Origin of the sequence: Micromonospora tarensis (genome assembly GCF_016803395.1) — a bacterium.
Lineage (GTDB): Bacteria > Actinomycetota > Actinomycetes > Mycobacteriales > Micromonosporaceae > Micromonospora > Micromonospora tarensis.
This window is the reverse complement of record NZ_JAEVHL010000018.1, coordinates 1-55,650: the sequence shown is the minus strand read 5'-3', so window position 1 is coordinate 55,650 and position 55,650 is coordinate 1. Positions and strand designations below refer to the sequence as shown.

The following is a 55,650-nucleotide window of genomic DNA, read 5'->3' as shown; positions in this document are numbered from 1 at the left end:
TCGCTGGCCACCTGCGCGAGGCTGTCGAGCGCACGCTCGCGTCAAGCGCCGGACAGTGGTTGATCGTCGATTTGCGCGACACCACACTGATCGACTCCGGTGCGGTCAAGGAGTTGGTGGATGTTCACCGGCTCGCCGCCCAGCAGGGGCGAGTCCTGGTCCTGCGTAACGCACAGGGAATCGTCGCCGAGGTGCTCCGGATCACCGGGGTGGCTGCCGCGCTTGAGCGTCCCGCGACGCGGCCGACCGGCACCATCTACGGCTCGTCGAACGGCAGCTAGAACTTCATGGCTCGGTTGACATGGACAGTCCTGCGCGATTTCGACGGTGGTAGTACGCGGATCGCCATCGCGGGCAACCTCACCCCCGAAGCAGAACCGCACCTTGCCTCTCTGCTGCTCGAAGGCTCCCTCGACGCTCCGCTGACCCTCGTGGTCGACCTCAACGCCCTCGCGACGTCGGACGTTGCTCCCATCGCCACGTTCCTCGCCCGGTGGGCCCCGGTCCGGTCCGACGGACCGGAACTGACGTTGTCGACCAATCCTCTGACTCCCACGGGGAGACTGCTTCGCGCCACCCTCGGTCAGCACGCGATCCTCGGTACGGCTCTCCTCGGACAGCCTGCCGCCGGACGTGAGCCACCCTCTTCTCGCCGTGCGCACCTGCACCTGCCCGCCCGAGCGCAGTCCCCCGCCGCCGCCCGCCAGCTCGTCGCCCGGCAGTGCCGCGCATGGGGCATGGACGCCGTGGCCGACCGGGCCATGGTCATCGCCTCGGAGCTGATCAGCAACGCCGTCCAACACGCCGGGACGGACATGGATATCACGGTCGCCCACGTGGCGGGGTCGCTCAGGATCAGCGTCCGAGACCGGGGAGGCGAAACTCCCAGTTCCACCGCCCCGGCACTCCCCCGTCAGATGTCCGAAGGTGGTCGTGGCCTACCGATCATCGCCGCACTCACCACCGACTGGGGCTTCTTCTCCTTCGGTGACGGCAAGACGGTCTGGGCCGCCATCGGCGGTCCCAACGGATCAACCGTCGGCGGACGACCTGTCCCGATCTCGCCGCCGGGGCCGCAGCGGTCGCCGGGCCCGATGTAGCACGCCGAACCAGGCAGGCGTCTCCCGGGACTCGTCAAAGGCTTGCGCTATCACGACATCGGTCGACGAGTGCAACAGGATGGAGATCACGATTGTCAGAGCGACGAGGTGGAACACCTCGTCGCCGGCCGCGATGCCGGACTCCAGGACCAGCAGCCCGTAGACGACGGAAGCGAAGCCCTTCGGCCCGAACCACATCGCCGCGGCCTGCTCCCTGGCGCCGAGCCCGGAGCGGAGAAACGAGATCCACAACGCGACCGGACGAGCCACGAAGATCGCCAGCACCGCGAAGGCCCAGCCGGTCCAGGAGATCTCGCCCAGGAACCGAACCGAGATCAGCGCGCCGAAGACCAACAGCGCGGCGAGTTTCAACAGCTCGGCGACGTTCTCCCCGAAATGCTCGAACGCCGCCCGCTCCCGCGGCCCGAACGTGGCAACGGTGATCCCCGCCGCGAACGCGGCCAGGAACAGGTTACCGTGGGTGACCTTGCCCAACGCCAACACCAGAAGCCCGATCGCCACCCCGTTCAGCGGCGCGTACGCGGCGGACGCCGCAAGCCAGCGGGTGCGCTCCAACGCGATCGCCAGCAGCGGCACCAGCACACCGATGAGCAGTCCCATCGCGAGTTCGCCGGCGATCTCTCCCAGGTGCAGGTCGTCCGAGCCGGCGGCGACAGCCAGAAGCAGCACCACGAAGGGGAGGGCCAGCCCGTCATTGACGCCCGACTCCACGTTGAGCAGATGCCGTAGGCGGGCTGGCACCTTGTCATTGCCCACCAGCGCCGCCGCGAACACCGGGTCGGTGGGGGCCAGGATCGCGCCGATCAGCAGCGCCTCCGGCCAGCCCAGGCCGGCCACATAATGGGCCAGCAGCGCCGTGATCAGCAGGGTGAGGGGTAGGCCCCAACCCAGCGCCCGGCCGGGCAGCCGCCATGCCGAGCGCAGGTCTGCCCAGCCGACCCGCATCCCGTCGGTGAACAGCACCGCGAACAGGGCAAGCTCCGCGAGTTGCGCCACGATGGGGGAATCGGAGTGCAGGTGCAGCAGCCCGGTGGTGTCCTCGCCGAGGATGAACCCGGCAACCAGGAACAGCGCCGCGGTAGACAGGATGGTGCGATGAGCCAGTGCCGAGAGCAGCACGGCCACCAGCAGGACAACGGCGAACGACAACAACAGCATCGATCACGCTCCACAGACGTGCGTCATCACGATGCCGACCAGACCTCGCGGCGCCCCACCGATTCCGAACGATCATACCTGCGACGGCGGTTGCCTCGGTGCCCACCAGGAGCGGCGCAGACACCTGTGCCGCTCAGCTAGCCCGCGTGGTCGACGACGTCATCGAGGCTGCTGCCGTCACCAAGCTTACTGCTGGGGATGACGCTGAGACTGCGTCGGACTCCAGCACCACCGCGGCCAACTCGCTCAGGTCTCCGATGCCGTTACCACGGGCCGCCTGCCGGATCTCACTCTCCGCGATCCGAGCGCGTCGCAGGGCGGCGTGCCGCACCCGACCGTCGCGCAACAGCATCGTGGGGCGCGCGCCTTGAGCAGGCGCTGCGACGGCGGCCAGCGTACGGCGAGCAGTGCCACCACGTACTGCAACGTCACCAGCAGGGCCAGCGCAAGGATCCCCTCCAGCAGTGACACGTCCCGCGAGAGCAGGATCGTCGCCAGCGTGGACCCCAGGGCCACCGTGACCACGAAGTCGAACGCGTTGAGCTTGGACAACGTGCGTTTGCCGGAGAGCCGCAGGATCAGCACCAGCGCCGGATAGACGATCGCGGCGATGACGAGCAGCCTGAGCAGGTCCCCAGGGTTCTTCAGCACCATCCGGTTGACGTACCCACCGCTTGTACGCGGGACACGCCGGCTGGTGCCACGATCCAGAGCCGCTACTCCAAGGCACTGATCGACGGCGGGAATCGTCACCCAACCGTCACAGGCTTTGGCGGTCGTACCGCGACATCCCGGGGAAATCCTTGACCAAGCGCCACGACGGCGAGGAGGACCCACGAATGGGCAACTGGAATGGCCGGGTGCGTTCAATGGCAGCGCTACCAGCGGTGGTCCTGCTCGCCGCAGGCTGCACCAGCAGCCCCGTGACTCCGCAGCCCAGCCCCGAACCGACGCTCACCACCACACCAGGAACGGTCGCGCGGGCCGAGGTGGGCGACCTGCTCACCGTGACCGCGAGCGTCGAGCGGGTCATCACCGACACGGCGTTCGTCGTACGCGACGTGGATCTGACCGATGGAACCCTGCTCGTGCTGTCGACGGGCCAGCCGGTGCCTACTCCGCCGCAGCTGGTGACCGTGCAGGGCACGGTGATCCGGTTCTCTCACCGCGACCTCACCGACCGTTACCAGCTCGGGCCGTCGGGACCGTACCGGGCCTTTGAAGGCGGTCGGGCGCTCGCCGCTCGTGAGCTGACAGTCCGGTGATCACGAGTTGCCGCGGGGACGGGGCATCGCGGTTCGACCTGTGCTGACCGACCACTCACCCGCTGCGGATGAGCGGGATGACGTACGCGTGGCGCTGGCCCGCCACGGGACGGGCGTTTGCGAGATTCCACCGTCAGCTGCTGCATATGGTGGAAACGACGCGACGGACCCCCATCGGCCGATCGCCGGGGACGATGGGCGAGCAGCATGGAGCGGTTCCTGGAGGCATTCTGGGACACGAGCAGCGTGAGCGGTCGCCTCGTGACCAGCGTCGTCCTAGTGGTGTTGGCCGTCGTCATCGCCCCTGTCGCTGGCCGTCTGGCGACCCTGCGGGTGAGCGACACCACCAATCGCTACTACCTGCGCAAGGCGGTGCATTACCTGACCGTCGTGGCGTTGCTGCTTGCGCTGGCACTGCTGTGGCGGCCGTTCGCCGGCCGGATCGGCCTGGTCGTCGGACTACTCGGCGTCGGTCTCGCGCTGGCCCTGCAGGAGGTCATCGGCGCGTTCGCCGGGTGGATCGCCATCCTCACCGGCCGGCAGTTCCGCGTCGGTGACCGGATTCAGATGTGCGAGGTGCGCGGCGACGTCCTGGACATCACCCCGCTGCGGACCCGCATCCTGGAAAGCGGATCCTCCACCGACCCGGAATCCTGGATACGCGGCCGCCAGTACACCGGACGGGTGGTGTCCCTGTCGAACCGCTTCGTGTTCTGCACACCGGTCTACAACAGCAGCACGGTGTTGGACCACCTGTGGGACGAACTGACCTTCCCCATCCCCTACCAGGCGGACTGGCACCTCGCGGAGCGCATCCTGTGCGAGGAGGCGCAGAACATTTCCTCGACGGCCGAGGCGCGGCACGCCATCGCGCAGATGCGTCACCGCTACCCGGTCGCCGAGGCAGAGGTCGATGCCCGCGTGTTCGTCCGCGCCACCCCGAACTGGGTCGAACTGTCAGCACGGTTCGTCGTGCCGGTCCGAGCCGCCCGTCAGGTCAAGGACCAGGTCACCCGGCGAGTGCTGGACCGGTTTGCCGAAAACGGCATCCGGGTGGCGTCGGCGACCCAGGACATCACCGTCCACACACCCGAGGCGCCGGAAGCTGTCATCAACCGGGCGGACCGCCGGTAGCGGTCGCCGGCTCCGCACGGTGCGCGTACCAGCGACGACCGGGCATAGCGGTAACCCCGTGCACCACCGTGCTCGCCACCACCACCAGACTGCCGGCGGCCCACAGCCGAGGATCCCCGGCTCCTTCCTCCTGGCTGTAGGTGAGATAGAACAGCGCCGACACACCGATCGGTCCGAACCAACCCAGGAACACCGCACTGCGCCAGGACAGCCCCAGGGCCGGCTTCAGCGCGAGCACCACCGGCAGCCGGCGCAGCACCAACACCGCGATGACGAACGCCACCAGCGTCCAGCCCGACTCGCGCCACTCACGCCACGGCACCTCAACCCCGAGCAGGAAGAACAACGGCAACACCAGATAGCGGGTGAGCGCGTCGTCGAGCCTTTGCTCCGACGCGCGAGATCGGTCCCCGATCACCGCGTTGTAGGCGAGGCCAGCGACGAAGACCGCCAGGATGCCGTCGGTACGCGCCAGCCTGGCGACTCCCAGCGCCGCGACGCCGAGTACGACCGTGAAGACCAACAGCGAGCCCTGATCAACGTCCTCCCGGGCCCCAGCCGCCACGACGGCCCGGCCGGCGGCGTAACCGACCACCACGCCGACCACCACGGCCCCCGCCACCCCCCACACCGCCTCCAGAAGGTAACCACCGACTGATCCAGAGGTCACGGCGCACAACGCGAGCACGACGAAGACGAAGGCGAGCCCGTCGTTCGCGCCCGACTCACCGCTGATCACCTGACGCAGACGAGCCGGCAGCTGCCGCTCCGCCGGCCCTCCGGAGACGACGCTGGAAGCCAGGACCGGGTCCGTCGGCGTCACACAGGCGCCCAGCAACGCCGCCAAAGCGACGGGAAGGCCGAGGACAAGCCCTGCCAGGCCGGCGCTGACCACCGCCATGCCAACCATCGCGACGGCGAGGAGCACGCCGACCGGGCGCACCACCGACCGGTAGTCCGACAGCGGAAAACGCAACGCGACCGCCATCAGCGAGATGGCCAACAGGACCCGGCTCGCCTCCAACGTCAACACGGACGCCTCGTGATGCGGCAGGTCGATCAGCCCGAGAATCGGACCGACCAGCACCCCCACCAATAACGCGAGCAGCGGCTCACTGACCGGAGTCCGACGAATGGCGCTGGACCAGAAGGCCAACAACACCCCCAGAATCCCCACCAGGGCGTAACTGAGGTGCAGCGCATCCATCCCTCGCCGCTACCCCGTTGTCCCAGGTTCACACCCGGGGCCGCGTACCGGAGGCGTCGCAGAGATCGGCAGACGATGCGCGCCGCATCCGGGCGTGCGACACGATGGAACATGTGTTGACGAAGAACTGCGCATTGTGAGCCGGCCCCGCACCGCGTCAGCGCGCCTGGCCGAGGTACGGGAAAGCTTCTGGCTGGTGCCGGCGATCTTCTCGGTTGGTGCGGTGTTGGCGGCGGTCGGGCTGTCGGCGCTGGAGCTGCAGTTGGATCTGCCCTTCGGGGGGATCGTGCCCAGCGGCCCCGCCGGTGCACGCTCGCTGCTGTCCTCGATCATCACGGCGATGATCTCCTTCACCGCGCTGGTCTTCTCCATCACGGTCGTGGCCCTGCAACTGACCAGCAGCCAGTACTCCCCCCGGGTCCTGCGGACCTTTCTGCAGGACCGGATCATCCAGGCAACGCTCGGTACGTTCGTCGCCACCTTCCTGTTCGCGATGGTGGTGCTGGCCGCTCTGCCAGATCAGGAGGGCCAAGGGCTACCGGAGCTGTCCCTCGCCGTGTCGATAGCCCTCGTCCTGGCCAGCAGCGCCACGTTCATCTACTACCTGCACCACATCACCACGGTGATGAGGGTTTCCCACATCATCGGCTCCATCGGCGCGCAGACCCGACGGTCGATCGCCCGTCTCCCCCCACCCGACGAGCCACCGGCGCGTGTTCCCGGAGAGGTGACACAGACGGTGCCGGCCTCGGAACCCGGCATGGTCAACAACGTCGACCTCGACCTGCTCGGGCGGTTGGCACGGGAGCACGAGTGTGCGATCTCCGTCGTCCCTGTCCCGGGTGACTTCGTCGCCTCGGGAGCGCCCCTGCTGCGGGTGCACCGGACCGCCGGTGGTGTGGCCCGCCCGGTGCCGGCCGACCGCGCCGGGCTGGGCGTGACCATCGGTGTGGAACGCAGCCCGGGCCAAGACCTCGGATTCGGCTTCCGGCAACTCGCCGACATCGCCGAACGCGCGCTGTCCCCAGGAGTCAACGACGTCACCACCGCCGTCCGGGCCGTCCAGGAGGCACACGACCTCCTCCGCCGGCTCGCGACCCGCCCCGATCCCACCTACGCCGTCCGCGACGACGACGGCACCGTCCGCGCCCGGATGAGCAACATCTCGTACGACACGGTCCTGGCCATGATCGTCGACGACATCCGACTCGTCTCCAGCGACCAGCCACGTGTCTTGCGATTGCTGGACTCCATCGTCCGTGACGTGGCCTCCATTGCGCTTCCCGTCCACCGAGCGGCGATCGATCGTCGGCTACCAACGGCAGCCGACGACAGTAGCTGACGACCCCGGGGTGCCCTCCGCGAGCGACGATCTGCGCGGGTGGGCGGGCGAAACGGTCAGGCAGTGTCGGTACGGCTTCCGGCGGGCTGCTGGTAGACGTCGGGGATGTTGTCGCGGTCGGCATCGACGGTCTCCGCGTCGTGGATGCGCCGGTAGGTGCGGTTGCGCAGGCGCAGGATGACCGTGGCCAACAGCGCGGCGGCCAGCGAGCCGGCCAGCACCGCGACCTTGACGTGGTCGTCGCGGTCGCTGCCGAGACCGAAGGCCAGTTCCCCGATCAGCAGCGACACCGTGAACCCGATCCCGGCGAGCACCGCAAGACCGACCACGTCGATCCAGGCGAAGCCGCTGTCCATCTTCGCCCGGGTGAACCGGGTGACCAGCCACGTCGCGGCGGTGATCCCGATCGGTTTGCCCAGCACCAGGCCGACGATGATGCCGATCGCGACCGGGTCGGTGAAGGCGGAGCCGAGCCCGCTGAGCCCGCCGACCGCGACGCCGGCGGACATGAACGCGAAGACCGGCACGGCAACGCCGGCGGAGATCGGCCGGAAGCGGTGCTCGAAGTGCTCGGCCAGCCCGGGAGCAGCGTCCGGGCCGCCCGCCTTGCGGCTGCGCAGCACCGGAACCGCGAAGCCCAGCAGAACCCCGGCGACGGTGGCGTGAACGCCGGAGGCGTGCATCAACGTCCAGGTGGCGAACGCCAGCGGCAGCAGCAGCCACCACGACCGGACCCGGCGTTGCACCAGGACGGTGAACGCCGCCAGCGGGACCAGCGTGGCGAGCAGCGGCAGAATCGACAGGCTCGCGGTGTAGAAGACGGCGATGATGACGATCGCGAGCAGATCGTCGACCACGGCGAGGGTGAGCAGGAACGTACGCATGGCACGCGGCAGGAATCGGCCGATGACCGCCAGAACCGCCAGCGCGAAGGCGATGTCCGTGGCGGTCGGGATCGCCCAGCCCTTGGCCTGCCCATCAGCCGAGCTGAGGTTGATCACCAGGTACAGCACAGCGGGGATCAGCACGCCGCCGACCGCCGCGGCGATCGGCACCGCGGCACGCCGCGGATCACGCAGGTCCCCTGCTACGAACTCACGTTTCAGCTCGAGGCCAGCGACGAAGAAGAAGATCGCCAGCAGCCCGTCGGCTGCCCACGTCGCGACCGACAGATCAAGGTGCAGCGACTTCGGGCCGATCGTGAACCCGCGCAGTGTCTCGTAGCCGTTCCCCCAGGGAGAGTTCGCCCAGATCAGGGCGAGGACCGCACCGGCGAGCAGCAGGACGCCACCGATGGTCTCTTTCCGCAGGATGTCGCCGATGCGCCGGTCTTCGAGCCACGACCCTCGGCCGAACAAGCGCGGGCTTTGCGGCGGTGCTGCTGTCATGAATGCTCACTCTCGGGGGTCGGGTCGGACGTTGCCGACCAGACTTCCCGGCGCACCGTTTGCAACGGTACCGGCATCGGCCGTGTGGACTGTACGGACGTAGCTGCGGCAGACATCACCATCATGTCGGGTTTGACTGCGGTGGACCGGCGACGTGCTGGACGCCCGACGCTGCTGGCGTCGTTCGGTAGGTGCGCTGGCTCGCCGATGCGGCTGTCACGCCGCCCTGCCGGTCGAGTAAGCGCCGTGGAGGAAGAGGTCGACGAGCTGGCGGGTGTCGATTCCGGTGTGCTGGTGCAGGTTTCGGCTCCTGCCGAAGAACATGCCGAGGAACAGGTCGGTCAGAGTGTGGGCCGGAAGCCGTAGGTGTGGCTGCTCGGGTTCGATCAATTCGAGGATCGCCTGCCGGGTGGCTGCCTGCGAGGCGTCACGCCCCGCGGATCGCTGCCGTGGCTGGGCGGGTTCCGCGGTGCCACGCCCTGATCTGCGGTTGGGGTTGGAGTTGCCGGAGGCGTGCAGGGCACCGATCACCGCGCCCATGCGGTTGAGGTAAGCGTCGAGCGCGTCGACCGCGTCGACGAGTCGGTCCACCAACGGTTGCGCAAGCGAGATCGATCGCAACTGTTGAAGGACATGGGTGGGATCCATGGCTGCGGCGACGCACGCCTCGAGCACGGCGTCCTTGTCGTCGAAGACGCGGAAGACCGTGGCTTCACCGATGCCCGCGGCCCGGGCGATCTGCGCGGTCGTCACGGCGGCCCCGCGCTCGGCCACCAGGGGTAGAGCAGCGCGGATGATGGTCTCGCGTCGCTGTTCGGCAGTCATGCCAGTCGCTCTGCGTCGGTTCGGGGTGGAAGTCATACAGCCGACGCTACGGAGTGAGTGCTCACTCCGTCAACCGGATTGCGCTGCCGCAACCGGGAAAGCGTCACATCATCGGCTCCATCGGCGCAGCTGTCCCCAAGCGTCAACGACGTCATCACCGCCGTCCGGGACGCCCAGGAAGCACAAAGCACACGACCTCCTCCGCCGGCTCGCGACCCGCCCCGATCCCGCTACGCCGCCGCGCAACCGTTGTGATCCTCGCCAACGGAAGAGCGGGCGTCCGGAGTTTCGATCGGCCCGGGCCGACACTATTGGCGGTCACCGTTATCCTGGCGGTTCGCCTGCTCAGCGCTACGCGCGGCCTGCCGGACCCGCCGATTCGCCTCGTCCACTGGGCAGCCGGTCGCACGGAGCAGGTCGCTGGCTGCCAAGCGAGCCTGCGTGGCCACAGTGACCCCAAAGTTCTGCAATCCCGCACCGGTGGCCCAGCCGGCTTCCTCGGCCGCCCGCAGTGCGAGGCGGCGAGTCTGTTCGTGGGGTTTGTCGGTTCGCGTCTCCCGCTGCAGCTGCTGCACGGCTTGCGCCAGTGCCTCGATGGCGTCGGGAAGATGCTGGGGTAGTCGCTCTTGATACTTGATCATTGTCGCTGCCTGTCGGGCGAGGATCCGACTGCTATGGATGAAGCGGACTAGATGTTCGACGCCCCGGTCGTACCGTTCGAGATGCTGCCGCCACTGCCACCGGGCCGGCGCGACCGTCACCACCTCCTCGGCCCCGCTGAGCGCTTCGCGTAGCCGCTCCACGTCCGGCCCCATCGCGCGTAGCCCTTCCATCGCGTGTACCGACTGGTCGGAATCCCTGGCGCGCATCGCCGACTCGATCTCGCGAAGGTAGGTGGTGAGCGCGTCGAAGATCGGTCCGGACGCCCGATGAAGGACACGCATAGGATGTAGTGGCAGCAGTAACGCCACCACGGTCAGGCCGGCCAGGCTGCCGACAATCGCATCGACGACGCGGGGTACCTCCAGATTCTGTTGGCTGGAGGAGAGGGTGGCGATCAGCACCGCCGTGCCGCCCACCTGGCTGACCACGGTGCCGCCCCGGCCCACGAGGCCGAGGGCGATGCCGATGGCCAGGGCGACGATCACGCCCGTCTGCCACGCCCCGGTGCCGATGAGAAGGACCAAACCATCGCCGATGGCGACGCCAAGCCCCACCCCGACCAGCAGTTCCACCGTGCGGCGCGTGCGCTGGCCAATCGCCGCAGCAATCGTGCCCACCGCCGCAGTAGGCGCGAAGACGGGGTTCGGGTTGCCCAGCAGGTCGTGCGCCAGCCACCAGGCGAGCGCTGCCGCGAGCCCCGCCTGGAGCGCGATCAGCCCGATGATCTCCATCTGGCGCCGCCGCAGCCGAGCTGCCTGGCTCCCTCGCTGTCGGGTACCGGCAGCCAGGTCCCGAATGCGGCCAGCCAAGGCGACGAGCGGCGCCTAGTTGCCGGATCGGGATCGGGAGGTGACCACGGCGAGAGGTACCCGCAACGCCACTTTCCAAGCGTGTCGCTCAGCGCCGCCACCGAATGGCCATTGATTTTGCTGGCAATAGGATCCCCGTCCGTGGTTCTGCTGGTCAGGCGCTGACGAGCAGGGGGTCCAAGGTCAGGCCCGGGATGCTGTCGCCGATGGCGCGCAGCCGCCAGCCGTTGGTGAACAGAGCCAGCAGTGCGCCGTCGCGGACTCGGGTGAACACCTCCGCGCCGGCGACCCCGCGCAGTCGCTCTTCGCTGGCCCGGTCGGTGCGGCGCGCCAGCTCGTAGGGGAGGTGTTCCAGCCCGGCGGTGACACCGAACTCGGCGTCCAGGCGGGCCATGGCGACCTCGAACTGCATCGGGCCTACGGCGGCGAGGACGGGGGCCTGTTCGCCTCGGCGGTCGTTGCGCAGCACCTGGACCACACCTTCGGCGTCGAGCTGCTCGACGCCTCGCTTGAACCGCTTGTAGGTGGAGGTGTCGGCAGCGCGGAGCACGGCGAAGTGTTCCGGGACGAACGAGGGCAGCGGTGGGAATGCCACGGCCGGGCCGTCGTAGAGGGTGTCGCCGATGCCGAGGGCGGTGGCGTTGACCAGGCCGACGACGTCTCCGGGGTACGCCTCGTCGATGGTCTCCCGGTCGGCGCCGAACATCTGCTGTGCGTACTTGGTGGCGAAGGGCCGACCGGTGCCGGCGTGGATGGCGGTCATCCCTCGGGTGAACCGGCCGGAGCAGACCCGGACGAAGGCAACCTGATCGCGGTGCGCCTTGTTCATGTTCGCCTGGATCTTGAACACGAAGCCGGCGAACGGCGCGTCGACCGAACGAGGTTGACCGTCCGCGTCCGGGCGCGCCTGCGGTGCGGGGGCGTGGCTGGCGAGCACGTCGAGCAGTTGTCGTACTCCGAAGTTGGCCACTGCCGCGCCGAACAGCACGGGTGTGGTGACGGCGGCGGTGAAGGCCGCCTGGTCGTGGTCGCGCCGGTGAGGGCGAGCAGCTCAAGCTCCTCGACCGCCCGGCGCCAGTCCTCGCCGTAGCGCTGCGCCGCCTGACGCGGGTCGAACTGCTCCTCGACCGCCGCGGTAGCGCCGCCGGGGGTGCGGTGGAAGGCGGTCATCTCGCCGGTGCGCCGGTCGATCACACCGTGGAACTCACCGGCGATGCCGACCGGCCAGGTTATCGGGGTGGGACGAAGCTTGATCCGCTGTTCGATCTCGTCCAGTAGTGCCAGCGGCTCCTGGCCGGGGCGGTCCCACTTGTTGATGAAGGTGATCACCGGGATTTGCCGGGCCCGGCAGACCTCGAACAGCTTGAGGGTCTGCGGTTCCAGGCCTTTGGCGGCGTCGAGGAGCATGACGGCGCAGTCCACGGCGGTGAGGACGCGGTAGGTGTCCTCGGAGAAGTCGGCGTGGCCAGGGGTGTCGAGCAGGTTGATGATCAGGTCGCGGTAGGCGAACTGCAGGACCGCGGAGGTGATCGAGATGCCGCGTTGCTGCTCCATGGCCATCCAGTCGGAGACCACTCCCCTGCGGCCGGCTTTGCCATGCACGGCACCGGCTTCGCCGATCACCTGGGCATGCAGGGCGAGCGCCTCGGTGATGGTGGATTTCCCGGCGTCGGGATGGGAGATCACCGCAAAGGTGCGCCGCCGGGCCGCTTCGGCGGCCACTGCTGTCGTCGTTGTCGCCGTCGGCACCTGCGCCCACCCCCTCTGTCGCTGACTCCAGCACAACAATACCTTCACGTGAGGGTTGCCCGACTGGGCGGGGGTGACGGGGTTCGGAGGTCAGCCGCTGGCCGTGGCGCGAGAGGCGGTCGGTGACTGAAGACCGTCCATGTGGCCGGTAAGGGTGGCGGCGAACTCCTCGGCGGTGGCGAGCTGCGCCCGTAGCGCCGCGCACCGCTCGTGGACGGCCTCGCGGTAGCCGGCGAGGGTGTCGAGCAGCCGTTGACGTTCCGCCTTGGCCAGTCGGGCGCCGCCGGAGAGCTGATCGACGATGGCCAGCAGGTCACGCATCTGCTCCAGGCTGAATTCCAACGGCTTCATTCGCTTGACCACCTGCAGCCGGTCCACATCGGCGTCGGTGTAGAGGCGGAAGCCGCCCTGACTGCGGGCGGAGGGGACAATGAGGCCCACCTCTTCGTAGTAGCGGATCGTGCGCAGGCTCAGCCCGGTCCGCTCGGCCACTTCGCCGATCTGCATCAGTGCGCCGTCACCCATGGCTTCCGTCCCGCCTCCCGATCGTGCTCGCAACCCGGTGAGCGCCCACCGGTCGACTGCCGTCCAGGCTAGCCGGCACCACTGTCACCGCCGGCACGACTGCGACGCGCCGGGCACCGGCCGGTCGCCAAACTGAACCACAACCCTACCCGCACGGAAGAGTTTGCGCGGGGTAGTGGTTCCAGCGGTCACGGAGGACGCCGCCGGAGCGAGCACGTCAGCAGCCACCTCCCGCAGTGGGTGTTCGCCTTCGACGAGTCCGACCCCTGGCGATCCGCACGCAAGCCGGATCCGAGATGGGCACCCCTGCGGGACTCGGTGCCGGCCGGCATCTGTACTCGCACGTTAGGGTAGAGGTGGAGATGGCGTCCGACCGTCCCATACGTGCAGGAATCGAACCGGAGACAGCTGTGACAGATGTGCAGACTCGAGACGAACAGCTGGAGCGTCAGCATCTGGCCGAGACGGTGCGTCTGCTGACGGCGGCGCTGGAGCGTCTGACCACCACCATCGACAGCTCCGCCAGCGCCATCCAGGCGCACAAGGAGCACATGTGGACGCACTGGCGCGACATGGACGGCATCGAGAAGGCGAACGTCCGCGTCGAGGTGAACACCTCGGTCACCTTGGCCGAGCACGCGGTCACGGTGCGGAAACGCATCCAGCGGCTGTTGACGTCCCCCTACTTCGGGCGCGTTGACTTTCACGCGAGCGGCGACACGGGGGCCAGGGCCCACTACATCGGTGTGCACAATTTCTCCGACCCGCAGACCCAGGAGATCATGGTGCACGACTGGCGTGCCCCCGTCTCCAGCCTCTACTACGACTTCGAGTCGGGCGAGGCGTTCTTCCAGGCCCCCCAGGGGATCGCCCACGGCGAGATCACCGGCAAGCGCCAGTACAAGATCCAGGACGGGCGCCTGGAATACATGTTCGAGAGCGCGCTGAACATCGGTGACGACGTCCTGCAGCGGGAGCTGAGCCAGTCGGCCGACGACAAGATGAAGAACATCGTGGCGACGATCCAGCGGGAACAGAACGCGGTGATTCGCAACGAGACAGCGCAGGTGCTGATCCTGCAAGGTGTGGCGGGCTCGGGGAAAACGTCGATCGCCCTGCACCGGGTGGCCTTCCTGCTCTACCGCTTCAAGGACACCCTCTCCTCCGACAACATCATGATCCTCTCCCCGAACAAGGTCTTCGGCGACTACATCGCCAACGTGCTGCCCGAGTTAGGTGAAGAGCAGATCGCCGAGATCGACTTCACCACCATCGCCGGCAGGTTCCTCGCCAAGATCACCGACTACGAGACGTTCAGCGAACAGGTGGTCAACCTGCTCGACCGAGTCGACGACGCGGCAGCCGAGCGCATGCGCTACAAGGCGACGCCGGAGTTCGTCACCCTGCTCGACGCATGGATCAGCGCGCGGGCGGACGAGGAATTCACCCCCGCCGAGATCGTCCAAAAGAACAATCGGCTCTCCGCCGGGTGGGTCGCGGCGACCTTCGGGCAGTCACCGACACTTCCGATCTTCACCCGGCTGGACCTGCTGGCCGACACCGCCGTCCACCTGCTCAAGCAGCAGGCTTCGGACAGAGGCCGCACGTGGACGGCCGCCGACACCACCGCCGTGCGCCGGCAGGTCCGCGCCATGTTCCCCCACAAGGACGCGCTTGCCGTGTACAAGGCCTTCTACTCGCACCCGGCCCGCCGCGGCCTGTTCAAGCCGCTGGGTCGGAAGAAGGTCGAGTACGCCGACGTCTTCCCGCTGATCTACACCATGATCAGGACATCTCGCCAGGAGAGCTACGGACGCATCCGCCACCTGCTGATCGACGAGATGCAGGACTACACGCCCATCCAGTACGCCGTGGTGCGGGAGCTGTTCTCCTGCAGGATGACGATCCTGGGAGATGCCAACCAGTCGGTCAACCCGTTCAGCTCCTCGTCACCGTCGACCATCCGCAGCATCTTCCCCGAGGCCGACTGCCTGGAGTTGCGCAAGAGCTACCGTTCCACGACCGAAATCACGGATTTCGCCCAGCACATCTCCCGCAACGACAAGATCGTCCCGGTCGAGCGCCACGGACGTCCACCGCAGGTCATCGCGTGCACAGACCAGAAGGGTCAACAGGCCCAGATCCTGGCCCTCATCGAGCAGCACAGAAACAGCGAACACCAGTCTCTCGGCATCATCTGCAAGACCATCGCCCAGGCGACGACGCTCTACCAGGCCCTGGCGGAGGCCGGCGTCGAGCTGACGCTCCTCGACTACGACAGCGCAGAGTTCGCCAGCGGCATCGTCATCACCTCGGCGCACCTCTCCAAGGGACTGGAATTCGACACGGTGATCGTCCCGCAGGTCGACGACACGAACTACGCCAACGAAATGGACAGGTGCATGCTTTACATCGCCTGCACCAGGGCCATGCACGAACTCCACCTGACCCACGACGGCCGTCTCACGCTTCCTGACGTTCGCCGGCCAACCCCGGGGCGATCTCGGAGTTGGCCACTGCGAAGCCGGGGAGATCCGCGATCACGCGACGGTCGCGCGGGTCGGCTGACCCGACGGCGACGTCAGCAGCAGGCGGCGTCGATACTGCCCCCTGCAAGCACCACCACCTGATATGGATACTCGTACGTTAGGGTAGGGTTTCGGAGCGCCGCTCGTCAGGCCGGCGCCGCGACGCCTCGGGGCGACGGGTTTTCGTCCTACCCTCCCGCCTCCCCGGGGCGAAGCCGCCCGCCCGAGCGACGCGGGGCCACCGGGGGCACGCCGGCAGCACTTGACCCGGTTAAGGAGCACCCCCGGACCGGGAGGATCATCGTCACCGGTGAGCGTCGCGGGACTGCGTGGACGTGCGGAGAGGCCCGCGGCCCGCCGCCGGGAACCGGGCGAACCGGCTCCCGGCTCCGGCATGTCCATCCTGCCGCCCATGGCGGCAGACAGCCCGATTCCGACCCGCACCGCGGGTGGCCTACACCGGCCCACCACCCGGCGAGGCCCCGCGTCAACAGCTCTGAGGCCCATGACTACCACCCTGCCCTCGACCAGCGCACCGACGCCTACTGGCGGCTTCCACGGCTGGCGGATCGTTGGCTTCGCCGCTGTCGCGCTGGCGATGACCGCGCCCGGCCAGACCGTGGCGGTGTCGGCGTTCGTCGACCCGCTCATCGCCGACCTGGGAATCAGCCGCTCAGCGATCTCCACCGCGTACCTCATCGGCACCCTGACCGGCGCGGCGGCGCTGCCGGCGGTCGGGCGACTGGTCGACCGCTATGGGGTGCGCCGGTGCATGTTGGTCATCGGCGTGGTCTTCGGCGCCGTGCTGGTGGCGCTGTCTGTGGTGTCGGGGATCGTCGGTCTCACCGCCGGGTTCGTGGGTATCCGGATGGCCGGGCAGGGCGCCCTCGGGCTGGCCGCGACCACCGTCACCGCGCACTGGTTCCGGCGGCGGCGAGGTATCGCGCTGGGCGTCGTCTCCGCGGTCGGCGCGGCCGGGATCTCCCTGGCCCCGCTGCTGCTGGAGCGGTTGATCGCCGTTCATGGCTGGCGCACCGCCTGGCTAGTGGAAGGACTGGCCGTGTGGGCGGTCGTCATTCCGGTCGCGGTGTTCGGCATCCGCAACCGCCCCGAGGACGTCGGCCAGCGGGTTGACGGCGGCGATGGAGACGCCCGCTTCGACGGCGGCGCCCTGGCCGACCTCAGTCACCGCGCCGCGCTGCGCACACCGTACTTCTGGGTGCTGTCCGCCAGTGTCGCCACGTCCGGAATGCTCACCACGGCCGTGGCCTTCCACCAGATCAGCCTGCTCACCGAACGTGGGCTCACCGCTGCTGCGGCGGCGGCGAACTTCTTGCCGCAGACCATCGCGGGGATCGCGGCGACGCTGCTGGTCGGCGCGCTGATCGACCGCACCAGCCCTCGGGTGGTGCTGCCGGCCGCCATGGTCGGACTGACCGTCGCGCTCGCCTGGGCCACCCGGGCCGGGCCGGGATGGTCGGCGCTGGGATTCGGTGTGGCGCTCGGCGCGGCCTCCAGCGCCATCCGTACCGTCGAGGCGGCCCTGACGCCACGGCTGTTCGGGCTCGGGCACCTGGGCGCCATCCGCGGGACGGTCACCGCGGTCAACGTCGGTTCCACCGCCTTCGGCCCCGTCCTGTTCGCCGTCGGCCATGACATCACCGGCAGCTACACCCAGGCCCTGCTCATCGGCTCGACCCTCCCCCTGGCCGTCGGTGTCGCAGCGATCCTCGCTCCCCTGCCCGGCTCCGAGCGGCGGTCGCGTCGCCGACGACCGCGTGACACCTTCCCGACCTAGGGGCCGCGGTTCGTAAATACTCTTACGTTAGAGTAGGGATAGTGCCGCGGTCCGCGTGGCACGACAGAACGCAGGAGGAACCGGTGCACGACGTGACCCGCATCGAACTTCTCGACCACGTCCGAACAGCCTTCGACGATGGTCCCGCCAGCCGCAACGCGTTGCTGGCCGCGGCTGCGGCCAGCAACGCGCGGCCCGAGGTCATCGCCCTGCTGAACCGCCTGCCCGAGCGCGACTTCCGCCAGGTACGCGACCTGTGGGAGGAGATGGCGGACGTACCGGTCGGCGCCTGAGACGGGCGACATCCACCACGCCGCCGGAAGTGGGCGTGGCCACAGGCCGGTTAGGCAGAACGGGGTGATCCATGCACGGCCCACGGTTGACGAGCCTTGGTGATACGGCGGGTTCTCTGGCAGGCAGCCGCGGTCGCGCCGCCCTGCTCGCCGCCGCCGCTGCGGAGGCCACCTCTGCCCGCCTGCAGGAGCGAGGCGCACCAACCGCCGCGGAGATCACCGCGGCGCTGCGCAGGCACGACGGCAGCGCCCCACCCGGACCGCACACCGCCTCGGCGATGACTCTCGCCCGCCGCCTGTCCGGCTCGGCCGGCACGGTCGACGTGGACGCACTGACGGCCGGCCTGCAGACGGTGGGCCCGGTCGCCCGCACTGCCGTCCACGTGGCCGAGGGCACCATCGCGGATGGCTCGGTCGGGCCGGCGGCCTGGATCTGGCCGGTGGGACTGCTCACCGCCCTGCCGCTGGAAGAGGTGGCGGCCCTGGCCGGTGAGATCGCCGTACGGTGCACGACCGTTGCGCTCAGTCAGGACACGGCCGTCGCCCACGCCGTCGCCACCGCGCTGGCGGCGCGCCGCATGGACACTGAGCCGGACGTGTTCGTCGACGCCGTCGCCGCCCACACCGTCACGCCGCCGCTGCGGGAGGCCATGCGGGTGACGAAGATGCTGTTGCGCGCGCGATCCGGTGGCGACGGTCCGCACGAGCCTGGCCCAAGCGGGTGCCGTCAGCGAGGTGGCGGTGATGGCCGCCGCCCTGGTCGGCGCACACACCGGTGAGCGGGCCCTGCCTGCGGCCTGGCGGTCGCCGGCCGCCCGGGGCCTGCTCTCGCGGTGGCCGACTCCAGCCTGACCACTGCCACGCCGAGCGAGCGCACTTGGCGGAGGCGACCGCAGTGCCTTCGAAGCGAATCCTCGTGGCCGTAGACGGCACGGTGGTCGACCTGCGAGCTGGACGCGCCGAGATCACCAGCACGATCGTCCCGTTGACCGAACTACTAGCCGTCCCCGTGGTAGCGGATCGTGCGGATGCTCAGCCCCATGCGTTCGGCGGCTCGCCAATCTGCATGCGCCTCAGCCCAACGGCTCATGCGCGGCTGCTGGCTCGGTCACTGCGGCCGAGATCGGTGTGGCACGTCGTTATAGCGAGCAGTCAGCACTTCAAGCATGTGCTTGTCCGGGCCCAAAAAATACAGTCGTCGGCCGGTCCCGTCACGATTGACCTCACCGACCTCGGAAGGCCGCTTACCGGGCGGGTCGGCTGTGTACGGCGTACCGTCGCTGTCGAATCGGGACTTGATGCGGTCGAACAGTTCGTCGCTTACCAGGAAGGCGTAGTGCTGGGGCTGCACCTCGACCGGCGGGGCCGCGAAGTTGATGACAACCGAATCATCGAGTTGCACCGACTGGAAGAAGCCGTTCTCCCAGGGTTCGCGCAGGTCGAGCAGGCCCATGAAGTAGCGGGCGGCAACGTCGCGATCAGACACTGGGATGATCATATGATGCAGTGACGCCGGCATAGTCGTTCCTTGATGTTGTGTCACCTCCATCACCACAACGTCGTTGCGGCCAGACGCGATGACACTTCGCGACGAGGATAAACCGGATGCACCCGGCACCTCAAGCATGCCGCCGACGCGCAGTCCTCCCGCACGCCGATGCGATCCGCGCGCTTGGCTAGCGCAGCGAAGCCGACGAGGTCGGCCCGCTCACCGCCGACGCCCCACCCCAGGCGGTGCGGGACGGCAACGCCGACGTCCACGAGCTTGAACAGCGGATGCGCCGGGTCGTGGGCGACGGATCGACCGGACCCACCGGCGGCGACCGCTGGTCCCGTCTGTCGTGGTGACGGTATAAGCACGTGGTCCGGGCGGCGATCCGCAGCTCCCGGGGCCATTGAATACTCTACCCTCGCGTTAGGGTAAAGTCCGTCGGGAGTGATCGCGGGAGACGGTGAACCGATGCTGAGGACAGAATTGGGCTGGTCACACCGGGTACGCGGGGCCATGGTGCTGGCGGCCTGCGGCGACGCCCTGGGCGCACCCTTCGAGGGCCGTGAACCGGCGGATCCGGCCGAGATCGACGACTGGATGCACCGCTCGACCCAGCTGATGCGATTCACCGACGACACCGCCTGCACTCTCGTCCTGGCCGACCATCTGGCCCGACGCCGGGGCATCGTGAACGAGGACGAGCTTGCCGACGAACTCGCCCGCGAGTGGACGCGCGAACCCGGCCGCGGCTACGGCCAGGGTGCCGCCCAACTGTTCGCCGAGATCGCCCGCGGCGCCGCGTGGCGGCAGGCGGCCGCGGACATGTTCGACGGACATGGCTCGCTCGGAATGGTGCGGCGATGCGCGTCGCCCCGGTCGGCCTGTTACCCGGTCTGGCCCTCGGCGCCGTGGCCGGACGCGCGCGCCGGACCGCGATGGTCAGCCACCAGCACCCCCAGGCGTTGGACGGGGCGGCGGCACAGGCGGTCGCGACCGCCCTGGCCGCACTGTCGATCCAGGACACCCCGCTGGACGCCGACCGGATGGTCGCGGCGATCTGTCAGCACGTGCACACCGCCGAGTTCCGCGGCGCGCTGCGGAAACTGCCCGCACTCGTCGCCCGGGCCCCCAGCGGTGCCGACGTGGCCGGCGAGGTCGGCAACGGTGTTGCGGCGGTCCAGGCTGTGCCCGCCGCGCTGGCCGCGTTCCTGCGCCATCCTGATGACGTCCCTGCGGCGATCGGCTTCGCTATTGGTATGGGCGGCGACACTGACACCATCGCCTCGATGACCGGCGCGCTGTGTGGCGCCCGCCGGGCGGAGAAGGACCTCCCCGTCATGTGGGGCCTTCGACTGGAGGGTGCGTCGCGCGTTTGGACAGCGGCCAGTGCGCTGGCCCGGCTCGGCAGGCCGGGAGCCGGGCCGCTGCCGCCCGGATGACCCGGCGCAAGGTTTACCCCCGACCGCCCCCGGCGCCGCAAACAGGCAGGTCCCGCGCCGCGGCGGCTCACCACACCGGGCAGTCCAGCCAGGCAGCATCGCGCGCGGGCTTCCTCATTGAGTGGGCCAATTTCCGCAACGCCGACCCGGTCACCCTCGGCGAGCTGGTCGGCGGCCGCAAGGTCGTCGACGGGCGCACCTGCCGCGACCCGGCACTGTGGGCCCAGGCGGGCTGGGGGCACCGGGGCAAGGGTCGCCCGGAGCCGGCACCCCGACACTTCTTGGAGAGCGACAACCGATGACTGACCTGTCCAGCAATCCGACCGCTGCCTGGCAGAGGTGGCGACACCGCGTCGGCGGCTGCCTACTCATGATCGCGTGCGCCGAAGGTTTGCACCGCGGGATGACCGCCTCCGTCTCGGTGGAGGACACCGACCGGGTCATGCCGTCACCCACTCGGGAGCTTGAGTACGGTCCGGTCACCGGGCACACGCTCAGCCTCGCGGTGCATCTCATCCGCCGTTCGACCTACCCGGTGACGCGCCCCCTCCTGACCGGCCGGCGCCCGTCGCACCGGATCGATGCGCTGCACCTGGACGACCTTGACGTCACCGGCTTCACGACGCCGGGCGCCGCGGCGGCGTGGATCAGTCCACTGGGCCTCTTGCCGCGCCTTCCGCTGTCCGAGGTGGCCGAGGCCGCCCGCCGCACCGCTGCCCGATGCGGCGCCGACCATACCGCTCAGGACATCGCCGCCGCGCAGGCCGTTGCCGTGGCCGTGGCGGCTCTGCAGGAACCCGGCCGGCCGCCGCACGTCGACCACCTCATCGCGACGATCGCCGCGCACACCGACACCGTGCCGCTGCGCAGAGCGCTACAGACGGTACGGGCGCTGGTCGGTCGGCCCCTCAATTCAGAGGATAACGTTGCCGAGATGGCCGGCGAGCCAGCTGTCACGGCCTTCGCGGTAGCTCTGCGCCTGTACCTGACCTGCTACCGAGAGCCTCACCCGGCGCTGCGTCGAGCGATGCTCGCACCCGCGTCGGACGCGACCGTCATGACGGCAGCGTTGCTCGGGGCGCACGGCGGAGACGACCTGGTGCCAACCGAATGGGGCGCGCGCCTGCGTTCCTCGCTGCGCGTGTGGAGCGTTGCCGGCGAGCTCGCCGAACTGGTGACCCACGCCGCACCGCAACGATGACCCCCAGCCGCCGAGGTGCACCGGCATGCCGGTGTCGGGCCCAGTGCCGCCCGGCCGCGTGCAACGGCTAGACGTGTTCGATGCGCTCGACCCGCTGCACGTCCTCCCACCGCAGCGCGGACACTTCGCGCCAGTGGGTGGTGCAGGCGGTCCCGGTGCGGCGCTCGAAGGTCATGATCCGTCGATCGTGACGGCACCGGTCGGCGGCGACCGTCAGCAGGGTGCCGTCGGTCAGCCACACGAAGAACTGCGTCATGACACCTCCCTGGCCTGCGGACCGTTGTCCGCCCGACACGCCGAATCTACTCTGACGTTAGCGTTATCGAAAGAGCGACCCTCCATCGCTCCACCCTTACGTTAGGGTAGAGTTTCGAGGGATGGTATTCATCGACCAACCCTTGGCGCGGCTACGCGATCGCAGCCGTGGCTGCCTGGTCGCGGCCCTTCACCGCCCCGGGCAAACACCCGCCGCGCGCCTGCCCACCACGTGGCCCACCGGGCCGCTCGACCAGCCCGCCGCACGGGTCGTCGCGCACGCACGACACCTCGTAGCCCACGCCGACGCCTGCCCAGAACCGCCGGGCTACATCGAGGACCTGATGGCCGCGATGACCGTCACCTGGGGCCGCACCGACGGCCAGGCGACACGGCATCCGGTCGATGACGGCGTCCACCTGCTGTGCGCCGTCCCCGCCGGGCTGCTACCGGTACCGCTGAACGACCTCGGCCGGCGCGCCCGTTTGGTCAGCGCGGTGCTGCGAGGGGACCCGCCCGCGCAGCAGGCCAGCGTGGCCGTGGCCTACGCGGTGGCGCTGGCGTACCGCGCCCAGAACACTCAGAACATCGACCGTCTCGACTTCTGCTACCGCCTCGCCCAGCTGGGCGGCGACGGCGTCCTCGCCGACCGCCTGGCGCGGGTTGCCGCCCTTGGCCAGCACAGCGCCGCGGAGGCCACCGTCCACCTCTCGCCCGACACCAGCGACCGTTGCCGCATCAGCGTCGCCACGGCCGCATTCCTGCGCCACCCGGCACGGCCCGCCGCGGCGGCCGCCTTCGCCGCCGCCGTCGCCGACCCGGCCAGCGCGCGCATCGCCGCAGCCTTGGCCGGCGCCTACAGCGGAACCACCGCGCTCCCCCACGGTTGGCTGCGCGACACCACCCGCACCTCGATCGTCAGCGACGCCGCCGACGAGTTGGCCGCGCTCGCGTCCCGGCGGCAGTCGCTGCGCACGGGGTGACCCAGCCCTGGGCTGACTGCCCGTGTTGAACCGGCGTCACCCCAAGCACGCCATGAGGAGCGCGTTGGACATCCAGGAGCTGAGCGAGTGCTGGTATCGCGGCGCGGTCGGCCTTACGGGCCGTACCCCCGGAGAGCGTGCAGCAGGTGGCCCTGCACAGCACTGATTCGATCGTGGTGCTGCTCGGGCTGCTGTTCCTCGCGTGCATGTGGCGCCACCGCACCCGCCCCTGGCCGCAACGCGCCCTGCTCGTCACGACGCCGGTCGCGGTGTGTCTCGATGGCCGCCGCCCTGGCGACGGCGATCGTCCTGCTCGTCCCGAGGATGACTGTCGTGGCGGTACCGCTGGCAGCGCTTGCGGCCCTGTCCAGGGTCGTCGTCGGGGTGCACTACCCACACGACGTCCTGGGCGGGACGGCGCTCGGCGTCGCGATCACTGCAGCCGTAGCGGCAGGAGCGGCCTCACCCATGTCCCGCCTGGCGGTACATGTACGCGAACGACTGCGCTGACCCCAGCTATCGTCCGATCCTCCCTGGTGGCCGCCTGAACGGCTGTCGTGTCGCAAATCGGACTCGGGACCCCGGCGCGATCCGGGCACCACGCCTGCGACACACCCAACGGGCGCTCACGCCCGGCATTCCCGGTGACACCTCCGGTGATGATCATCACGAAGAGCCGAACTCTACCCTCACCGGAAGGTAGGTTCTACGCAGGTCGTCGAGCTGCGGCTACTGGCCCCTCGAGGTCTTCTCCCGGGCGACGATGCCCGGAAACGGTCCAGAAACGTCCGACCGGTACTGATGTGAAGGTCAAGCGCCGTCCCCCTGGCGGGCACGGCAGCGCGTGTGCGCTCGGCGCGTACACCCCGAACGGAAACGGCTACATGTCTTCTGTGCTGTCCGCGGTCACCCGGCCGCGTCTGTCCCGCCCGTCCTGGCTGTCGCCGAAGGTGTTCCGCACCGAGGTGCTCGCCGGCCTGGTCGTCGCCCTGGCGCTGATCCCCGAGGCGATCAGCTTCTCGATCCTCGCCGGCGTCGACCCCCGCGTCGGCCTGTTCGCGTCCTTCACCATGGCCGTGGTCATCTCGATCTGCGGCGGCCGGCCGGCGATGATCAGTGCCGCGACCGGCGCGATCGCGCTGATCGTCGCACCGCTGGCGAAGGAACACGGCCTCGGCTACCTGATCGCGGCGGTGATCCTCGGCGGGGCGATCCAGGTGCTGCTGGCAGTGCTCGGGGTGGCGAGGCTGATGCGGTTCATCCCGCGCAGCGTCATGGTGGGCTTCGTCAACGCCCTGGCTATCCTGATCTTCGCCGCCCAGGTCCCCTACCTGCTCGGCGTGCCGTGGCTGGTCTACCCGCTCGTCGGGGTCGCGTTGGCGATCATGGTCGGGCTGCCCCGGCTCACCAGGGCCGTACCTGCGCCGCTGGTCGCCATCGTCGTGCTGACCGTGATCACCGTCGCCGCCCACGTGCTGGTGCCGACCGTCGGTGACCAGGGCGCCCTCCCGGACAGCCTGCCTGTGTTCGGTCTGCCCGACGTGCCGTACACCCTCGACACCCTGACCCTGATCGCCCCCTACGCCCTCGGCGTGGCGCTGGTCGGGCTGATGGAGTCGCTGATGACCGCCAAGCTGGTCGACGACATCACCGACACCCGCTCCAACAAGACCCGCGAGTCCTGGGGGCAGGGCGTGGCCAACATCGTCACCGGGTTCTTCGGGGGCATGGGCGGCTGCGCGATGATCGGCCAGACGATGATCAACGTCAAGGCGTCCGGGGCTCGGACCCGCCTGTCGACGTTCCTGTCCGGCGTGTTCCTGCTCATCCTCGTCGTCGCGCTCGGCGACGTCGTCGCGGTGATCCCGATGGCCGCCCTGGTCGCCGTGATGATCATCGTCGCCGTCGGCACGTTCGACTGGCACTCCGTCGCCCCGGCCACGCTCAAGCGGATGCCGCTCGGCGAGACCCTGGTCATGGTCACCACCGTCGGCGCGGTGCTCGCCACCCACAACCTGGCCATCGGCGTGATCGCCGGCGTCCTCACCGCGATGGTCATCTTCGCCCGCCGGGTCGCCCACCTGGTGGAGGTCACCAGCGTGCTGGACCCCGACGAGAGCACCCGGATCTACTCCGTGCACGGTGAGCTGTTCTTCGCCTCCAGCAACGACCTGGTCTTCCAGTTCGACTACGCCAACGACCCGCAGAACGTGGTCATCGACATGACCCACGCCCACGTGTGGGACGCCTCGTCGGTCGCGGCGCTGGACGCGATCACCACCAAGTACGCCGCGCGCGGCAAGACCGTCGAGATCGTCGAGCTGAACAAGCGCAGCGCCGCCATCCACGGGACCCTGGCCGGCAACCTCAGCGGTGGCCACTGATGCCGGAGACGGTGCGAGGCGCCGGGCCGCAGCACAGCTGCGGCCCGGCCGCCGGCCGACTGATGCAGATCGGCGAAGCTGCCGACCGGGTCGGACTGAGCATCCGCACCATCCGCCACTACGAAGATGCCGGGCTGATCGTCCCCTCGGCCCGCAGCGAGGGCGGCTTCCGCCTCTACACCGAACCCGACCTCGACCGCCTCGCCGTGGTCAAGCGGATGAAGCCGCTCGGATTTACCCTCGACGAGATGCGCGACCTGCTCGGCGTCCTGGACGCCCTGCCTACCGCCGGCGATGAGCACCGGCCGGCGCTGCTCGACCGGCTCGGCATGTTCCACACCGTCGCCACCGCCCGCGTGACCGCGCTGCGTGAGCAGCTGGCCACCGCCGAGGGCTTCGCCGACACCCTGCGTGACCGGCTCGACCAGCACACCCCCGACCACTGACTCCACCAGGTCCACGCCACCAGCGGTCTGTGCAATCGAGGTCCGGACGGCGGCGGGGAGACGCTGCTTCCAGGCCACGGGCCTCGTTCCTCCCGTCAATGCCCGCCTCGCTAACCGAGAACCACCGGGAGCAGCAACACCTCAGACTCAAATCACCCCGCCGGGAGCCGGGGCCAGCAGTGACTCGTTCAGGCCTTGGCTACCGGCCGGGTACTCCTGTAGGGGCACCTTCCCCGCTCGCCACGCGTCGAGCACCGGCTCCACGATGCGCCAGCAGTCCTCAGCGGTGTCGCCCCGCACCGAGAGCGTCGGGTCGCCGTCGAAGGCGCCGCGCAGCACCTCCCCGTACGGCGGCAACTCACCGGGCCCGAAGTCGGCCACCAGGTGCACCTGGTCCAGTTCGAGGGGGTTGCCCGGGCCGTTGATGTTGACGTCGAGGCCGAGCCGGTCCGAGCCGAAGCCGATCCGCAGCCGGTCGGGCTGCTCGTACCCGGTGAGCCCGGTGGGCACCCGGGGCGGTTGCCGGAAGGTGATGACAGCCTCCTTGCGCCGACCGGCGAGCGCCTTCCCCGAGCGCAGCCGGAACGGCACGCCCGCCCACCGCCAGGTGTCCACGGCCAGCACCAACTCCGCCAGGGTCTCGGTCCCCCGGGTCGCGTCAATGCCGGCCTCGTCGGCGTAGCCGAGGAGCCGCCGCCCGTCTACCTCCCCGGCCGTGTACCGGGCCCGCCGGCTCCACCGCACCGGATCGCCGTCCCACAGCCTCGTGGCCCGCAGCACCTGCGCCTTGCGCCCGCGCAGATCCCGGGCCCAGGCGCGACGGTGGCTGCTGTCCGCGCTCGGCGACGACGAGACGGCGGTCGCCCGGCACTTCGTCGCGGTCAGCACCAGCGAGCAGCGGGTCCGCGACTTCGGCATCGACCCGGAAAACATGTTCGGCTTCTGGGACTGGGTGGGTGGCCGGTACTCCCTGCCCTCAGCGGTGGGCCTGTCGGTGATGCTGTCCATCGGGCCGGACCGCTTTAGCGAGATGCTGGCCGGCTACCACGCCGTCGACGAGCACTTCCGCACCACGCCGCTGAAGCGCAACGTGCCGGTGCTGCTGGGGCTGCTCAACGTCTGGTACACCAACTTCCTCGGCGCGCAGACCCACGCCGTGCTGCCGTACTCCCAGTACCTGCACCGACTGCCGGCGTACCTGCAACAACTCACCATGGAGAGCAACGGCAAGTCGGTCACGGTGGACGGCGTGCCGGTGTCGTACGACACCGGTGAGATCTTCTGGGGTGAGCCGGGAACCAACGGGCAGCACGCCTTCTACCAGCTGATCCACCAGGGCACCCGGCTGGTGCCCGCCGACTTCATCGCCGTCAGCGAACCCAGCCACGACCTCGGCGACATGCATGACCTGTTCATGTCCAACTTCTTCGCCCAGACCGCAGCGCTGGCCTTCGGCCGCACCGCCGAGGAGGTGACGGCAGAGGGGGGACTCCCGCGCACCTGGTGCCGCACCGGGTTATGGCCGGCAACCACCCCACCACGTCGATCGTCGCCCCCAAGCTGACCCCCGGCACGTTCGGGCAACTGGTGGCCCTCTACGAGCACATCGTCTTGACCGAGGGCGCGATCTGGGGCATCAACCCCTTCGACCAGTGGGGCGTCGAACTGGGAAAGGTGATGGCCAGCCAGCTCGCGCCGCTACTCACCGGAGAGCAACCAGACCTCGGCCGCACCGACTCGTCCACCGCTGAGCTGATCCGCCGGTATCGGGGCCAGCGCGGACGTGCCTCACGCCGGACCGTCGGGGACGTGCTGAACGACGAATAGCCTCTGGTCCTGCGGGCGGTCCGTCAGCGGAGACGACGGTCAAGGGCTTGCATCCTGTACCTGGACCGTCATGGGCATGACCAGCGATGACCAGGCGTGGGTGCCCGAGGCGTGCACCTTGCCGACCGTGGAACGGCCGCTGCGGCTGGCCGAGTTCGATGACCTGTTTGCGACCGCCCTGCGCGATCAGCAGCGGCTGTCGCCGACCGCGCTGCGGTGGCGCCTGGATAAGACAGCCGAGACAACGGCGCGGGAGCTGACCGGCAGGGAGAGCTCGTGCTGTTCGTTCCTCTCGTTCGCGTTCACCGAAGACGGCGACGGGCTTCGCCTCGACGTGCAGGTTCCGGCCGCGCACGTCGAGGTCCTTGACGCGCTCGCGCAGCGGGCCGCCGCCGGGATGGCGGCGTGAGCGGGTTGCGCAGCAGTCAGGCCGCCGGGGCGGCCGGAGTGAATCCGCAGACGCTGCGCTACTACGAGCGCAGGGGCTTGCTGGCGGAGCCGGAGCGCAGTCTGGGCGGGCACCGTCTGTACCCGCAGGAGGCGGTCGTCGTGTTGAAGGTGATCAAGGCGGCGCAGCGACTCGGGTTCACTGATCGCCTCAGGTCTGGGGCTGAAGGGTCATGGCGCAGGGGTTCTCGCTCGGAGAGTCATGCCGATGGCGGCGAGCGCGCAGCAGGTCGCCACGGCGGCAAGCAGCGGCGTGTATCCGTCAGCGGTATGCAGGAGAACGGCGGCTGCCAGGGGTGCGGTGGCTTTGGCGATGGTGACGGGGGCGGCGAGGCGTCCGGCGATGCTGGCGTAGGCGGTGGTGCCGTAGCGGTCGGCGAGCAGGGCTGGGGTGGCGAGGCTGGTGATGCCGAAGCCGAGTCCGAAGCCGACGACGGTGATGACAGCGCCGGTGCGGGTGTCGGCGAGCAGGGGCATGGTGAGGATGGCGGCGGCTTGGGTGGCGAAGACGGCGGCCACGATCGTGGTGACGCGTAGGTGTCGGCGGGCGGCGGTGAGGACGAGCCGGCCGGTGACCGACAGGACGCCGAGCAGGCCGGTGGCGGTGGCGGCGAAGGTGGCGGGATGGTCACGGCTCATCAGGTAGCCGACGAGGTGGACGGTCATGGTGCTGGTGGCCGCGCCCTGCGCGATGAACGTTGCGGTCAGGATCCAGAATCGGGCGTCGCGCGTCGCGGCCTTGGCGAGCACGCGCCGTTGGGCGTGGGCCGGCGGGTTGGGGTCAGCAGGTGTCGGCGCCGCTGATGTCCGGGGTCGGCGGATGGTGAGTGCGTGCAGGGGCACGGTGACCAGGCCGTGGATGACGGCGAGGACGAGGAGCGCGCCGCGCCAGCCAAGGTGTGCGGCCAGGAGACCGGTCAGGGGCATGAAGATGGTGCTGGCGAAGCCGGCCACGATGGTGACGGCCAACAGGGCCGTGGCGCGTCGGTCTGGGGTGAACCAAGCGATGACGACGGCGAAGGCTGGCTCGTAGAGCACCATCGCGCCGGTGATTCCGATGCCGACCATGACCGCGTAGAGCTGACCGATGGTCTGCACCTGGGACCACGCCACGAGCAGAGCGGTGGCCGCGATCGACCCGGCGGTCATCAGCGCGCGCCCGCCGTGGTGGTCGAGCCACCTGCCGACCGGGATGGCCATGACGGCACCCGCGAGGACGGAAACGGTGAGCGCGCCGGTGACGGCGGTGGTCGAGGCGCCGAGGGTGGCCGCCATGGGGCGCAGCAGCACCGGGTAGGCGTAGTAGAGGGTGCCGTAGCCGACGGTGGAGGTGATGGCCAGGGCGGCGACGATTCGCCAGCCGTGGGCGTGGTGCCCGCCGACCGTGAGGTCGGCGGGCACCGTCGCGGTGGTGGGCATCAACTGCAGCAGCCACCGGCCTGACCGCCGGACGGGGCGGTGTCGAGGGTGACCAGGTTCAACGGTGTGGACAGCAGCCCGCCGGAGATGCCGGTGGCGAGTCCACGCGCTGCGGGTTCGGCGGTGGGCGCCGGCCCGCAGCAGCTGTCGCCGGTGGCAGAGTCGTCCGGGTTGCTGTTGCACACCCCGGTCTCGGGCAGGTCGAGTTGGACGTCGCGGGCGGCGTCCCAGTCTCCGGCGAGGGCGGCGACGACGGAGCGAACCTGCTCGTAGCCGGTGGCCATCAGGAACGTCGGCGCGCGGCCGTAGGCCTTCATGCCGACGGCGTAGTAGCCGACCTCCGGATGGGCGAGCTCGTCGACACCGTGCGGGGGCACGGTGCCGCAGGAGTGCTCGTTCGGGTCGATCAGCGGGGCCAGGGCGCGGGCGGCCCCCATGATCGGGTCGAGGTCCAGGCGCAGCTCGGCGGCGATCGAGTGGTCCGGGCGGAAGCCGGTGGCGGCGACGATCCGGTCGACGGTGGCCGATTCCTCGCTGCCGTCGGCGTGGCGCACCGCCACACTCACCCGGCCGTCTGTCGGGGTGAGGGCGTGCACGGAGAAGCCGGTGAGCAGCCGGATTCGGCCGGCGTCGACGTGGGCGCGCAGCCGTGAGCCCAGGGCACCGCGAGCCGGGAGGGCGTCGGCGTCCCCGCCGCCGTAGGTACGCGCCGGTGAGGCGGTCCGGATCGCCCAGGTCACTTCGGTGCCCGGCGTGGACTCGGCCAGTTCGGCCAGGGACAGCAGCGTGTTCGCGGCGGAGTGGCCGGCCCCGACGACGAGAGTGTGCCGTCCGGCGAAGCGGTCCCGGGCCGCGCCGAGAACATCGGGCAGCGCGTGCTCCAGGAACGCAGCGACAGTGGACTCGCCTCGGGCGGGCAGGCCGGACGCGCCCAGGACATTCGGGGTGCCCCAGGTGCCCGAGGCGTCGATCACCGCGCGGGCGAGGAGCTCCTCGCCGTCGGCGAGGCGGATCAGGAACGGCGTGGACTCACGACCGGCAGTGCGCAGCCGGTCAAGGCCCAGGCGGCTGATCGCCTCGACCCGGACGCGTAACGCAGGTACGGCTTGAGCTGCGGCAGCTGGGCAAGGGGTTGGAGGTAGTCGTCGACGAGCTCCGCTCCGGTGGGCAGGGCCTCCAGGTCAGGGGCGACCCAGTCCGCCTCGTCGAGGAGGCGGCGGGCGGCCGGGTCGATGTTGTAGCGCCACGGGGAGAACACGCGCACGTGGCCCCACTGCCGCACGGCGGCACCCGGGGTGTCTCCTGCTTCCAGGACGGTAAAGGCGATGCCCCGCTCGTGCAGGTGCGCGGCGGCGGCCAAGCCGACCGGGCCGGCGCCGATGACCACGACGGGTAGCTCGTTCGGGGTGCTCATCGATCAAACTCCTCTGCGTTGATGACTGTCGAATCAAATGGGTAGACGGGACTCCGCGGTTGCGGGGCCGGGGTCGGTCAGGTGACGACGGGACTGCGCCGCTCGAGCAGGACGACGTCACGCCAGCGGTCGTAGTGGCGACCGACCCGCTCGCGCACGCCGATGACCCGGAAGCCGGCCCGCGCGTGCAGGGTGAGGCTGGCGGCGTTGTCGGGGAAGACTCCGGACTGGATGGTCCAGATGCCGGCGGCGTCGGTAGAGGCGATCAGTGTGTCGAGCAGCAGCCGGGCGACGCCGCGGCCCTGCGCGGCGGAATCGACGTAGACGGAGTGCTCGATCACACCGGCGTAGACCGCGCGACCCGAGGTGGTCGCGACGGCGATCCAACCGACCACCGTGTCGGTCCCGTCGACCGCCACGAAACGGTGCTCGGGCAGCTTCGCCGCGTCGAACGCCGCCCAGGTGGGTGCGGTCGTCTCGAAGCTGGCATTGCCGGCGTCGAGTCCGGCCTGGTAGATCGCCAGGACCCGCTCGGCGTCATCGTCCCGCAGGGGGCGCACCGTGCTGTCGGCCATCAGCAGGCTCCGTTCGGGTTCGGGGCAGGTCGGCCCATGACGACGTCCGCGGCGGAGGGGAAGCAGTCGACGCAGGCGTCGTTGATCCGGTAGTGGCGGGCGGTGCCGATCGGTTCGACGAGGACGAATCGCACCTCGGTGAGGATCTTCAGGTGCTGCGAGACGGTGGACTGCGCCAAGCCGATCGCGGCGACGATCTCCCTCACGCTCATCGCCTGAGCCTGCCGGGCAAGGTACTCGACGATCTGCACTCGAGTCGGGTCAGCTAGCGCCCGGAACCACGACGCGTATGTCTGCGCCGTCGTCCGATCGAGTAGCTCGGCCACCCCCACCACCCCTTCATCGTTCATCGCCGATAGGCGATTAAGCCTACCAACCGCGAGCGGCGATCATCGACCGAAGGTCGCGTGGGCGGCCCGCGTCGCGTCGAAGCGGCGCCGGGCACGCTGCTCGGCGGTGCTCACCTCGGCACAGGAGTCGCAAAATCGGACACCGGCCGTCGATGCCCTCGGTCGGCGCGTGAGCCTGAACATGATCTCCTCCATCTCCCCACTGTCTCGACGTCTGTCGAAACAGACAGTTGCACATTGATTAGAGGGATGTCAACCTAGAGGAATGTCGAAGCAAGCTGCGCCCCTCACCCTCGCCGACGTGACCGCCGAGGTGTTCTGCTGCCAACCCCTGGCGCAGCACCGCGTGCCGGCCGAGACCGCCGCGCTGCTCGCGCCGGCGTTCAAGGCCCTCGGCGATCCGGTCCGGCTGCAGCTGATGTCGATGATCGCCTCTGCCGAGGGCGGAGAGGCGTGCGTTTGCGACCTCACCCCGGCCTTCAACCTCACCGGCCCCACCATTTCGCATCACCTCAAGACCCTGCGGGAGGCCGGCCTCGTCGACGCCGAGCGGCGCGGCACCTGGGTGTACTACCGGGCTCGGCCGGCCGTCCTGCGCCAACTCGCGGCGCTGCTCAGCATCGAACCGGCAACCGCGTCATAGGCTGCAACCGGCGCCGCGATCGGCCGGACTGGTAGGCAGCGAGGGCGGCAACGACATGCGCCGCGTCGCGCCCGACGCCGCGAAGGGTGTTCGACGAGAACGACCGCTGGAACTCCAACCCGAGATAGACCAGTCCTCGATGGGTCGTGGAGACACCTGCAACGTGGCGGGGCATGCCGTCATCCAGGGTGCCGAGCGGAGCGAGGTAGTCGAGGTGCGGGCGGTAGCCGGTCGCAAAGATCACCGCATCGAGCGCCTCGTGCGTACCGTCCGCCCAGATGACGCCGTCGGCGGTGAAGGCGGTGAACATTTCCCGGCGGGCAAGCAGGCCGGCGGTGATCGCGTCGCGGTAGACGCCGGTGTCAAGCACGGCGGCATGGCGGACGAGTCGGGTGAGCACTGCTCGGGACAGCAGGTCCGCACCGGTGACGCGGAGCCAGTGGTGCAGGTCCCGGCCTCGGACGCGCTGCGGCATGAACTGGATCGGCGCCCGGGTGGCGAGGGTGACCCTCGCGTGTGGCGCGAGCTCGTAGGCGACCTGGAGGGCGGAGTTCCCGGCACCCACGACGAGGACCCGCTTGCCGGCATACGGCTCGGGCCGCCGGTAGTGCGCGACATGCCGCACCTCGCCGACGTAGGCATCCTTGCCGGGCAGTACCGGCAGGTACGGATTGCCGAAGGATCCGCTCGCGGCGACGATGCCCGCCGCAGCAATCTCGTCGCCGCCGTCGGTCTGGACGAGGTAGCCCCCGCCCGGGCGCGGGTGCACAGCGGTTACCCGGGTGCCGGTGCGGATCTCGGCGTCGATGCTTGCGGAATAGCGGCGCAGATAGGCGGCGACCTCGTCGCGGGTCGGGTAGCGGTCGGGGTCTCCCCCGTCGAAGGCCATGCCGGGCAGGCTGCTGTAACGGGCCGGGGAGAACAGGGTGAGGCTGTCGTAGTAGTCGGGCCAGGACCCCACCGGCGCGGTGCCTGCTTCCAGGACGACGGGGCGCAGGCCAGCGGAGAGGGCGGCGTGGGCGGCGGCGAGACCGGACTGGCCGCCGCCGACGATGACGACGGGTTCTTTAGAGGTGGTCACTCCAACATCATATCGTCGTTTAGTTGAATGACAATATGATGGTGATGCGAGAAGGTGGGGCCATGGATGAGCCAGAGCCCGCAGCGGTCGCGCCCGACGCCGCACCAACCGGGCTCGGGCCGGACACGCAGGAGTTCCTCAAGGCGCTCGGCAGCCCGACGCGACAGCGGATCATGATGCTGTTCTCCCAAGGCGCCGAGATGTCCGTAGGGGAAGTCGCCGAGCGCACGGGCATCAGCCAAGCGACAGCGTCGCAGCAGCTGACCCTGCTACGCCGGGGGCGGATCGTGACCTCACGGCGCGAGGGGAAGACCGTGTACTACCGCGCCGACCGCGACGGCGCCGTCGCGGCGCTGGCCGAGCTGCAGTCGTATCTGATGACCTGCTGCTGACAGCAGCCGCACGGCCCAGCCGTGACGTGAACCCCTGCTTCCCGGCCAATCGCCCTCGGCGCGAGCCGCCTGCCCGCTCGGCGCACCTCAGGCCCGAGCGTCAGCCTCGGCCGAGCCTCCGACCAGTCGGGCCGCCGACTCGCCGCCACTTGACAACATTCCTGTAGGTCAGCAATAGTTGAGTCAATGACTACTGAGCTTGCATCGCTGTCGGGGCGCGCCCGGATTCACGCCGCGCTCGGCGATCCGTCGCGCCTGGCGGTCGTCGACGCGCTCACCTTGGGCGACGCCTCTCCTGGCGAGATCGCCCACGACCTTCAGATGCCGACGAATCTGGTCGCCCACCACGTCAAGGTCCTCAGCGAGGCCGGCCTCGTCGTTCGCGGCCGGTCCGAGGGAGACCGCCGTCGCACCTACCTGCGGCTGCGGCCCGAGGCATTGACCGCGTTGACGCCAGCGCCGATGGCCGGCGTGGGTCGGGTGGTGTTCGTCTGCACCCGCAACTCGGCCCGCTCGCAGCTCGCCGCCGCCCTCTGGTCGGACCGCACGCACACCTCGGCGGCATCGGCCGGAACGCAGCCGGCAGAGCGGGTTCATCCGCGCGCCGTCGCCGTGGCTCAGCGCCACGGGCTGCTGCTGGACGCGACCGGCACCGCGCACGTCGCGGACATCGTGCGTGACGACGACCTGCTGATCGCCGTCTGCGACAACGCCCACGAGGAACTCACCGACCCGGCCCGGCCCCGGCTGCACTGGTCGGTCCCCGACCCGGTCCGCATCGACACCGACGACGCCTTCGAGGCCGCGTTCACCGACCTCGCCGCCCGCATCGACCGCGTCGCCCCCATCGTCACCGCCGCCATGAACTCGGGCGAGCGCTACGACTGACACCAGCCCTACCCACGCGGTGACCGAGCGCGATCCAGCGACCGACCGCACCGCATGAGCACCGAGCCGCAGCAGAGTGGGGCATCGGGAACTGATGAATCCATCGCGTCCCGTCGGCCGCTACGACCTGCTCGACCGCAACAGCGACCCCGCCCGCACCCTGCCCGCGATACCTGACCGGGCGCCGGTCAACCGGCTCCGCAACCTACCCTGCAAGAAAGGCTCCTGATGTCCGACAAGCCCAGCGTCCTGTTCGTCTGCGTCCACAACGCCGGCCGCTCCCAAATGGCCGCCGGCTGGCTGCGCCACCTCGCCGGCGACACCGTCGAAGTCCGCTCCGCCGGCTCCGCCCCCGCCGACACCGTCAACCCTGCCGCCGTCGAGGCGATGCGCGAGGTCGGCATCGACATCACCGGCCAGACGCCGAAACTCCTCGAGTACGCCACGGCCGAGTCATCGGACGTCATCGTCACCATGGGTTGTGGTGACGCCTGCCCCGTCTTCCCGGGCAAGCGCTACGAGGACTGGAAGCTCGAAGACCCCGCCGGCAAGGGCGTCGAATCCGTGCGCCCGATCCGCGACGAGATCCGTACCCGGGTGGAGAAGCTCCTCGGCGAGCTGCGCACCGCCGCCTGACCCTGTCAACCACCCCCCGCTCGCCGACCCCGTCGTCGGCGGGCGGCTCTCCCCTGAGCAGGAGACCTCCCGTGTCCGACTCGCACCGCCTGATCATCATCGGCTCCGGACCCGCCGGATACACCGCCGCCCTCTACGCCGCCCGCGCCAACCTCGCGCCTCTCGTCATCGAGGGCAGCCAGTCCGGCGGTGCGCTGATGACCACCACCGAGGTGGAGAACTTTCCCGGCTTCCCCGACGGGATCACCGGCCCCGACCTGATGGACACCATGCGCAAGCAGGCCGACCGCTTCGGCGCCCAGTTCATCACCGACGACGTCACCCGCGTCGACCTCACCGGCCCTACCAAGACCGTGTGGGTCGGCGAAAAGGCCTACCAGGCGGACGCGGTCATCCTGGCCACCGGTTCCGCCTGGCGCCCCCTCGGCGTTGCCGGCGAGCAGGAACTTCTCGGCCACGGCGTGTCCGCCTGCGCCACCTGCGACGGGTTCTTCTTCCGGGACCAGGACATCGCGGTGGTCGGCGGCGGCGACACCGCGATGGAAGAAGCCACCTTCCTCACCCGCTTCGCCCGCACTGTCACCATCGTCCACCGCCGCGACACGTTCCGCGCCAGCCAGATCATGGCCGAGCGCGCGTTGAGTAACGGCAAGATCCGGGTGGTGTGGAACAGCGTCGTCGAGGAGATCCTCGGCCAGGACGGCGCCGTCGTCGGGGCCCGCCTGCGCGACGTCCACACCGGCGAGACCCGCGTCCTGGATGTCACCGGCGTGTTCGTCGCCATCGGCCACGACCCTCGCAGCGAACTCTTCCGCGGCCAGGTGAGGCTCGACGACGACGGCTACGTCACCGTCGACTCCCCCGGCACCCGCACCAACCTGCCCGGCGTCTTCGCCGCCGGCGACCTCGTCGACCACACCTACCGCCAGGCCATCACCGCCGCCGGCACCGGCTGCGCCGCCGCCCTCGACGCCGAGCGGTACCTCGCCGCCCAGTCCTGAGCCGTCCCCGGGTTCGCCGGTGCCGGCGGCCACCCAACCCTCGCAGGGAGAAACGTGACGCGTCTGCTCGTCATCGGTGGCAGCGACGCCGGTATCAGCGCCGGCCTGCGCGCCCGTGAACTCGACCCCGGCGCCGAGGTGACGCTCCTCGTCGCCGATGCCTACCCGAACTTCAGCATCTGCGGCATCCCGTACCACGTGTCCGGTGATGTCCCCGACTGGCGCAGCCTCGCCCACCGCAGCAGCGACGACCTGAACAAGGCCGGCCTGCGGGTGAGGCTCAATCACCGTGCCACCGCCATCGACGCGGGCACGCACACGGTCACCGCGACCACGCCGGACGGCACCACCACGACCCTGGACTACGACCGGCTCGTCATCGGCACCGGGGCCGTCGCGGTACGCCCACCGATCGCTGGCCTCAACCAGCTCGGGCCGGCCGACGGCCTCCACACGCTGCACACCATGGGTGACACCTTCGCCCTCCTGCAATCGGTGCAGCAGCGCCGGGCGCGCTCGGCGGTCATCGTCGGCGCCGGCTACATCGGCCTGGAAATGGCCGAAGCGCTCACCACCCGCGGCCTGCAGGTCACCCTCATCGAGCAGGTCAACCAGGTCATGCCCACCATTGACCCGGAGCTGGCCCAACCCCTCGCCGAGCACCTGCAAGGTCAGGACGTCACGGTGCGGTGCGCCACCACGGTTCACGCCGTCACCTCCGACGGCGACCGGCTGCGTGTCGACACCGATGCCACCACCTACGAGGCGGACGTCGTCCTTGTCGTCACCGGAGTCCGCCCAGACACCGACCTCGCCGCAACCGCGGGCGTCACCCTCGGCGTGCACGGTGCGATCGCGGTCGACCGACAGATGCGTACCAACCTGCCCGACGTCTTCGCCGCCGGTGACTGTGTGCACACCTACCACCGGCTCCTCGACCGGCACGTGTACCTGCCGCTGGGCAGCACCGCCCACAAGCAGGGCCGGGTCGCGGGCACGAACGCGCTCGGCGGGGAAGCCTTGTTCGCCGGATCGCTGGGCACCCAGGCCGTCAAGGTCTTCGACCTCGTCGCCGCCGGCACCGGGCTGCGCGACGACCACGCCCGCAAGGCCGGCTACGACCCGGTCACCGTGGCCTCCACCGCCGACGATCACAAGGCGTACTACCCAGGCGCGACACCCGTCCGAGTCCGAGTCACCGGGGACCGCCGCACCGGCAGACTCCTCGGCGCGCAACTGCTCGGCACCCGCGGTGCTGACATCGCCAAGCGCATCGACACGTACGCCACCGCTATCTCCTACGGCGCCAGCGTCGCCGACATCGCCGAGCTCGACCTGTCGTACACCCCACCGTTGGGCAGCCCGTGGGACGCCGTGCAGATCGCCGCCACGAACTGGCAGCGAGAGGTGACGGAGAAGCGCTGAGGCGAACGGCTTCGCGTCTGAGCCCAGCGGCCGAGCCGGTCAGGACACGATCGGCAGGAGACGCCGCTTCGGCAGGAGGTGCTTGACGGGTTCCAGCTGCCCAGGGTTGAGGGAGTACCAGACCCAGCTGCCGCGCTTGTTGCGATTCAGCACGCCCGCCTCGACCAGGATCTTCAGGTGGTGGCTGATCGCCGGCTGGGTCATGTCGAACGCCTCGGTCAGGTCACAGACGCACGCCTCACCGCTCGGCGCGACCTCGATGATCGACAGGATCTGCAGCCGGGTGGGGTCGGAGAGGGCCTTGAACAGCCGGGCGAACTGTTCGGCGTCGACGCGCGGTAACGGCGGCCCCACCGGAGCGGGCGCGCACGCAGGCGCGACGGCCGGGGCGGTGGCGGCGGAAGACATGATCCGAGTCTAGGAAGCCCTGCTCAGGGGTCGAATGACCGGAAGGTGAACAGCAAGTGACGCCGATCACGAGGTGACTACGGTGGGTCGAGACGGTATCCCATCCCGCGTACGGAAACGATGATCGAGGGTTTCCGCAGGTTATCGCCGAGCCGGCGCCGCAGGCGCCGAATGTGCACGTTCAGGGTGTTGGACGCGTCCCCTTCGCCGCTCCAGAGCAGCCGGTTGATCTGGTGTCGGGTGACGACCCGGCGGGCGTGCAGCATGAGCAGGTGCAACAGCTCGAACTCCCGCATCGGCAGTTCGATGCGCCTGCCGGCCAGCCGCACCTCGTGCGCCGCCGGGTCCAGCCGCAGCGTCCCCACCTCCACGGCGACCTGAAAGTCCGCTGCGGTGTCCGGGGAGATCGCGCGCAGCATCGGCAGGATTTCCGTGACGCGGTACGGTCGGGCGACGCAGGCGGTGGCACCTGCGGCGAGGGCGAGGCTGCCTTCCATTCCGTCGTGCTCTCCCACCCCGACGAGGGTGGGAATGCAGGCGCGGGTGTGCAGGGCGCGCGCGATGGTCGAGCCGCGCATGGGCGGGACGTCGGTGGCCGTGAGGACGGCGTCGGGTAGCAGCGCGCCGGCCTGCAGCAGGGCGTCGGCCGGGTCGCCGGTGACGACGACGTCGATCTGCCGCTCCTGCAGCTGCTCGGCGAGGGCGTTGGCCGTGCTGGTGTCGGGGTCGAGGACCAGGAGCAGGAATCGGGTCCTGGTGGTCTGCGGTGTCATGGGTTGGCACCGCGGCGTCTCGATGGAATCGGGCTGCATTGTTGGCCTTCGCTGACGAGATTGGGCGGGTCAGCCGAATCGGCCGGTGATGTATTCCTCGGTGCGCTTCTGGGCCGGGTTGGTGAAGATCTTGTTGGTGGTGTCGTACTCGATGAGCCGGCCGTGTCGCTCGCCCTGCTCGTCGACCTCGGCGGTGAAGAACGCGGTGCGGTGCGAGACCCGGGCGGCCTGCTGCATGTTGTGGGTGACGATGACGATGGTGTAGTCGCGGCTCAGCTCGAACATCAGGTCTTCGATCTTGCTGGTGGCGATCGGGTCGAGCGCCGAGCACGGCTCGTCCATGAGGATGACCTCGGGGCTTACGGCGATGGTGCGGGCGATGCACAGCCGTTGCTGCTGCCCACCGGACAGGGCGAGAGCTGACTGCTTCAGCTTGTCTTTGACCTCGTCCCACAGGGCGGCGCGGCGCAGGGCCTTCTCCACCAGTTCGTCCATGTTGGACACTCGCATGCCCGTGACGCGGGGCCCGTAGGCGATGTTGTCGTAGATCGACTTGGGGAACGGGTTGGGTTTCTGGAACACCATGCCGATACGGCGGCGGACCTCGATGGGGTCGACCTCACGGGCGTAGAGGTCCTCGCGTGGTAGGTGACCCGGCCGGCGACGCGGGCGCCGGGGATGAGGTCGTTCATCCGGTTGAGCGAGCGCAACACGGTGGACTTGCCGCACCCGGAGGGGCCGATCAGGGCGGTGATCTGGTGCCGGCCGATGGTCATGTCGACGCCTCGGACGGCCTGGTAGTCACCGTAGAAGATGTTGACATCCTCCAGACGAAGGACCTGCTCGTCGCCGCCGCGGGGTGCTCCTTCGTTCCGGTTGGCGGGGTTGACCAGCGCCACCGGAGGTGGTGCCGGGCGGGTGCTGCTCACGGTGTCGGTCACGTCGGGGGCCTTTCGGTTCGGATCGCTCACAGTGGGGGTGGCCTGCTACCAGCGCTTCTGGAACCTGTTGCGGATGAGGATCGCGGCGGAGTTCAGCGCGAGGAGGATGACCAGCAGCAGCACGATCGCCGCGGCGGCGAGCTCCTGGAACTCGGCCTGCGGCTCCTTGATCAGGTTGTAGATCTGGATCGGCAGGGTGGTGTACGACGACAGCAGGCTGTCGGGGTTGAACCGGATGAAGGTGACCGCGCCGAGCAGGATCAGCGGGGCCGCCTCCCCCAGGGCTCGTGACAGGGCGAGGATCGCGCCGGTGGACATGCCGGGGACGGCGGCGGGCAGGACCTGCCGCCAGGTGGTCTGCCACCTGGTCGCGCCGAGCGCGTAGGAGGCTTGCCGGATCGAGCGCGGCACTGCGCGCAGGGCCTCCCGGCTGGCGATGATGACGACGGGCAGGACGAGTAGGGACAGCACGATCGCGGCGGTGATGACGGTGAACCCGAGACCGATCACCCGGGCGATCAGTCCGAGGCCGAGGATGCCGAACACGATCGACGGGACACCGGCGAGGTTCTGGATGTTGAGTTCCAGCAGCCGGTTGTACCAGCGGGTGTTGTCGGCGTACTCCTCCAGGTAGATCGCCGAGGCGATGCCGATCGGCAGACAGATCGCGGCGGTCAGGCCGATGACCCACAGCGTGCCGGTGATCGCCGACTGGACGCCGGCGCGCGCGACACGGGAGGCAGCGCCGGTGGGCATCTCCTCCCACAGGCGAGGGTCGAGACGGTTCCAGCCCTTGATGACCGCGAAGGCAATCAAAGCGACCAGGAACGCGAACGCGACCAGCAGGCAGAACTGCAACGCGAGCTTGAACAGCACCTCCCCGGGGCGCGACCGCCGCTGGCTCAGCGACGGCCGGTGGCGCGGGTTCGCCGCGTGGGAGGCCGGCGGTGTGGACGTCGCACTCACTCGTACACCTCCCGGAACTTGCGGACCAGCCGGATAGACAGGGCGTTGAGGGCGAAGGTGAACAGGAACAAGGTGGTGCCCACCGCGAAGATGGTCAGATAGTCGAGGGAGTCCACCGGCAGGTCACCCTGGGCGGCGCCGGCGATGAAGCTGGTCATGGTCGCGGCGCCGTCGATGGGCGACCACGGGATGCCATCGGTCTTCAATCCGGCGGCGATCGTGACGATCATCGTCTCTCCGAGCGCCCTGGAGACCCCGAGTACGATCGCGGCGACGATCCCCGACAACGCCCCGGGCACCACGACGCGGGTGGCGACCTGCATCTTCGTCGACGCCAGGGCGTAGGCACCCTCGCGCAGGCTCTGCGGCACGGCGCTCATCGCGTCCTCGGCCAGGCTGGCCACGGTCGGCACGATCATGATGCCCATCGCGATGCCGGCGACCAGAAGGTTCTGGAACTCCGGCTTGCCGTCGCTGGGCCACAGGTCGATCAGGATGGGATTGAGGAAGGTCAGGGCGAAGAACCCGTACACCACGGTCGGGATGCCGGCGAGAACCTCGAGGATCGGCTTGAGGAACTTGCGGGTGCCGGGATGGGCGTACTCGGACAGGTAGATCGCCGCCCCGATACCCAGCGGCACCGCGATGACCGTCGCGATGAGCGTCACCCACAGCGTGCCGACCAGCAGCGGCAGCACCCCGTACTGCTTGATCGAGAACAACGGGGTCCACTGCGTACCGGTGACGAACTCGATGATGCTGACCTCACCGAAGAACTCCACGGTGGGGAACAGCAGCGAGACGATGATGCCGATGGTCGTCGCGATGGAGACCACCGCGGCGAGGACGAGGAAACCCTCGATGATGCGTTCGCCGGGCCGGCGGCGTCCCCGCCGCACAGAGGCGGCGGGGACGGGGGCTCCGGGGGTGATGACCGCCACGAGTCCGCTCAGCCCTTTGTCAGGGTCGCGAACTCGGACTTCAGGGTCTCCTTCTGGGCTGCGGTCAGCGGCACGTACTTGGCTTCCTTGACGACCTCGTCGATGCTCACGATGTAGAAGTCGACGAAGCCCTTGACCTGCTTCTTGGCGATGCCCTTGTCGGAGACGTAGATGAACAGCGGCCGGGACAGCGGCTTGTAGCTGCCGTCCTGCGCGGTGGCCACGCTCGGCTCGACGCAGCCGCCGCCGCCGTCGACCTTGACGAGCTTCAGCTTGTCCGCGTTCTCCTCGTAGTAGGTGAACCCGAAGTACCCGAGCCCGCCCTTGGAACCGCTCACGCCCTGCACGGTGACGTTGTCGTCCTCGGTCGGGGTGTAGTCGGTACGGTGCGCCTTCTCCTTGCCGTTGATCGCAGCGGTCCAGTAGTCGAAGGTGCCGGAGTCGGTGCCCGCGCCGAACAGCTTCAGCGGCTCGTTCGGGAACTTGGGGTCGACCTGGTTCCAGTTGTTGACCTTCGAGCCGGGCTCCCAGATCGCCTTGAGCTGCGGCACCGTCAGGCAGTCAGCGAAGGTGTTGTCCCTGCTGGCCACCACCGACAGCGCGTCGTTGGCCACGATCAGCTCGACGTACTTGACGCCGTTCTTGTCGCACTCGGCCTTCTCGGTGTCCTTGATCGGCCGGGAGGCATCGGAGATGTCGGTCTCGCCGTTGCAGAACTTCTTGAACCCGCCGCCGGTGCCGGTGATGCCCACCGTGACGTTCACCTTGGGCTGTTCGTCGGCGAACAGCTCGGCCGCCGCCTTGCTCAGCGGGCCGACCGTGCTCGATCCGTCGACCTTCACGTCGCCGGACAGCTCAGCCGCGGCACCGGTCCCGGAGCCACCGTCGTTGTTGTCGCTGCCACAGGCAGCCAGACCGACCGTCAGGACCAGCGCGACTGACGCCAGGCCCAGCCCACGCACCGTCTCGATCACAATTCGTCCTCTTCAGACAGGCCGGCGGGTATCGCCGGTGCTCGTTCGGGGTCGGCTGTCTTTCACCGACGAGCTCATAAAAGATTGCTTATGTGATCGCATATCGTCGACTAGGTGAACGGAAGCTGAACATAAGCGAGTGTTTATTTCCCCTTGCCAGCGGCTCTCAGGCTTTGCATCGATTCCCTTGCCGTTCACTCTTCGTTCACTCCAGCCAAGGCGGATGGCGCAGCAGAAAGCCCTTGAGCGCAAGGACGGACTGCACGAGTTGACATGGGGCGGACGCCCGGACCGTGGTGGTCCGGGCGTCCGCTCACGTGACGGGGTCAGGCGCCGATGTGTCGGCCGTCGACGCCCCAGACGCTGATCACGGCCGGACGGGCGTAGTCACCATCCGGCCAGGTGGAGGCGGGGTTGTCCATGCTCGCACCATCGATCTCGCCGGGGTGCTGGACGGAGACGAACACGGTGCGGTTGTCGTCGCTGAGCGATGCCGACGCTTGCTCCGCACCGACCGGGACGGTGAGAAACTGCTTCACGTGTCCGCGTTCGGGGCCGTCGAGGGGCACGGCGAACAGGCCGTCGTTGGAGCCGAGCGCGTTACCGTCGGTGGAGATCCACAGGTTGCCGTGGGCGTCGAAGTCGAGGTTGTCGGGGCAGGAGATCGGGCTGACCTTGGTCTTGTCGTAGCCGGCGAAGTACGTCGACGGGTCGGCCGGGTCGCCGCACACGATCGGAACCGTCCAGGTGAACGTGGTCGCCGCGTTGTCGCCGCCGTCCTCAGTGATCTCCAGGATATGGCCGTGCCGGTTGTTCGATCGAGGATTGACCTCGTCAGCGGCCGGTTGCCGGGCAGCACCACGGCGGGTGTTGTTGGTCAACGCGGCGTACACCTTGCCGGTGCGCAGGTTCGGCGCGACGTCCTCGGGGCGGTCCATCTTCGTGGCACCGACCGCGTCGGCGGCCAGCCGGGTGTGCACCAGGACCTCATCGACGCTCATGCCAGGAACCAGGGACTGCCGATCCCGGGCGAGGGGGATCCACCGGCCGGTGCCGTTGAATGCCCCGTCGGCGGGCAGCGTGCCCGAGCCGTCGATCTCAGGCGCGGAGCTGAAACCAAAGGATGCGACGTACAACGTTCCCGACTCCAGCAGGGTCATGTTGTGTGCCCGGTCGAAGGGCTTGTCGCCCCGGCGCATCTTCTTGTCCGAGACGAACTTGTACAGGTAGTCGAAGCGCTCGTCGTCGCCCATGTAGGCCACGACCCGCCCGTCGCGGGCGAGGATGATCTCCGCGCCCTCGTGCTTGAAGCGACCCGGTGCCGTGTGCTTGCGCGGGGTGAAGTTCGGGTCGTGCGGATCGAGTTCCAGGATCCAGCCGAACCGGTTGGCCTCGTTCGGGTGGGCGCTCAGGTCGAACCGGGCGTCGGCGCGCTCCCACTTGCGTGACCCGGACGGGTAGCGGTTGACGGTGTCGATGCCGTAGCGGGTCAGGGCAGGCTTGGCCCCGGCGGGGACGGCGTCGCCGCCGACGAAGTACTGGTTGAAGTTCTCCTCGCCGGACAGGATCGTGCCCCACGGGGTGAGTCCGCCGGCACAGTTGTTCAGCGAGCCGAGGACCATGGTGCCGGATGGGTCGGCCGCGGTGCGTAGCAGCGCCGAGCCGGCAGCCGGGCCGGTGAACCGCATCGGTGTGCCGGCGGTGATCCGCCGGTTCCACCGCCGCGTCCCGCGGGCAACCGGCACCCACCGCCCGGTGTCACCGACCCGCTCGATCTCCACCACACTGAGCCCGTGGGCGGCCATCGACACCCGGACCTGCTCCACCGTCAGCGCCTCCGGCGTGGTGTAACCGGGGAACATCAGGTTCTCGTTGGTGTACTCGTGGTTGACCACCAGCAGCGCCCGGCGGCCGTGCCGGTCCAGCGGCAGGGTCACGAGCCAGTCGTTGTTGTAGCCGAACTGCTTGGCCTGCGCTGCGGCGCTCTGCCGATCGGCCCGGAAGGCCGGCGCTCCCGGCACGACCGGGTCGCCCCACCGGAGGATGACCGCGTTGTCGCAGCCGTTGGGCACGATGACGGTGTCCAGGGTGTTGGGCGGGATGGGCTTGAACGTCAGCCCTGCGCCGTTGATTGGTGTGCGGGGCCCGGTATGGCCCGCTGGGGCCACGGCCTCCGCCGGGGCGGCATCGGTGGCCAGAGCAACGGCGCCGGCGCCGATGACCAGGGCGCCGAGAGAACCGGCGCGCAGCAGGCCGCGACGGGACAGCTCAGCGGTGACCACGTCACCGAAGTACGGATTGTCCGAGTTATTGGGGACCGCGTGCGAGCAGGCGTTCCCGCAGCGGTACAGGCAGGTCATCGCGCTGCGACCGCCGTGACCGGGCAGTAGCGGCAGCGAACGAGGATAGGCCGCCAGCGAACTCCGAGGCGACGAACCCACCACCAGCGGATGAACGCGACATGGACATCAAATTTCAGGACCGCGAATCGTTCACTCAGCACCGGCCGCAGGTTGACGATCCGATCCATATCAGCGAGGATTTAATTCAATGACAGTTGATACGAATGAGACGCAGCTTGCGGCGCTCCGGGCGATGGCTGATCCGCTGCGCTGGCGGGTCATGCAGGCGCTGGCGCGGGAGCAGCTGTGCGTGTGCCACCTGGTCGAAGACCTGGGGGTCACCCAGCCGCTGATCAGCCACCACCTGCGGGCACTGCGCCAGGCGGGTCTGGTGGAGACCGAACGTCACCGCTACTGGACCTACTACCGGCTCCGCCCGGAAGCGGTCCGCGCACTCGGTGCGGGCATCGCCGCCCTCGCCGACCATGCGCCCACCGGCGCCGAGGGCAGACGGCCCTGCGGCCCGGACGCGCCCACCGAGCAACCAACAGAGGAACCAGGCACATGACGACACTGGCCACCCCGGCGCAGACCACGCCCCGGCTCTCCACGCTGGACCGGCTCCTGCCGGTATGGATCGGCGCCGCCATGCTCGCCGGGCTGCTCCTGGGCCGGCTGATCCCGGGACTCGACGACGCCCTCGACCACGTCAAGGTCGGCGGGATCTCCGTGCCCATCGCCCTGGGTCTATTGATCATGATGTACCCGGTCCTGGCCAAGGTCCGCTACGACCGCCTCGACACCGTCACCTCCGACCGACGCCTACTGATCTCCTCCCTGGTGATCAACTGGCTCATCGGCCCCGCCGTCATGTTCGCCCTGGCCTGGCTGCTCCTGCCCGACCAGCCCGCGTACCGCACCGGCCTGATCATCGTCGGCCTCGCCCGCTGCATCGCCATGGTCATCATCTGGAACGACCTCGCCTGCGGCGACCGCGAAGCCGCCGCCGTCCTGGTCGCGCTCAATTCCGTCTTCCAGGTCCTCGCCTTCGGCGTGCTCGGCTGGTTCTACCTCACCGTCCTGCCCGGCTGGCTCGGCCTGGAGCAGGCAGGACTGTCCGTCTCCGGATGGGACATCGCCGGCAGCGTCCTGGTCTTCCTCGGCATCCCCCTCGCCGCCGGCTACCTCACCCGCAAATTCGGCGAACGGGCCAAGGGACGCGACTGGTACGAAGCGAAGTTCCTGCCCCGCATCGGGCCGGTCGCCCTGTACGGGCTGCTGTTCACCATCGTGCTGCTCTTCGCCCTACAAGGCGACGCGATCACCGCCCAACCCTGGGACGTCGCCCGTATCGCGCTTCCCCTGCTCGCGTACTTCGCGATCATGTGGTTCGGCTCATTCGCCATCGGTCGGGCCATCGGCCTGAACTACGAACGCACCACCACGCTCGCCTTCACCGCAGCTGGCAACAACTTCGAACTCGCCATCGCCGTGGCAATCGGCGTGTTCGGCGTCACCAGCGGCCAGGCTCTCGCCGGAGTCGTCGGACCACTGATCGAGGTACCGGTCCTGGTCGCCCTCGTCTACGTCAGCCTCGCCGCCCGCCGCCGGTTCTTCCCCACCCAGGTCACCAATGCCTAGCCGAGCGCAGGCAGTGACCGGCAGCGACCCTGCCCCGATCAGCCCACCTCACCCACCAGCGGTTACACCCTAAGGACGACGTGATGGACGGGCCGTTCGACGGAATAGACACCCGGGATGTCGACTACGTGCTCGGGCAGATCGCCAAACGGCTCTCCAGCCGATTCAGCGGCGTATTCGGCCCCGAGACCGTCGAACGGTACGTCTTCGAGTCCTACATGTACCTACACCGCACTGTCCGCCTCCAGACCCACCTGCCAGCACTGACGGAGAACTTCGCCACCGAACGACTCACCGCCCTGGCGCAGGTCGAAGGCACCATCGAAAAACCAGTACCCGAGGTGCTGTTCCTCTGCGCCTACAACGCCGGCCGTTCCCAACTCGCCACCGCGCTCGCCGACCGGTACGCACACGGCAGGGTGCACGTGCGGTGCGCGGGCTCGCACCCGGCGGACGGGCTGGACCGCAACGTCATCGAGGCGCTCGGCGAGTGGGGCGTCGACATCAGCCGGGCGTACCCCAAGCCCCTGACCTCGGACGTTCTCGGCGCGAGCGACGTGATCGTGACCATGGGCTGCGGAGACGCCTGCCCAGTCCTCGCCGGCAAGCGTTACCTCGACTGGGACATCCCCGACCCCGCCGGAAAGGACCTGCCCTTCGTCCGGACCGTCCGCGACGACATCGACGCCCGCGTACGAGCGCTGATCGACGACCTCACCCTCACCACGAGTTGATCCCGGCGATCGGGCGGCGCCTGGTAAGACCGCAAGTTCGGGCAGGCATGAACGGCCTGCCGTACGGCATCCGCCCAACGCGAACCTCGCCGCCACATCGTCGCTGACAGCCCGACAGGCCGCAGCCGCCTTTCCCCACTCAACGGCGTCCTGCCAGCCGATGCCGTCTCTATGGGCGGATCCGGGCGGCGATATCGGCGACCGTGGCCTTTGCCGTACGGCCAGCGCCAACCAAAGTGGCGGACGCGGGCCCGGTCCAGTCGCCGTACCCCAGCAGGTACAGCCGGGGTTCGTCTACCGACCGCGTGCCGTCGGTAGCCACCTCCTTCTGTTCATAGGACGGCAGCAGCGGCGCGAGGTGGGCAAGGCTCGGCCGGAACCCAGTGCACCAGATGACCGCGTCACACGGCTGTTCGGTGCCATCGGCCCACCACACGCTGCGCGCGCTGAGCCGAGTGATCATCGGACGGGCCTGCAGCATGCCGCGCTCGCGGGCGTCGCGGACGCTGGGCACCATCACGATGTCGCCCAAGTCGCTCACTCCGCCACCGGCACCACCGGCGGCTTTGCGGGCGGCCACATCGAACAGCACTCGACCGTCAACGTCGTCCGGCATGAACCGTGGCGGGCGCTGGGTGACCCAGGTGACCTCGGCGACCCGCGACACATCGGCCAGGATCTGCGCCCCGGAGTTGCCTCCACCGACGATGACGACCCGCTGCCCGCGGAACTCCAGCGCCGAGGCGTAAAGCACGGTGTGCAACTGCCGGCCACCGAACTCCTCCCGGCCCGGGACGTCCGGCAGGTACGGGCACTGCCAGGTCCCGGTCGCCGAGATGACGTACCGGGCCGACCACATCCCGGCATCGGTCTGCACCGCCAGAAGCTCGCCCGCCGGCCACACCTCGTGTACACGGACCGGCCGGCGCACCGCAAGGTCGTAGCGCTGCTCGTAGGCCCGCAGGTAATCCACGACGTGCCCGGCGCTCGGGAACTCCTCACCGTCCTGGCTTGGCATCCCCCACCCCGGCAGCGGGCTGTACGGCGCCGGGGAGAACAACCGCAAAGAGTCCCAGCCATGACGCCACGCGCCACCCGGCCGCGACTGGGCATCGAGGATGACGTACTCCAGGCCGGCGCGGCGCAGGTAGTAGCCCGCCGCCAGGCCGGCCTGCCCGCCCCCGACGACCACCACGTCACACGATCCAGGCACCCCGGCACTCCCCTCGCTCTTCAGATCATCATGCCGACACGACCGGAACGGGCGCGGGAAAGTCGTCTCCCGAGAACCTCACCGTGATCAAGGCCTCGTTGCCCCGGTCTGGCGGGGGTGTTGCTGCAACGATGCATGACGTGGGAACTGCGGAAACGACGATGCCTGCCATCTCGCCCCTTGCGGGCGAGCCGATCAAGCGTGCCGACGCCGAGCGGCTCGCGGGAGTGCTGAAGGCATTCGCCGACCCGGCCCGGCTGCGACTGCTCAGCCTCATCCAGGCGTCTCCCGAGGGCGAGGCGTCCGTCAGTGACCTCACCGCGCCGCTCGGGCTCTCTCAACCAACCGTGAGTCATCACCTTCGGATCCTCACCGAGGCCGGCCTACTCGAGCGCGACAAGCGCGGCGTCTGGGCCTACTACCGGCTGGTGCCGTCGGCGATCACCGCGATCGCTGAGCTGTTGACGCCGCCCCGCAAACGGGCGACGAAAAAGATCCGCTGACCGACACCGTCGAAGACTGGCACCACGCCGGCTGACCCGGCGCATGGTGACCGCCCAACAGGTCCCCACAACCTCGCCAGCCAGGCGGCCTTGTCCGCACTCGATACGATCGGCGGTGTGGCTGTCACCCCGGTGTCTGCCGACGTTCCGGTAGGTGCCGGCGATACAGCGATTTGTCATCTGTGGTGATGACACCCTGGCCTACCGCTTGGCCGATGAACTGATCAACCGGCACAAGCGGGCCGTCACGGTAATCATGCCATCCCGGGCGTCCACCTACGGCCGCCGGATCGCCAAACTGGGCGGCGTCCGGATCATCGAATCCGAGCGGCCGGACACCGACGCCTTCCAGTCGGCGAGGCTCGACGAGGCAAACGCCCTGGCCCTTGTTGGGCGCAATGATGTCGCGAACATCGAGGCGGCCCTGCAGGCGCACGGCCTCAACCCGGGCCTGCGGATCGTCGTACGGATGTTCAACACGAGCCTGAGTGAGGGCATCGCGCAACTGCCGTACTGCACGGTGCTGTCGGATGGAGCGCTGGCGGCGCCGGCGTTCGTGGCAGCAGCCGTGGGCGAGGTGACGCCCACCGAAGGGCTGCGCGGCGGTGCCCTCGTCGTCGCACGCCGAGATGACGTACCCGCCCGCGAGGTCCTGTGTGGTCTGGCAGTCAGCGAAGGGCGCGAGCAAGCCGACGTTCTACGGGCGGAACAAGACGCAGCCGACCTGGTTCTCGCCTCCGCCGTACCCAGGAAACCGGCAGCGCTGACTCCTCGCCGCCGGCTCACTCAGCGCCACTCTGTCGGGGCGATCCTCGGACGGGTGTGGCGAAGGCTGCGGTTCGTGCTGGCGGGTTTCGTGGGCCTACTGGTCGCCGGGTCCGCGATTCTGGCGCTGCAACGTTCGGACGGCTCCTGGCGGGAGGCGATCTACGCAGCTACTCTCGCCGCCTTCGGTGGAGCCGACGCTGAGCTGAGTGCCAGTGCGCTGGAACAGGTGACACTACTCGGCCTGACGATCGTCAGTATCGCGCTGATCCCACTGTTGACCGGTGCCGTCGTCGACGCCGTCGTCAAGGCCCGCCTTGAGGTCCTCGACGGCACACTGCCAAAGCGGATAGCGGAACACGTTGTGGTGGTGGGGTTGGGAGGCGTCGGCAGTTATGTGATCGAAGGGCTACACGCTCTCGGCGTCGACGTCGTCGCCATCGACAAATCAGCCGACGCGCGTGGTGTACAGGTCGCCAGGGGACTGGGGATACCGTTGATCATCGGCGATGCGAGCAGGCGCGACACACTCCTGGCCGCCTCGGTGCCCACCAGCCGTGCGTTGGTGGTGATCACGTCCGACGACTCCGTCAACCTGGAGACAGCGTTGATCGGCCGGTCCGTCCACCACGACCTGCGGGTGGTCCTGAGACTTTTCGACGGCGATTTCGCCGAACAAGTGCAGCGAGCCTTCGATCTCACCATCTCGCGCAGCGTCAGCTACCTGGCGGTGCCATTCTTCGCGGCGCGCCTGCTCGGCCAACACCTTGAAGCCATACCGATCGACCGACGGGTCCTACTGATGGCTGACCTCGTCGTGGCGCCGAACTCGGTTCTGGAGGAACAGACCGTCGGTGATCTACGGAGACCCGGCGAGGCGTGGCTGCTCGAAGTGACCAATACACTCGGCGCTCGCCTGCCGTCCTCACTGCCTTCCGGTCGCCGGTTACGGCGCGGCGAGAAACTGCTGATGGTGGCGACCCGGGCCGGGCTGGCCAGGTTGATGCAGGAGACGTCGGCACCGCCCGACACCGCGCCTCGGCGTCCCATAGTTCCCCACGACTCTCCCGCGTATCACCGATCAGCTCCACACCCCCGCGACGAGAACGATTCGGACGGGTAGCGCGGAGGTGCCAGTAAGCCCGGCCGGTCCCTCGCTGAAGTCGTCGGCCCGCTGATCGAGGAGACGCCTGTCCAATCCTCGCTGCCAAGCGTTACCTCGACTGGGACATCCCAAGCCCCGCCGGGAGAGACCTGCCCTTCGTCCGGATCGTCCGCGACGACATCGACGCCCGCGTGTAAGCACTGGTTGACGACTTCACCCTAAACATGAGTTGATCCTGGCCATCGAACGGTGCTTGTAGGACTGCATCCTCGCGGGAGGCTGACCGGCAGCCGTCACCCCTCATACAGAGGGGCCTGCCGTTCGGGTACGACGGCCAGTGGGTGAGGCTGGCCGGTGAGGGCGGCGAGGGCGGTGGCGACGGCGTGGAGGTCGGCTTTGATGTAGGTGGTGGTGGCGGGTCCGCGGCGGTCGGTGTGTCCGGCGTAGGCGCGGGCGACGGCGTAGCCGAAGTGCCGCTCTACCCAGGTGAGGGTGGTGTGGCGCAGCCAATGGGTGGAGATGCCGTGGACGGCGACCCACGGTAGCTGCCGGCCGATGCGTTTCCACATCAGGTCGTAGCGCCGGTAGGTGGCGGGTTGGCCGTTGCGGTAGCGCAGCAGCGCGTCGGTCGGAACCACGGCGCCGCGGGCTCGGGCGTGATCGTTTAGTCGGCTGGCGAGCATCGGTGTGATGGGCTGCCAGCGTTGCGTGCCACCCTTTTCGCGCAGGCAGATGAGCGCGTGGTCGGTGTCCAGGTCGATCAGGCGCAGCGCGAGGGCGCCGCCGCGTCGACAGGCCGTTTCGGTGTGCAGGCGCAGCAACAGCGCGTCGAGCACGATGTCGTTACCGCCGCTGCGCGCAGCGGCGTTGATGTCGGACAGTTCGTCGGGGGTGAGGGCGCGGCGGGTGTTGGGCAGCCGGCGGGGTTTGCGGACCCGGTGGGCAGGGCTGTCCCCGGTGGTCAGGTAGCCGTCGGCGATGGCCCGGTTGTAGAAGGCGCGGGCAGCGGCGATGAGATGCTCACCGGCGTGCCGGCCGTCACGGGAGTTGCAGCGAGGGCGGGCGCCGGCGGCGGCCTGTCGCATGAGGGCTTCGAGGTCGCTGGCGCGCACCGCGTCAATGCGCCGATCGCCGAGGGCTGCGGCCATTCGTCTCCAGGAGCTGCCGTAGGTGCGTCGGGTGCCTGGGCTCGCCGCGGCGACGACAGCAGGCAGGTACTCGGCGACTGTCGGCACGGCAGGCCGGTTACTCCAGGTGAGGTCGGCAGCGGTGAGGCCGAGATGATCGAGCAGCGCTCGGGCGGTGGCGACACGATCGGGATCCGTGGTCATGAGGGCTCTCCGAGAATGCGCGCGTGCAGGTCGGCCAGGACCGCCGCGATGGTGTTTGAGGGGTGCACGACAATGCGGTTCTGGCGTGGCAGGGCAGCCAGGAGGGCGGGTTCGCCGGTGGCGATGCCGCACAGGTGCCGGGCGGCGGCCGGTAGGGGCAGCTCCTCGCGAGTGCCCACGACGTGTGCGCCTTCGGCGGCCAAGGTGATCAGGATTGCGCTAGTCACGACGTCGACGTGCAGGGTGAGGCCCGGTGCCCAGCCCAAGGCCCGCAACAGCGCACGAGCGGTGACCCGGCCGGCGGCGTCGGGTAGGCCCACGTCGAACAGCACCCCATCGCCCGTGCGGGCGGCGGGCGCGGGCAGTGTCGGCAGCGGCACCGGCTCCAGCGATGCGACCGGCAATGGGGTGGGAACGAGCGCCTCGACGAGCTGCTCATCGGGCCAGCGAGGGCGCAGGCGGCCGAGATTCACCTAGTCCCCCGCCAGCGCGAGGGCAAGGGTGTCAGTGCAGGTGACACCGACTCGCTGGGTTCGGTGCGCACATATGAGTCGCCGCGGCTCGCGTCCCCCACGCGAAAGAGAGTTGATCTCGCGTGGATATCCACGAACTCTGGTGTCCGAGGGGGGACTTGAACCCCCACGCCCTATACGGGCACTAGCACCTCAAGCTAGCGCGTCTGCCATTCCGCCACCCGGACCTGCTCGTTCAGCCTACCTCGCCGACCAGATGATCTTTCCATCCGATGGTCGGCACGGCGGGCCGCACGGGGAGTTACTGTACACGCCGCCCGTGGATCATGCACATCGCCTTCCGGTGCCGCTCTCCAAGCGCCTCCACCACTGCTCACACCGCCTCCGCCGACCCGGTCGGCACCCCACCGGAGCGTGTCCGGGTAGCGTCCGGCGGCCTCTGCCGGCAGCATTGCCCCGTGTCCCATCCCTCTCCTCTGGCAGCCGCCCAGCACCGAGCCCTCGCCCTGCGCGCCACGGGCGACCTCAGCGCCGCCCGGCACCTGCTCGCGGAGGCCGTCGAAACCGCTCCTCCGCCTTATGGCGCCGATCACCCCGAGGTGCTGCACACCGCGCACCTGCTGGCCCGGCTGCACCGGGAGGGGGACGACCCGCTCGCCGCCCGCCGGGTGTTGGAGGAGGCGTTCGCGGCGGGCGAGCGGCGTTGGGAGCATTCTGACCCGGTGCTGCTCGCGCTCGCGTTCGAGCTGGCCGAGGTGGCGGAGGAGCTGGGTAACCGGCATGAGGCCCGCCGCAACTACACCCGGGTGGCCACCGCCGGGCCCGCCGCGCTCGGCGAGGACCACCCGGCGGTACGCGCCGCCCGCGACTACCTCGGCCTACCCGCGTCGGCGTCGAGCCAGCACCAGGCCGCACCGCCGACGCCGACGCCGAGACCGGCTCCGGTCGCCGGCGGCCGAGCCCGATGCCCGGTCGGCGCTGTCCGGCCCGACGCTGTCGCTGGCGACCCTGGCCGCGATGCGCCCCTCCGCGAGTAATCCACCGGCCGCCACCTCACCCTGGGCACCGCCGCAACCGCCGGCCACGCCCCAGGCAACCCCTCCGGCGGTACGCGCACCGGTCGCACCCACACCGCCCAGCAACGCCGCCGCAGCGCCGGCTCCGGTTTCTCGGACGGCACCCGTCCCGCCAGCCGCCTCCTCGGTCACCCCGGCGCACGCCGGGCCGCCGATGGCCGCACCCACGCCACCGCCGCCGCACCCCCGCCCGGCCCAGCTCTCGCCCGAGGCAGCAATGCCGCCACGGCCACGCACCAGCAACGAACAAGCCGCGGCCGCGACACCGCCACGGCCACCCGCCACCCACCAACCCGGTGCGACCGCGACACCGCCACCCGTCGAGCAACCGCCCGCGCGTGCGTTGCCGCCGCGTCAACGCGGCGACGAGCAACCGCCCGGCCTCTCCCGGCCAGCGCTCGGCCCGTCATCCGGGCCAGGGGCTGACGGTGCGCCGGCTCCGTCGCCCGAGCGGCGGCCACCGTCCGGAGCGGCGACCGCCCCACGGCAGCGGGTGGCTCCACCCGCTGCCGACCTGCCACCCCAGCCGACGGCACCGGCCGACTCCCCGTCGGCGCTGGCGGTGCCGGCACCTCGCTGGGACAACCCCACCATCCAGGTACGGCAGATCGAACCGCTGCTCGCCGAGGAGGCCGCTCGCGCCGCGACCCGGCCAGCCGAAGCGAGCGAGTCGCCCCACCTGTCCGGCGTCGACCCGACCGCACCGGGCCGACCGTCCCAGGGCAGTTCCAACCCGGGACCGGCGTACCCGATCAGCGGACCACCGGCCCACCCCGTCAGCGCACCACCCGCTCCCCCGGTGTCGGTCTCCGCACCACCCAGCCACACCCACCCCGTCTCCGCACCACCCAGCCCACAGCTATCCGGTCGTCGGGGCCGCCCGGATTCGGGCCGCCCGTCTCCGGGCCGCCGTACGGGGCACCGGTCTCCGCGCCGCCGGTGAGCGCACCGCCCGTACCGCCGTGGGGTCTGACCGCGCCGCCCTGGAGCAGCAGCGCCCCACCACAGCCACTGCCAACTCCCGGTGTCGACCCCACCGCGCGGCCACGGTGGACGCGCCCGGCGCGGCTGGTGACCCCGGGCTGGGACTGCTCGACGCCAGAGTGGCACCGGCACGGCAGGACCCGGTGGCGCCGTCCGGCCAGACCGAGGTGTTCGCGGCCATTCCGACAAGCGGTGGCCCGACCAGGACCGAAGCCGCTCCGGGTCAGTCCACAGTGAGGAATGTGCAGCCCGGCCCGGCCACGGCGACGACCGGGTCGCCGCGCCGCCGGTGAGCGCACCGCCCGTACCGCCGTGGGGTCTGACCGCGCCGCCCTGGAGCAGCAGCGCCCCACCACAGCCACTGCCAACTCCCGGTG

The 55,650-nt window shown here is 69.5% G+C and carries 53 protein-coding genes, 1 tRNA gene and 7 pseudogenes (1 of these 61 only partly in view); 32 read left to right on the top strand and 29 right to left on the bottom strand.

Annotated elements, in window-relative coordinates; genetic code table 11:
- Together JM949_RS06880 and JM949_RS06875 are read left to right on the top strand one after the other, a co-directional pair.
- On the top strand, positions 1 to 281 hold the 3' portion of the coding sequence (locus JM949_RS06880) for an STAS domain-containing protein (RefSeq protein WP_203147592.1). It extends 76 nt beyond the left edge of the window; the window shows 281 of its 357 coding nt (coding positions 77–357); its start codon lies off the left edge, out of view; it ends in the stop codon at positions 279 to 281.
- 6 nt (positions 282 to 287) lie between these two features.
- Positions 288 to 1,100 (top strand): ATP-binding protein, encoded by an 813-nt coding sequence (locus JM949_RS06875; RefSeq protein WP_203147591.1) that lies wholly within the window; start codon positions 288 to 290, stop codon positions 1,098 to 1,100.
- On the opposite strand, the gene JM949_RS06870 is transcribed toward JM949_RS06875, so the two are convergent.
- Positions 1,032 to 2,279, bottom strand: a complete 1,248-nt coding sequence (locus JM949_RS06870) for a cation:proton antiporter (protein WP_203147590.1) — start codon at positions 2,277 to 2,279, stop codon at positions 1,032 to 1,034. The two genes, JM949_RS06875 and JM949_RS06870, sit on opposite strands and share 69 nt — an antisense overlap.
- Positions 2,280 to 2,525: 246 nt before the next feature.
- Positions 2,526 to 2,933: a DUF421 domain-containing protein gene (locus JM949_RS06865; RefSeq protein ID WP_203147589.1), complete on the bottom strand. Its 408-nt coding sequence runs from the start codon at positions 2,931 to 2,933 to the stop codon at positions 2,526 to 2,528.
- Positions 2,934 to 3,148: 215 nt separating this feature from the next.
- Here JM949_RS06865 and JM949_RS06860 point away from each other — a divergent pair, with 215 nt between their 5' ends.
- Positions 3,149 to 3,544: a hypothetical protein gene (locus JM949_RS06860; RefSeq protein WP_203147588.1), complete on the top strand. Its 396-nt coding sequence runs from the start codon at positions 3,149 to 3,151 to the stop codon at positions 3,542 to 3,544.
- A gap of 117 nt (positions 3,545 to 3,661) precedes the next feature.
- Complete coding sequence (locus tag JM949_RS06855) at positions 3,662 to 4,678, top strand: mechanosensitive ion channel family protein (RefSeq protein ID WP_203147587.1); 1,017 nt, start codon at positions 3,662 to 3,664, stop codon at positions 4,676 to 4,678.
- Here JM949_RS06855 and JM949_RS06850 read toward each other — a convergent pair.
- Complete coding sequence (locus JM949_RS06850; protein WP_203147586.1) at positions 4,656 to 5,885, bottom strand: cation:proton antiporter domain-containing protein; 1,230 nt, start codon at positions 5,883 to 5,885, stop codon at positions 4,656 to 4,658. The genes JM949_RS06855 and JM949_RS06850 overlap by 23 nt on opposite strands.
- Positions 5,886 to 6,021: 136 nt before the next feature.
- On the opposite strand from JM949_RS06850, the gene JM949_RS06845 reads away from it, so the two are divergent.
- Positions 6,022 to 7,227 (top strand): DUF2254 domain-containing protein, encoded by a 1,206-nt coding sequence (locus tag JM949_RS06845; protein ID WP_203147585.1) that lies wholly within the window; start codon positions 6,022 to 6,024, stop codon positions 7,225 to 7,227.
- A 56-nt stretch (positions 7,228 to 7,283) separates the two neighbouring features.
- Here the strand turns inward: JM949_RS06845 and nhaA are convergent, their stop codons facing one another.
- The 6 genes from nhaA to JM949_RS06820 all read right to left on the bottom strand — a co-directional run bounded on the left by nhaA (position 7,284) and on the right by JM949_RS06820 (position 13,186).
- Entirely contained in the window at positions 7,284 to 8,615 is a 1,332-nt protein-coding gene (nhaA, locus tag JM949_RS06840) for a Na+/H+ antiporter NhaA (RefSeq protein WP_203147584.1), read from the bottom strand.
- A gap of 216 nt (positions 8,616 to 8,831) precedes the next feature.
- Positions 8,832 to 9,440 (bottom strand): TetR/AcrR family transcriptional regulator, encoded by a 609-nt coding sequence (locus JM949_RS06835; protein WP_238432703.1) that lies wholly within the window; start codon positions 9,438 to 9,440, stop codon positions 8,832 to 8,834.
- Between the two features lie 308 nt (positions 9,441 to 9,748).
- Positions 9,749 to 10,834, bottom strand: coding sequence for an FUSC family protein (locus JM949_RS06830; protein WP_238432702.1), 1,086 nt, complete (start codon positions 10,832 to 10,834; stop codon positions 9,749 to 9,751).
- Positions 10,835 to 11,066: 232 nt separating this feature from the next.
- Positions 11,067 to 11,762, bottom strand: coding sequence for a peptide chain release factor 3 (locus tag JM949_RS36600; RefSeq protein ID WP_309232037.1), 696 nt, complete (start codon positions 11,760 to 11,762; stop codon positions 11,067 to 11,069).
- On the bottom strand, positions 11,738 to 12,661 hold the full coding sequence (locus JM949_RS36595; RefSeq protein WP_309232036.1) for a GTP-binding protein: 924 nt from the start codon (positions 12,659 to 12,661) through the stop codon (positions 11,738 to 11,740). Before JM949_RS36595 ends, JM949_RS36600 begins: the two co-directional genes overlap by 25 nt.
- 90 nt (positions 12,662 to 12,751) lie before the next feature.
- Positions 12,752 to 13,186, bottom strand: a complete 435-nt coding sequence (locus tag JM949_RS06820) for a MerR family transcriptional regulator (protein ID WP_238432701.1) — start codon at positions 13,184 to 13,186, stop codon at positions 12,752 to 12,754.
- Between the two features lie 410 nt (positions 13,187 to 13,596).
- Here JM949_RS06820 and JM949_RS06815 point away from each other — a divergent pair, with 410 nt between their 5' ends.
- From JM949_RS06815 to JM949_RS06800, 4 genes are all read left to right on the top strand, one after another.
- A complete protein-coding gene (locus JM949_RS06815; RefSeq protein ID WP_203147582.1) occupies positions 13,597 to 15,816 on the top strand; it encodes a HelD family protein in 2,220 nt (739 codons plus the stop codon).
- 403 nt (positions 15,817 to 16,219) lie between these two features.
- Positions 16,220 to 17,512 (top strand): MFS transporter, encoded by a 1,293-nt coding sequence (locus JM949_RS06810; RefSeq protein ID WP_203147581.1) that lies wholly within the window; start codon positions 16,220 to 16,222, stop codon positions 17,510 to 17,512.
- Positions 17,513 to 17,595: 83 nt separating this feature from the next.
- Positions 17,596 to 17,805: a DUF2795 domain-containing protein gene (locus tag JM949_RS36590; RefSeq protein WP_203118185.1), complete on the top strand. Its 210-nt coding sequence runs from the start codon at positions 17,596 to 17,598 to the stop codon at positions 17,803 to 17,805.
- A gap of 278 nt (positions 17,806 to 18,083) precedes the next feature.
- Positions 18,084 to 18,584: a hypothetical protein gene (locus JM949_RS06800; RefSeq protein WP_203147580.1), complete on the top strand. Its 501-nt coding sequence runs from the start codon at positions 18,084 to 18,086 to the stop codon at positions 18,582 to 18,584.
- A gap of 329 nt (positions 18,585 to 18,913) precedes the next feature.
- On the opposite strand, the gene JM949_RS06795 is transcribed toward JM949_RS06800, so the two are convergent.
- Positions 18,914 to 19,291 carry a VOC family protein gene (locus tag JM949_RS06795; RefSeq protein WP_203147579.1) on the bottom strand — a complete coding sequence of 126 codons (378 nt, stop codon included), beginning with the start codon at positions 19,289 to 19,291 and terminating at the stop codon, positions 18,914 to 18,916.
- A gap of 474 nt (positions 19,292 to 19,765) precedes the next feature.
- Between JM949_RS06795 and JM949_RS06785 the strand changes: the two are divergent.
- The 3 genes and pseudogenes from JM949_RS06785 (at position 19,766) to JM949_RS06775 (ending at position 21,937) form a co-directional block, all read left to right on the top strand.
- Positions 19,766 to 20,736: pseudogene (locus tag JM949_RS06785) on the top strand (ADP-ribosylglycohydrolase family protein).
- 113 nt (positions 20,737 to 20,849) lie between these two features.
- A pseudogene (locus JM949_RS06780) lies at positions 20,850 to 21,038 on the top strand (hypothetical protein); the annotation flags it as partial.
- Positions 21,035 to 21,937, top strand: coding sequence for an ADP-ribosylglycohydrolase family protein (locus JM949_RS06775; protein ID WP_203147577.1), 903 nt, complete (start codon positions 21,035 to 21,037; stop codon positions 21,935 to 21,937). The pseudogene JM949_RS06780 and the gene JM949_RS06775, both read left to right, overlap by 4 nt.
- A 67-nt stretch (positions 21,938 to 22,004) precedes the next feature.
- Here JM949_RS06775 and JM949_RS06770 read toward each other — a convergent pair whose 3' ends face one another.
- Entirely contained in the window at positions 22,005 to 22,193 is a 189-nt protein-coding gene (locus tag JM949_RS06770) for a hypothetical protein (RefSeq protein ID WP_203118162.1), read from the bottom strand.
- A 121-nt stretch (positions 22,194 to 22,314) separates the two neighbouring features.
- Here JM949_RS06770 and JM949_RS06765 point away from each other — a divergent pair, with 121 nt between their 5' ends.
- The 4 genes from JM949_RS06765 to JM949_RS06750 all read left to right on the top strand — a co-directional run bounded on the left by JM949_RS06765 (position 22,315) and on the right by JM949_RS06750 (position 26,005).
- Positions 22,315 to 23,175 carry a hypothetical protein gene (locus JM949_RS06765; RefSeq protein ID WP_203147576.1) on the top strand — a complete coding sequence of 287 codons (861 nt, stop codon included), beginning with the start codon at positions 22,315 to 22,317 and terminating at the stop codon, positions 23,173 to 23,175.
- 279 nt (positions 23,176 to 23,454) lie between these two features.
- Positions 23,455 to 23,685, top strand: a complete 231-nt coding sequence (locus JM949_RS06760) for a phosphatase PAP2 family protein (protein ID WP_203147575.1) — start codon at positions 23,455 to 23,457, stop codon at positions 23,683 to 23,685.
- A 374-nt stretch (positions 23,686 to 24,059) separates the two neighbouring features.
- Positions 24,060 to 25,559 (top strand): SulP family inorganic anion transporter, encoded by a 1,500-nt coding sequence (locus tag JM949_RS06755; protein WP_203147574.1) that lies wholly within the window; start codon positions 24,060 to 24,062, stop codon positions 25,557 to 25,559.
- On the top strand, positions 25,559 to 26,005 hold the full coding sequence (locus JM949_RS06750) for a MerR family transcriptional regulator (protein ID WP_203147573.1): 447 nt from the start codon (positions 25,559 to 25,561) through the stop codon (positions 26,003 to 26,005). Before JM949_RS06755 ends, JM949_RS06750 begins: the two co-directional genes overlap by 1 nt.
- Before the next feature lie 147 nt (positions 26,006 to 26,152).
- Here the strand turns inward: JM949_RS06750 and JM949_RS06745 are convergent.
- Positions 26,153 to 26,815, bottom strand: a pseudogene (locus JM949_RS06745) (glucose-6-phosphate dehydrogenase); the annotation flags it as partial.
- A gap of 1 nt (position 26,816) precedes the next feature.
- Here JM949_RS06745 and pgi point away from each other — a divergent pair.
- From pgi to JM949_RS36585, 3 genes and pseudogenes are all read left to right on the top strand, one after another.
- Positions 26,817 to 27,832: pseudogene (pgi, locus tag JM949_RS06740) on the top strand (glucose-6-phosphate isomerase); the annotation flags it as partial.
- Positions 27,833 to 27,908: 76 nt separating this feature from the next.
- Entirely contained in the window at positions 27,909 to 28,241 is a 333-nt protein-coding gene (locus JM949_RS06735; protein ID WP_236646874.1) for a hypothetical protein, read from the top strand.
- Positions 28,238 to 28,411, top strand: a pseudogene (locus JM949_RS36585) (MerR family DNA-binding transcriptional regulator); the annotation flags it as partial. The gene JM949_RS06735 and the pseudogene JM949_RS36585, both read left to right, overlap by 4 nt.
- A 39-nt stretch (positions 28,412 to 28,450) precedes the next feature.
- Here the strand turns inward: JM949_RS36585 and JM949_RS06725 are convergent.
- The 5 genes and pseudogenes from JM949_RS06725 to JM949_RS06705 all read right to left on the bottom strand — a co-directional run bounded on the left by JM949_RS06725 (position 28,451) and on the right by JM949_RS06705 (position 32,232).
- Positions 28,451 to 29,698, bottom strand: coding sequence for an MFS transporter (locus JM949_RS06725; protein ID WP_203147572.1), 1,248 nt, complete (start codon positions 29,696 to 29,698; stop codon positions 28,451 to 28,453).
- Positions 29,698 to 31,112 (bottom strand): annotated as a pseudogene (locus tag JM949_RS06720) (FAD-dependent oxidoreductase). The gene JM949_RS06725 and the pseudogene JM949_RS06720 overlap by 1 nt, the downstream one beginning before the upstream one ends.
- Before the next feature lie 77 nt (positions 31,113 to 31,189).
- Positions 31,190 to 31,687 carry a GNAT family N-acetyltransferase gene (locus tag JM949_RS06715; protein WP_203147571.1) on the bottom strand — a complete coding sequence of 166 codons (498 nt, stop codon included), beginning with the start codon at positions 31,685 to 31,687 and terminating at the stop codon, positions 31,190 to 31,192.
- Positions 31,687 to 32,037 carry an ArsR/SmtB family transcription factor gene (locus JM949_RS06710; RefSeq protein WP_203147570.1) on the bottom strand — a complete coding sequence of 117 codons (351 nt, stop codon included), beginning with the start codon at positions 32,035 to 32,037 and terminating at the stop codon, positions 31,687 to 31,689. Before JM949_RS06710 ends, JM949_RS06715 begins: the two co-directional genes overlap by 1 nt.
- A 39-nt stretch (positions 32,038 to 32,076) precedes the next feature.
- Positions 32,077 to 32,232: a hypothetical protein gene (locus JM949_RS06705; RefSeq protein WP_203147569.1), complete on the bottom strand. Its 156-nt coding sequence runs from the start codon at positions 32,230 to 32,232 to the stop codon at positions 32,077 to 32,079.
- 70 nt (positions 32,233 to 32,302) lie between these two features.
- Here JM949_RS06705 and JM949_RS06700 point away from each other — a divergent pair, with 70 nt between their 5' ends.
- Positions 32,303 to 32,680, top strand: a complete 378-nt coding sequence (locus JM949_RS06700) for an ArsR/SmtB family transcription factor (RefSeq protein ID WP_203147568.1) — start codon at positions 32,303 to 32,305, stop codon at positions 32,678 to 32,680.
- Here JM949_RS06700 and JM949_RS06695 read toward each other — a convergent pair.
- On the bottom strand, positions 32,652 to 33,761 hold the full coding sequence (locus tag JM949_RS06695) for a flavin-containing monooxygenase (protein ID WP_203147567.1): 1,110 nt from the start codon (positions 33,759 to 33,761) through the stop codon (positions 32,652 to 32,654). The two genes, JM949_RS06700 and JM949_RS06695, sit on opposite strands and share 29 nt — an antisense overlap.
- A 62-nt stretch (positions 33,762 to 33,823) precedes the next feature.
- Between JM949_RS06695 and JM949_RS06690 the strand changes: the two genes are divergently transcribed.
- The 6 genes from JM949_RS06690 to JM949_RS06670 all read left to right on the top strand — a co-directional run bounded on the left by JM949_RS06690 (position 33,824) and on the right by JM949_RS06670 (position 38,103).
- The gene (locus JM949_RS06690) at positions 33,824 to 34,153 is read left to right on the top strand and encodes an ArsR/SmtB family transcription factor (protein ID WP_203147566.1); all 330 of its coding nucleotides are present in this window, start codon (positions 33,824 to 33,826) and stop codon (positions 34,151 to 34,153) included.
- 186 nt (positions 34,154 to 34,339) lie between these two features.
- Entirely contained in the window at positions 34,340 to 35,041 is a 702-nt protein-coding gene (locus JM949_RS06685; protein ID WP_203147565.1) for an arsenate reductase/protein-tyrosine-phosphatase family protein, read from the top strand.
- 94 nt (positions 35,042 to 35,135) lie between these two features.
- Positions 35,136 to 35,270, top strand: a complete 135-nt coding sequence (locus JM949_RS38475; RefSeq protein WP_255545536.1) for a hypothetical protein — start codon at positions 35,136 to 35,138, stop codon at positions 35,268 to 35,270.
- Positions 35,270 to 35,677 carry an arsenate reductase ArsC gene (locus JM949_RS06680; RefSeq protein ID WP_109817794.1) on the top strand — a complete coding sequence of 136 codons (408 nt, stop codon included), beginning with the start codon at positions 35,270 to 35,272 and terminating at the stop codon, positions 35,675 to 35,677. The genes JM949_RS38475 and JM949_RS06680 overlap by 1 nt, the downstream gene beginning before the upstream one ends.
- A 71-nt stretch (positions 35,678 to 35,748) precedes the next feature.
- The gene (gene trxB, locus JM949_RS06675; RefSeq protein WP_203147564.1) at positions 35,749 to 36,678 is read left to right on the top strand and encodes a thioredoxin-disulfide reductase; all 930 of its coding nucleotides are present in this window, start codon (positions 35,749 to 35,751) and stop codon (positions 36,676 to 36,678) included.
- Between the two features lie 54 nt (positions 36,679 to 36,732).
- Entirely contained in the window at positions 36,733 to 38,103 is a 1,371-nt protein-coding gene (locus JM949_RS06670) for an FAD-dependent oxidoreductase (RefSeq protein WP_203147563.1), read from the top strand.
- A 39-nt stretch (positions 38,104 to 38,142) separates the two neighbouring features.
- Here the strand turns inward: JM949_RS06670 and JM949_RS06665 are convergent, their stop codons facing one another.
- The 7 genes and pseudogenes from JM949_RS06665 to JM949_RS06635 form a co-directional block, all read right to left on the bottom strand.
- Positions 38,143 to 38,511, bottom strand: a complete 369-nt coding sequence (locus JM949_RS06665) for an ArsR/SmtB family transcription factor (protein ID WP_109817796.1) — start codon at positions 38,509 to 38,511, stop codon at positions 38,143 to 38,145.
- A 77-nt stretch (positions 38,512 to 38,588) separates the two neighbouring features.
- Complete coding sequence (locus tag JM949_RS06660) at positions 38,589 to 39,284, bottom strand: response regulator transcription factor (protein ID WP_203147562.1); 696 nt, start codon at positions 39,282 to 39,284, stop codon at positions 38,589 to 38,591.
- Between the two features lie 69 nt (positions 39,285 to 39,353).
- Positions 39,354 to 40,060 (bottom strand): annotated as a pseudogene (gene pstB / locus JM949_RS06655) (phosphate ABC transporter ATP-binding protein PstB).
- A 210-nt stretch (positions 40,061 to 40,270) separates the two neighbouring features.
- Positions 40,271 to 41,191, bottom strand: a complete 921-nt coding sequence (gene pstA, locus JM949_RS06650; protein ID WP_203147561.1) for a phosphate ABC transporter permease PstA — start codon at positions 41,189 to 41,191, stop codon at positions 40,271 to 40,273.
- Positions 41,188 to 42,132 carry a phosphate ABC transporter permease subunit PstC gene (pstC, locus tag JM949_RS06645; protein ID WP_309232035.1) on the bottom strand — a complete coding sequence of 315 codons (945 nt, stop codon included), beginning with the start codon at positions 42,130 to 42,132 and terminating at the stop codon, positions 41,188 to 41,190. Before pstC ends, pstA begins: the two co-directional genes overlap by 4 nt.
- An 8-nt stretch (positions 42,133 to 42,140) precedes the next feature.
- Positions 42,141 to 43,106, bottom strand: a complete 966-nt coding sequence (locus tag JM949_RS06640; protein ID WP_309232034.1) for a PstS family phosphate ABC transporter substrate-binding protein — start codon at positions 43,104 to 43,106, stop codon at positions 42,141 to 42,143.
- 326 nt (positions 43,107 to 43,432) lie between these two features.
- Positions 43,433 to 45,523 carry a PhoX family protein gene (locus tag JM949_RS06635; RefSeq protein ID WP_203147603.1) on the bottom strand — a complete coding sequence of 697 codons (2,091 nt, stop codon included), beginning with the start codon at positions 45,521 to 45,523 and terminating at the stop codon, positions 43,433 to 43,435.
- A gap of 133 nt (positions 45,524 to 45,656) precedes the next feature.
- Between JM949_RS06635 and JM949_RS06630 the strand changes: the two genes are divergently transcribed.
- The 3 genes from JM949_RS06630 to JM949_RS06620 all read left to right on the top strand — a co-directional run bounded on the left by JM949_RS06630 (position 45,657) and on the right by JM949_RS06620 (position 47,823).
- Positions 45,657 to 46,016: an ArsR/SmtB family transcription factor gene (locus JM949_RS06630; RefSeq protein WP_203147560.1), complete on the top strand. Its 360-nt coding sequence runs from the start codon at positions 45,657 to 45,659 to the stop codon at positions 46,014 to 46,016.
- On the top strand, positions 46,013 to 47,089 hold the full coding sequence (gene arsB / locus JM949_RS06625; RefSeq protein WP_203147559.1) for an ACR3 family arsenite efflux transporter: 1,077 nt from the start codon (positions 46,013 to 46,015) through the stop codon (positions 47,087 to 47,089). The genes JM949_RS06630 and arsB overlap by 4 nt, the downstream gene beginning before the upstream one ends.
- 83 nt (positions 47,090 to 47,172) lie before the next feature.
- Entirely contained in the window at positions 47,173 to 47,823 is a 651-nt protein-coding gene (locus tag JM949_RS06620) for an arsenate reductase ArsC (RefSeq protein ID WP_238432698.1), read from the top strand.
- Between the two features lie 169 nt (positions 47,824 to 47,992).
- Here the strand turns inward: JM949_RS06620 and JM949_RS06615 are convergent, their stop codons facing one another.
- A complete protein-coding gene (locus JM949_RS06615) occupies positions 47,993 to 49,036 on the bottom strand; it encodes an ArsO family NAD(P)H-dependent flavin-containing monooxygenase (RefSeq protein ID WP_203147558.1) in 1,044 nt (347 codons plus the stop codon).
- Positions 49,037 to 49,167: 131 nt separating this feature from the next.
- Here JM949_RS06615 and JM949_RS06610 point away from each other — a divergent pair, with 131 nt between their 5' ends.
- Both JM949_RS06610 and JM949_RS06605 read left to right on the top strand, forming a co-directional pair.
- Entirely contained in the window at positions 49,168 to 49,539 is a 372-nt protein-coding gene (locus JM949_RS06610; RefSeq protein WP_203147601.1) for an ArsR/SmtB family transcription factor, read from the top strand.
- Positions 49,540 to 49,693: 154 nt separating this feature from the next.
- Entirely contained in the window at positions 49,694 to 51,427 is a 1,734-nt protein-coding gene (locus JM949_RS06605) for an NAD-binding protein (RefSeq protein ID WP_203147557.1), read from the top strand.
- A gap of 275 nt (positions 51,428 to 51,702) precedes the next feature.
- Here JM949_RS06605 and JM949_RS06600 read toward each other — a convergent pair whose 3' ends face one another.
- From JM949_RS06600 to JM949_RS06590, 3 genes are all read right to left on the bottom strand, one after another.
- Positions 51,703 to 52,740 (bottom strand): tyrosine-type recombinase/integrase, encoded by a 1,038-nt coding sequence (locus tag JM949_RS06600; protein WP_203147556.1) that lies wholly within the window; start codon positions 52,738 to 52,740, stop codon positions 51,703 to 51,705.
- Positions 52,737 to 53,213, bottom strand: coding sequence for a hypothetical protein (locus JM949_RS06595; RefSeq protein WP_203147555.1), 477 nt, complete (start codon positions 53,211 to 53,213; stop codon positions 52,737 to 52,739). The genes JM949_RS06600 and JM949_RS06595 overlap by 4 nt, the downstream gene beginning before the upstream one ends.
- Positions 53,214 to 53,353: 140 nt before the next feature.
- Positions 53,354 to 53,440, bottom strand: a tRNA-Leu gene (locus JM949_RS06590).
- Positions 53,441 to 53,671: 231 nt separating this feature from the next.
- Here JM949_RS06590 and JM949_RS06585 point away from each other — a divergent pair.
- Positions 53,672 to 54,250 carry a tetratricopeptide repeat protein gene (locus tag JM949_RS06585; RefSeq protein WP_309232033.1) on the top strand — a complete coding sequence of 193 codons (579 nt, stop codon included), beginning with the start codon at positions 53,672 to 53,674 and terminating at the stop codon, positions 54,248 to 54,250.
- Positions 54,251 to 55,650 lie beyond the last annotated feature (1,400 nt).

Excerpts from the sequence above, each read along its gene's own strand:
- JM949_RS06875 (WP_203147591.1), top strand. The coding sequence starts at position 288 with ATGGCTCGGTTGACATGGACAGTCCTGCGCGATTTCGACGGTGGTAGT.
- JM949_RS06870 (WP_203147590.1), bottom strand. The coding sequence starts at position 2,279 with ATGCTGTTGTTGTCGTTCGCCGTTGTCCTGCTGGTGGCCGTGCTGCTC.
- JM949_RS06865 (WP_203147589.1), bottom strand. The coding sequence starts at position 2,933 with ATGGTGCTGAAGAACCCTGGGGACCTGCTCAGGCTGCTCGTCATCGCC.
- JM949_RS06860 (WP_203147588.1), top strand. The coding sequence starts at position 3,149 with ATGGCAGCGCTACCAGCGGTGGTCCTGCTCGCCGCAGGCTGCACCAGC.
- JM949_RS06850 (WP_203147586.1), bottom strand. The coding sequence starts at position 5,885 with ATGGATGCGCTGCACCTCAGTTACGCCCTGGTGGGGATTCTGGGGGTG.
- nhaA (WP_203147584.1), bottom strand. The coding sequence starts at position 8,615 with ATGACAGCAGCACCGCCGCAAAGCCCGCGCTTGTTCGGCCGAGGGTCG.
- JM949_RS06835 (WP_238432703.1), bottom strand. The coding sequence starts at position 9,440 with ATGACTGCCGAACAGCGACGCGAGACCATCATCCGCGCTGCTCTACCC.
- JM949_RS06830 (WP_238432702.1), bottom strand. The coding sequence starts at position 10,834 with ATGGAGATCATCGGGCTGATCGCGCTCCAGGCGGGGCTCGCGGCAGCG.
- JM949_RS06820 (WP_238432701.1), bottom strand. The coding sequence starts at position 13,186 with ATGGGTGACGGCGCACTGATGCAGATCGGCGAAGTGGCCGAGCGGACC.
- JM949_RS06810 (WP_203147581.1), top strand. The coding sequence starts at position 16,220 with ATGACTACCACCCTGCCCTCGACCAGCGCACCGACGCCTACTGGCGGC.
- JM949_RS06800 (WP_203147580.1), top strand. The coding sequence starts at position 18,084 with ATGACTCTCGCCCGCCGCCTGTCCGGCTCGGCCGGCACGGTCGACGTG.
- JM949_RS06775 (WP_203147577.1), top strand. The coding sequence starts at position 21,035 with ATGACTGACCTGTCCAGCAATCCGACCGCTGCCTGGCAGAGGTGGCGA.
- JM949_RS06770 (WP_203118162.1), bottom strand. The coding sequence starts at position 22,193 with ATGACGCAGTTCTTCGTGTGGCTGACCGACGGCACCCTGCTGACGGTC.
- JM949_RS06765 (WP_203147576.1), top strand. The coding sequence starts at position 22,315 with ATGGTATTCATCGACCAACCCTTGGCGCGGCTACGCGATCGCAGCCGT.
- JM949_RS06760 (WP_203147575.1), top strand. The coding sequence starts at position 23,455 with ATGGCCGCCGCCCTGGCGACGGCGATCGTCCTGCTCGTCCCGAGGATG.
- JM949_RS06755 (WP_203147574.1), top strand. The coding sequence starts at position 24,060 with ATGTCTTCTGTGCTGTCCGCGGTCACCCGGCCGCGTCTGTCCCGCCCG.
- JM949_RS06750 (WP_203147573.1), top strand. The coding sequence starts at position 25,559 with ATGCCGGAGACGGTGCGAGGCGCCGGGCCGCAGCACAGCTGCGGCCCG.
- JM949_RS06735 (WP_236646874.1), top strand. The coding sequence starts at position 27,909 with ATGACCAGCGATGACCAGGCGTGGGTGCCCGAGGCGTGCACCTTGCCG.
- JM949_RS06725 (WP_203147572.1), bottom strand. The coding sequence starts at position 29,698 with ATGCCCACCACCGCGACGGTGCCCGCCGACCTCACGGTCGGCGGGCAC.
- JM949_RS06715 (WP_203147571.1), bottom strand. The coding sequence starts at position 31,687 with ATGGCCGACAGCACGGTGCGCCCCCTGCGGGACGATGACGCCGAGCGG.
- JM949_RS06710 (WP_203147570.1), bottom strand. The coding sequence starts at position 32,037 with ATGAACGATGAAGGGGTGGTGGGGGTGGCCGAGCTACTCGATCGGACG.
- JM949_RS06705 (WP_203147569.1), bottom strand. The coding sequence starts at position 32,232 with ATGGAGGAGATCATGTTCAGGCTCACGCGCCGACCGAGGGCATCGACG.
- JM949_RS06700 (WP_203147568.1), top strand. The coding sequence starts at position 32,303 with ATGTCGAAGCAAGCTGCGCCCCTCACCCTCGCCGACGTGACCGCCGAG.
- JM949_RS06690 (WP_203147566.1), top strand. The coding sequence starts at position 33,824 with ATGGATGAGCCAGAGCCCGCAGCGGTCGCGCCCGACGCCGCACCAACC.
- JM949_RS06685 (WP_203147565.1), top strand. The coding sequence starts at position 34,340 with ATGACTACTGAGCTTGCATCGCTGTCGGGGCGCGCCCGGATTCACGCC.
- JM949_RS38475 (WP_255545536.1), top strand. The coding sequence starts at position 35,136 with ATGAATCCATCGCGTCCCGTCGGCCGCTACGACCTGCTCGACCGCAAC.
- JM949_RS06680 (WP_109817794.1), top strand. The coding sequence starts at position 35,270 with ATGTCCGACAAGCCCAGCGTCCTGTTCGTCTGCGTCCACAACGCCGGC.
- JM949_RS06665 (WP_109817796.1), bottom strand. The coding sequence starts at position 38,511 with ATGTCTTCCGCCGCCACCGCCCCGGCCGTCGCGCCTGCGTGCGCGCCC.
- JM949_RS06660 (WP_203147562.1), bottom strand. The coding sequence starts at position 39,284 with ATGACACCGCAGACCACCAGGACCCGATTCCTGCTCCTGGTCCTCGAC.
- JM949_RS06630 (WP_203147560.1), top strand. The coding sequence starts at position 45,657 with ATGACAGTTGATACGAATGAGACGCAGCTTGCGGCGCTCCGGGCGATG.
- arsB (WP_203147559.1), top strand. The coding sequence starts at position 46,013 with ATGACGACACTGGCCACCCCGGCGCAGACCACGCCCCGGCTCTCCACG.
- JM949_RS06620 (WP_238432698.1), top strand. The coding sequence starts at position 47,173 with ATGGACGGGCCGTTCGACGGAATAGACACCCGGGATGTCGACTACGTG.
- JM949_RS06610 (WP_203147601.1), top strand. The coding sequence starts at position 49,168 with ATGCATGACGTGGGAACTGCGGAAACGACGATGCCTGCCATCTCGCCC.
- JM949_RS06600 (WP_203147556.1), bottom strand. The coding sequence starts at position 52,740 with ATGACCACGGATCCCGATCGTGTCGCCACCGCCCGAGCGCTGCTCGAT.